At 68.6% G+C, this 56,504-nt stretch carries 53 protein-coding genes and 1 pseudogene (2 of these 54 cut by a window edge); 28 read left to right on the top strand and 26 right to left on the bottom strand.

From position 1 onward, the window contains the following. On the bottom strand, positions 1-137 hold the start of the coding sequence (gene djlA / locus NC595_RS19290) for a co-chaperone DjlA (protein WP_253569016.1). 667 nt of this gene lie to the left of the window's left edge; 137 of the gene's 804 nt are visible here — the first part of the coding sequence; the start codon lies at positions 135-137; its stop codon lies beyond the left edge, outside the window. Next, entirely contained in the window at positions 134-448 is a 315-nt protein-coding gene (locus tag NC595_RS19285) for a c-type cytochrome (protein WP_026107529.1), read from the bottom strand. The genes djlA and NC595_RS19285 overlap by 4 nt, the downstream gene beginning before the upstream one ends. 107 nt (positions 449-555) lie before the next feature. Here NC595_RS19285 and NC595_RS19280 point away from each other — a divergent pair, with 107 nt between their 5' ends. From NC595_RS19280 to NC595_RS19270, 3 genes are read left to right on the top strand one after another with little or no spacing between them, the layout of a single operon-like run. After that, on the top strand, positions 556-1,452 hold the full coding sequence (locus NC595_RS19280) for a phosphoribosylaminoimidazolesuccinocarboxamide synthase (RefSeq protein ID WP_253569015.1): 897 nt from the start codon (positions 556-558) through the stop codon (positions 1,450-1,452). 22 nt (positions 1,453-1,474) lie between these two features. Further along, positions 1,475-1,945: an Mpo1 family 2-hydroxy fatty acid dioxygenase gene (locus NC595_RS19275; protein ID WP_253569014.1), complete on the top strand. Its 471-nt coding sequence runs from the start codon at positions 1,475-1,477 to the stop codon at positions 1,943-1,945. Then, positions 1,942-2,346, top strand: a complete 405-nt coding sequence (locus NC595_RS19270) for a hypothetical protein (RefSeq protein WP_253569013.1) — start codon at positions 1,942-1,944, stop codon at positions 2,344-2,346. Before NC595_RS19275 ends, NC595_RS19270 begins: the two co-directional genes overlap by 4 nt. A 19-nt stretch (positions 2,347-2,365) precedes the next feature. Here NC595_RS19270 and NC595_RS19265 read toward each other — a convergent pair whose 3' ends face one another. Then, on the bottom strand, positions 2,366-2,782 hold the full coding sequence (locus NC595_RS19265) for a hypothetical protein (protein ID WP_253569012.1): 417 nt from the start codon (positions 2,780-2,782) through the stop codon (positions 2,366-2,368). Positions 2,783-2,879: 97 nt separating this feature from the next. Then, positions 2,880-4,217 (bottom strand): APC family permease, encoded by a 1,338-nt coding sequence (locus tag NC595_RS19260; RefSeq protein ID WP_253569011.1) that lies wholly within the window; start codon positions 4,215-4,217, stop codon positions 2,880-2,882. Between the two features lie 168 nt (positions 4,218-4,385). On the opposite strand from NC595_RS19260, the gene NC595_RS19255 reads away from it, so the two are divergent. The 5 genes from NC595_RS19255 (at position 4,386) to NC595_RS19235 (ending at position 7,863) form a co-directional block, all read left to right on the top strand. Next, the gene (locus NC595_RS19255) at positions 4,386-5,324 is read left to right on the top strand and encodes a putative bifunctional lysylphosphatidylglycerol flippase/synthetase (protein ID WP_253569010.1); all 939 of its coding nucleotides are present in this window, start codon (positions 4,386-4,388) and stop codon (positions 5,322-5,324) included. An 11-nt stretch (positions 5,325-5,335) separates the two neighbouring features. Further along, the gene (gene dinB / locus NC595_RS19250) at positions 5,336-6,418 is read left to right on the top strand and encodes a DNA polymerase IV (RefSeq protein ID WP_343214924.1); all 1,083 of its coding nucleotides are present in this window, start codon (positions 5,336-5,338) and stop codon (positions 6,416-6,418) included. A 58-nt stretch (positions 6,419-6,476) separates the two neighbouring features. Further along, on the top strand, positions 6,477-6,932 hold the full coding sequence (locus tag NC595_RS19245; protein ID WP_253569009.1) for a MarR family winged helix-turn-helix transcriptional regulator: 456 nt from the start codon (positions 6,477-6,479) through the stop codon (positions 6,930-6,932). Between the two features lie 94 nt (positions 6,933-7,026). Continuing rightward, positions 7,027-7,452 carry an organic hydroperoxide resistance protein gene (locus NC595_RS19240; protein ID WP_253569008.1) on the top strand — a complete coding sequence of 142 codons (426 nt, stop codon included), beginning with the start codon at positions 7,027-7,029 and terminating at the stop codon, positions 7,450-7,452. Positions 7,453-7,503: 51 nt separating this feature from the next. Then, entirely contained in the window at positions 7,504-7,863 is a 360-nt protein-coding gene (locus tag NC595_RS19235; protein ID WP_253569007.1) for a GIY-YIG nuclease family protein, read from the top strand. A 45-nt stretch (positions 7,864-7,908) separates the two neighbouring features. On the opposite strand, the gene lpdA is transcribed toward NC595_RS19235, so the two are convergent. From lpdA to aceF, 3 genes are read right to left on the bottom strand one after another with little or no spacing between them, the layout of a single operon-like run. After that, on the bottom strand, positions 7,909-9,699 hold the full coding sequence (gene lpdA, locus NC595_RS19230) for a dihydrolipoyl dehydrogenase (protein WP_253569006.1): 1,791 nt from the start codon (positions 9,697-9,699) through the stop codon (positions 7,909-7,911). A 27-nt stretch (positions 9,700-9,726) separates the two neighbouring features. After that, on the bottom strand, positions 9,727-10,443 hold the full coding sequence (locus NC595_RS19225; protein WP_253569005.1) for a mechanosensitive ion channel domain-containing protein: 717 nt from the start codon (positions 10,441-10,443) through the stop codon (positions 9,727-9,729). Positions 10,444-10,456: 13 nt separating this feature from the next. After that, a complete protein-coding gene (aceF, locus tag NC595_RS19220) occupies positions 10,457-12,148 on the bottom strand; it encodes a dihydrolipoyllysine-residue acetyltransferase (protein WP_253569004.1) in 1,692 nt (563 codons plus the stop codon). Positions 12,149-12,356: 208 nt separating this feature from the next. Here aceF and NC595_RS19215 point away from each other — a divergent pair, with 208 nt between their 5' ends. Then, on the top strand, positions 12,357-13,241 hold the full coding sequence (locus tag NC595_RS19215) for an ABC transporter ATP-binding protein (RefSeq protein ID WP_253569003.1): 885 nt from the start codon (positions 12,357-12,359) through the stop codon (positions 13,239-13,241). 34 nt (positions 13,242-13,275) lie between these two features. Next, positions 13,276-16,851 (top strand): M1 family aminopeptidase, encoded by a 3,576-nt coding sequence (locus NC595_RS19210; protein ID WP_253569002.1) that lies wholly within the window; start codon positions 13,276-13,278, stop codon positions 16,849-16,851. Positions 16,852-16,890: 39 nt separating this feature from the next. On the opposite strand, the gene NC595_RS19205 is transcribed toward NC595_RS19210, so the two are convergent. From NC595_RS19205 to NC595_RS19175, 7 genes are all read right to left on the bottom strand, one after another. After that, complete coding sequence (locus NC595_RS19205; RefSeq protein ID WP_253569001.1) at positions 16,891-17,799, bottom strand: mechanosensitive ion channel family protein; 909 nt, start codon at positions 17,797-17,799, stop codon at positions 16,891-16,893. Between the two features lie 129 nt (positions 17,800-17,928). Continuing rightward, positions 17,929-18,735, bottom strand: a complete 807-nt coding sequence (locus tag NC595_RS19200) for a DUF2884 family protein (protein ID WP_253569000.1) — start codon at positions 18,733-18,735, stop codon at positions 17,929-17,931. A 124-nt stretch (positions 18,736-18,859) separates the two neighbouring features. Further along, positions 18,860-19,297, bottom strand: coding sequence for a ferritin family protein (locus tag NC595_RS19195; protein ID WP_253568999.1), 438 nt, complete (start codon positions 19,295-19,297; stop codon positions 18,860-18,862). 119 nt (positions 19,298-19,416) lie between these two features. Further along, positions 19,417-20,172, bottom strand: a complete 756-nt coding sequence (locus tag NC595_RS19190; RefSeq protein ID WP_253568998.1) for a DUF2884 family protein — start codon at positions 20,170-20,172, stop codon at positions 19,417-19,419. A gap of 77 nt (positions 20,173-20,249) precedes the next feature. Next, positions 20,250-21,038, bottom strand: a complete 789-nt coding sequence (locus NC595_RS19185) for an energy transducer TonB (RefSeq protein ID WP_253568997.1) — start codon at positions 21,036-21,038, stop codon at positions 20,250-20,252. Positions 21,039-21,182: 144 nt separating this feature from the next. Then, positions 21,183-21,695 (bottom strand): hypothetical protein, encoded by a 513-nt coding sequence (locus NC595_RS19180; RefSeq protein ID WP_253568996.1) that lies wholly within the window; start codon positions 21,693-21,695, stop codon positions 21,183-21,185. A 164-nt stretch (positions 21,696-21,859) separates the two neighbouring features. Beyond that, positions 21,860-22,309, bottom strand: coding sequence for a hypothetical protein (locus NC595_RS19175; protein WP_253568995.1), 450 nt, complete (start codon positions 22,307-22,309; stop codon positions 21,860-21,862). Between the two features lie 187 nt (positions 22,310-22,496). On the opposite strand from NC595_RS19175, the pseudogene NC595_RS19170 reads away from it, so the two are divergent. From NC595_RS19170 to NC595_RS19150, 5 genes and pseudogenes are all read left to right on the top strand, one after another. Continuing rightward, a pseudogene (locus tag NC595_RS19170) lies at positions 22,497-22,886 on the top strand (YhjD/YihY/BrkB family envelope integrity protein); the annotation flags it as partial. Between the two features lie 103 nt (positions 22,887-22,989). Further along, positions 22,990-23,451: a YhjD/YihY/BrkB family envelope integrity protein gene (locus NC595_RS19165; RefSeq protein ID WP_253568994.1), complete on the top strand. Its 462-nt coding sequence runs from the start codon at positions 22,990-22,992 to the stop codon at positions 23,449-23,451. Positions 23,452-23,530: 79 nt separating this feature from the next. Beyond that, a complete protein-coding gene (locus NC595_RS19160; RefSeq protein ID WP_253568993.1) occupies positions 23,531-23,881 on the top strand; it encodes a glycine zipper 2TM domain-containing protein in 351 nt (116 codons plus the stop codon). Positions 23,882-23,957: 76 nt separating this feature from the next. Further along, complete coding sequence (locus NC595_RS19155) at positions 23,958-24,374, top strand: universal stress protein (protein WP_253568992.1); 417 nt, start codon at positions 23,958-23,960, stop codon at positions 24,372-24,374. A gap of 195 nt (positions 24,375-24,569) precedes the next feature. Next, entirely contained in the window at positions 24,570-25,391 is an 822-nt protein-coding gene (locus tag NC595_RS19150; RefSeq protein WP_253568991.1) for a ferritin-like domain-containing protein, read from the top strand. Between the two features lie 21 nt (positions 25,392-25,412). Here NC595_RS19150 and NC595_RS19145 read toward each other — a convergent pair whose 3' ends face one another. Together NC595_RS19145 and NC595_RS19140 are read right to left on the bottom strand one after the other, a co-directional pair. Further along, a complete protein-coding gene (locus tag NC595_RS19145) occupies positions 25,413-25,874 on the bottom strand; it encodes a DUF6491 family protein (RefSeq protein ID WP_253568990.1) in 462 nt (153 codons plus the stop codon). A gap of 71 nt (positions 25,875-25,945) precedes the next feature. Beyond that, positions 25,946-26,683, bottom strand: a complete 738-nt coding sequence (locus tag NC595_RS19140) for a hypothetical protein (protein ID WP_253568989.1) — start codon at positions 26,681-26,683, stop codon at positions 25,946-25,948. A gap of 123 nt (positions 26,684-26,806) precedes the next feature. Between NC595_RS19140 and NC595_RS19135 the strand changes: the two genes are divergently transcribed. The 5 genes from NC595_RS19135 (at position 26,807) to NC595_RS19115 (ending at position 32,880) form a co-directional block, all read left to right on the top strand. Then, entirely contained in the window at positions 26,807-28,039 is a 1,233-nt protein-coding gene (locus NC595_RS19135; protein ID WP_253568988.1) for an MFS transporter, read from the top strand. Positions 28,040-28,094: 55 nt separating this feature from the next. Then, on the top strand, positions 28,095-29,726 hold the full coding sequence (locus NC595_RS19130) for an alpha/beta hydrolase-fold protein (protein ID WP_253568987.1): 1,632 nt from the start codon (positions 28,095-28,097) through the stop codon (positions 29,724-29,726). Positions 29,727-29,856: 130 nt separating this feature from the next. Continuing rightward, positions 29,857-31,704 carry a family 43 glycosylhydrolase gene (locus NC595_RS19125; protein ID WP_253568986.1) on the top strand — a complete coding sequence of 616 codons (1,848 nt, stop codon included), beginning with the start codon at positions 29,857-29,859 and terminating at the stop codon, positions 31,702-31,704. Positions 31,705-31,759: 55 nt separating this feature from the next. Next, positions 31,760-32,431, top strand: coding sequence for a glutathione S-transferase family protein (locus tag NC595_RS19120; RefSeq protein WP_253568985.1), 672 nt, complete (start codon positions 31,760-31,762; stop codon positions 32,429-32,431). A gap of 125 nt (positions 32,432-32,556) precedes the next feature. Further along, a complete protein-coding gene (locus NC595_RS19115) occupies positions 32,557-32,880 on the top strand; it encodes a hypothetical protein (protein WP_253568984.1) in 324 nt (107 codons plus the stop codon). 82 nt (positions 32,881-32,962) lie between these two features. Here NC595_RS19115 and aceE read toward each other — a convergent pair whose 3' ends face one another. Next, on the bottom strand, positions 32,963-35,683 hold the full coding sequence (gene aceE, locus NC595_RS19110; protein ID WP_253568983.1) for a pyruvate dehydrogenase (acetyl-transferring), homodimeric type: 2,721 nt from the start codon (positions 35,681-35,683) through the stop codon (positions 32,963-32,965). 225 nt (positions 35,684-35,908) lie between these two features. Between aceE and NC595_RS19105 the strand changes: the two genes are divergently transcribed. Then, on the top strand, positions 35,909-36,859 hold the full coding sequence (locus NC595_RS19105) for a glycosyltransferase family 2 protein (RefSeq protein WP_253568982.1): 951 nt from the start codon (positions 35,909-35,911) through the stop codon (positions 36,857-36,859). Beyond that, positions 36,856-38,478 carry a DUF2029 domain-containing protein gene (locus NC595_RS19100; RefSeq protein ID WP_253568981.1) on the top strand — a complete coding sequence of 541 codons (1,623 nt, stop codon included), beginning with the start codon at positions 36,856-36,858 and terminating at the stop codon, positions 38,476-38,478. Before NC595_RS19105 ends, NC595_RS19100 begins: the two co-directional genes overlap by 4 nt. Before the next feature lie 72 nt (positions 38,479-38,550). On the opposite strand, the gene NC595_RS19095 is transcribed toward NC595_RS19100, so the two are convergent. The 4 genes from NC595_RS19095 to rsgA all read right to left on the bottom strand — a co-directional run bounded on the left by NC595_RS19095 (position 38,551) and on the right by rsgA (position 43,769). Continuing rightward, a complete protein-coding gene (locus NC595_RS19095; RefSeq protein WP_253568980.1) occupies positions 38,551-40,845 on the bottom strand; it encodes an NADP-dependent malic enzyme in 2,295 nt (764 codons plus the stop codon). Between the two features lie 94 nt (positions 40,846-40,939). After that, a complete protein-coding gene (locus NC595_RS19090) occupies positions 40,940-42,214 on the bottom strand; it encodes a peptidase MATCAP family protein (protein WP_253568979.1) in 1,275 nt (424 codons plus the stop codon). Further along, positions 42,211-42,690: a hypothetical protein gene (locus NC595_RS19085; RefSeq protein WP_253568978.1), complete on the bottom strand. Its 480-nt coding sequence runs from the start codon at positions 42,688-42,690 to the stop codon at positions 42,211-42,213. Before NC595_RS19085 ends, NC595_RS19090 begins: the two co-directional genes overlap by 4 nt. 23 nt (positions 42,691-42,713) lie before the next feature. Next, a complete protein-coding gene (gene rsgA / locus NC595_RS19080; protein WP_253568977.1) occupies positions 42,714-43,769 on the bottom strand; it encodes a ribosome small subunit-dependent GTPase A in 1,056 nt (351 codons plus the stop codon). Positions 43,770-43,907: 138 nt separating this feature from the next. Here rsgA and NC595_RS19075 point away from each other — a divergent pair, with 138 nt between their 5' ends. The 3 genes from NC595_RS19075 to NC595_RS19065 all read left to right on the top strand — a co-directional run bounded on the left by NC595_RS19075 (position 43,908) and on the right by NC595_RS19065 (position 46,705). Then, complete coding sequence (locus tag NC595_RS19075; protein WP_253568976.1) at positions 43,908-45,152, top strand: aminotransferase class I/II-fold pyridoxal phosphate-dependent enzyme; 1,245 nt, start codon at positions 43,908-43,910, stop codon at positions 45,150-45,152. Positions 45,153-45,154: 2 nt separating this feature from the next. Further along, positions 45,155-45,757, top strand: a complete 603-nt coding sequence (locus NC595_RS19070) for an SGNH/GDSL hydrolase family protein (RefSeq protein ID WP_253568975.1) — start codon at positions 45,155-45,157, stop codon at positions 45,755-45,757. A 90-nt stretch (positions 45,758-45,847) separates the two neighbouring features. Beyond that, entirely contained in the window at positions 45,848-46,705 is an 858-nt protein-coding gene (locus tag NC595_RS19065) for a UDP-2,3-diacylglucosamine diphosphatase (protein ID WP_253568974.1), read from the top strand. Here NC595_RS19065 and NC595_RS19060 read toward each other — a convergent pair whose 3' ends face one another. Continuing rightward, positions 46,706-47,494 (bottom strand): SDR family NAD(P)-dependent oxidoreductase, encoded by a 789-nt coding sequence (locus tag NC595_RS19060; RefSeq protein ID WP_253568973.1) that lies wholly within the window; start codon positions 47,492-47,494, stop codon positions 46,706-46,708. Beyond that, a complete protein-coding gene (locus NC595_RS19055; RefSeq protein ID WP_253568972.1) occupies positions 47,491-48,129 on the bottom strand; it encodes a TetR/AcrR family transcriptional regulator in 639 nt (212 codons plus the stop codon). Before NC595_RS19055 ends, NC595_RS19060 begins: the two co-directional genes overlap by 4 nt. Before the next feature lie 151 nt (positions 48,130-48,280). Between NC595_RS19055 and grxD the strand changes: the two genes are divergently transcribed. After that, positions 48,281-49,177, top strand: a complete 897-nt coding sequence (grxD, locus tag NC595_RS19050) for a Grx4 family monothiol glutaredoxin (RefSeq protein ID WP_253568971.1) — start codon at positions 48,281-48,283, stop codon at positions 49,175-49,177. A 101-nt stretch (positions 49,178-49,278) separates the two neighbouring features. Here grxD and NC595_RS19045 read toward each other — a convergent pair whose 3' ends face one another. Next, positions 49,279-50,601, bottom strand: coding sequence for an aspartyl/asparaginyl beta-hydroxylase domain-containing protein (locus NC595_RS19045; protein ID WP_253568970.1), 1,323 nt, complete (start codon positions 50,599-50,601; stop codon positions 49,279-49,281). Positions 50,602-50,724: 123 nt separating this feature from the next. On the opposite strand from NC595_RS19045, the gene NC595_RS19040 reads away from it, so the two are divergent. Both NC595_RS19040 and NC595_RS19035 read left to right on the top strand, forming a co-directional pair. Next, positions 50,725-52,326: a tetratricopeptide repeat-containing sulfotransferase family protein gene (locus NC595_RS19040; protein WP_253568969.1), complete on the top strand. Its 1,602-nt coding sequence runs from the start codon at positions 50,725-50,727 to the stop codon at positions 52,324-52,326. Next, positions 52,323-53,858 carry a tetratricopeptide repeat-containing sulfotransferase family protein gene (locus tag NC595_RS19035; protein WP_253568968.1) on the top strand — a complete coding sequence of 512 codons (1,536 nt, stop codon included), beginning with the start codon at positions 52,323-52,325 and terminating at the stop codon, positions 53,856-53,858. The genes NC595_RS19040 and NC595_RS19035 overlap by 4 nt, the downstream gene beginning before the upstream one ends. A gap of 7 nt (positions 53,859-53,865) precedes the next feature. Here the strand turns inward: NC595_RS19035 and NC595_RS19030 are convergent, their stop codons facing one another. Then, positions 53,866-55,677: a tetratricopeptide repeat-containing sulfotransferase family protein gene (locus NC595_RS19030; RefSeq protein ID WP_253568967.1), complete on the bottom strand. Its 1,812-nt coding sequence runs from the start codon at positions 55,675-55,677 to the stop codon at positions 53,866-53,868. Positions 55,678-55,762: 85 nt separating this feature from the next. Continuing rightward, positions 55,763-56,504: the end of a TonB-dependent receptor plug domain-containing protein gene (locus tag NC595_RS19025; RefSeq protein WP_253568966.1), read on the bottom strand. It continues 2,180 nt past the right edge of the window; the window shows 742 of its 2,922 coding nt (coding positions 2,181-2,922); the start codon falls outside the window, past its right edge; it ends in the stop codon at positions 55,763-55,765.

The following is a 56,504-nucleotide window of genomic DNA, read 5'->3' as shown; positions in this document are numbered from 1 at the left end:
GGCACCGCGCTGCGGCGCTGGCTGTAGCGCATGTTGTCGAGCACGAAGCCGATCAGCGCGCCGACGATCGCACCGGGCAGGCCGTGGCCCAGGAACAGACCGACCACCGCGAGCCAGAACGTATAGGTGTAACTCATGGACGCGGCGCCACCGGCGTCTGCGCGCTGTACCAGCGGGCGAGCTGGTCCAGTTCCTCGTCGCTGATCGGGCCGATGGCGGCCTTCATCAGCGCCACATTGCGGCGCCCATCGCGGTACTGACGCAGCGCCTCGCGCAGGTAGTCCAGACGCTGGCCGGCGAGATTCGGCGCACCGGGTATCTGCGCCATGCCATGTTCGCCGTGGCAGGCAGCGCAGAGCCCGAGTCGGGCGGGTTTGGGGGGCATTTCGGCCCGGAGCGGCGCTGCGACGGCAGCCAGGCTCAGCGCCACGATCAGGACGTTTCGCATCGGCAACACATGGGGTTGGAGACGCGTCAGTCTAGCAGCCGGCCGCGCGGTGCAACCCGGCGCACCCGTTACACTATGCCGCGCCCGCCTCATCCCGGAACCGAATCGTGCCCACCACCCTGTCCCAATCGAACCTGCCCGGCCTGGAGCTGATCCACCGCGGCAAGGTTCGCGACGTCTACGCCCTGCCCGGCCAGCGCCTGCTGATCGTGGCCACCGACCGCCTGTCGGCCTTCGACGTGGTGCTGCCGGACCCGATCCCGGGCAAGGGCGAGATGCTCACCCAGATCTCCAACTTCTGGTTCGCCAGGACCGCGCACCTGGTGCCCAACCACCTGCTCGACATGCCGCTGGCCGACGTGCTGCCCGCCGGCACCGACCTGGCGCTGTACGCGAAGCGTGCCGTGGTGACGCGCCGCCTGAAGCCGGTGCCGGTGGAAGCGATCGCCCGCGGCTACCTGATTGGCTCGGGCTGGAAGGACTACCAGCGCACCGGCGCGGTCTGCGGCATTGCCCTGCCGCCAGGCCTGAAGCAGGCGCAGCAGCTGCCCGAGCCGATCTTCACCCCCTCGACCAAGGCCGCCGTGGGCGATCACGACGAGAACGTCAGTTTCGACGCCGTGGTCGCCGCGGTCGGTCGCGAGCTGGCCGACAAGGTCCGCGAGGCCACGCTGGCGATCTATCGCTGGGCCGCCGCCTACGCTGCCGAGCGCGGCATCATCCTGGCCGATACCAAGCTGGAGTTCGGCACCGACGAGGACGGCAAGCTGTATGTGATGGACGAGATGCTCACGCCCGACTCCTCGCGCTACTGGCCGGCCGACCAGTACCAGATAGGCATCAGCCCGCCCAGCTACGACAAGCAGTTCGTGCGCGACTACCTGGAAACGCTGGATTGGAACAAGACCGCGCCGGGCCCGCACGTGCCGCCTGAGGTGATCGCAGGCACCTCGGCCAAGTACGCCGAGGCACTGCAGCGACTGGCCGGCATCACCATCGACTGAAGCAACCTTGGGGAGCTACGCCATGCGCACCATGCAGGACTGGCTGGACAGCTACAGCGCCGATCACCAGAACCCGATCAACCAGCGCCTGCACTGGCTCTGCGTACCGCCGATCGTGTGGAGCGTCACGGCACTGCTGTGGACGATTCCGGTACCCGCGCGCTTCCTGCAGCCCGGTGCGTGGGCCGTGCTGGCCATGGTGGCGGCCTTCGCCTGGTACTGGAAGCGCTCGCACCGGCTGGGGATCGCCCTGCTGCTGGCCTTCGCCATGTTGGCCGTGTTCACCGGGTTCCTGTTCAACCGGCTCGGCGCCGCCCAGCTGCGCTGGCTGGCGATCGCGGTGTTCGTGGTCGCCTGGATCGGCCAGTTCGTCGGGCACATGTACGAGGGGCGCCGTCCCAGCTTCCTCACCGACCTGTCCTACCTGCTGGTCGGACCGGCGTGGCTGATGGAGAAGCTGCTTCGTCGACTCGGCTTCAGGGCTTCTGCATGACCGCACTGACCCTGCTGAGCACCCTGGTCTGGTGGGTGCTGTACGGATCCATCCTCGCCCTTTTCGCCGCCCTCATCGCCTGGCCCGTGCTGCGCTGGATCGAGCGGACCTACGTGGTGTTCAACCGTGTGTACCTCGCCTGCCTGCTGTGGACGCTGGCCGGCATGGCGATGGTCGCTGGCGTGGCGTTGCGCGAGGGCCATCTGCGTCCGCCCTTTGCCCCGCTGCTGGCCTCCGGCGGACTTCGCATCGCACTGGTGGTGGACATGCTGCTCGGCGCGGCCCTGCTCTGGCGGCTGATCCCACGCAGCGATGCGCGCCGCATCCGTCCGACCAGCGCCTGCCTGGCGGTCGCGACGGTGATGGCGGTGGCCTTCGGCGTCGCCACCAGCCTGGTCTGACCCATCCATCGGCGCGGCGTCAGCCGTGCATCGAAGCCGTCATGCTGCCGAGCATCGTCACCATGGCCACACCAAGCGCCAATCCCGCCACGATGCACAGGCCGGTGTAGACCAACTGGACCAGGCTGGCCCTGGGAAAGCCGATGCGCCGTCCCTCGCGCCCCGGCAGCAGCAGGTTGACCATGGCCGCACCGATCAGGAACTGCACGACCAGCCCGAGCAGGCGGCCGTCGCCGCCGATCGCGCGTGCCTGACCGAGCACCACGGCTGAGGCGGCCGCGGTCAGCAGTACCGCCCCCAAGGAGCGCAGCAGCGAGGGCATATAGCCCATCACCCAGCGAAACGACAACGCCTGCAGCATGGCTGCGATCAGCAGGCCCAGTCCGATCACCACGAATACGGCAAGCAGGCTCATGCCCGCGAGGACTCCGAACAAGCTGCCCATTCCACGTTCTCCCAGTGGATGCCACGCACGCTCCGGCCTTGGATGATGGCTCGCCCAGCGTAGCGCGGAGGTCAGTGGCGACGGAACGTCAGCCGGTGGTCTGGCGCTCCAGCCAGCGCCAGCCATAGAAGGCCGGCACCCCCAGGGCGATGATCAGCAGGCTCATGCCCGCATCGCGCGGCGCATGGATCGAGGTCACCACGATCACGCCGAGCACAGTGCCGACGAACAGCAGCGGCAGCACCGGGTAGAACGGCACCCGGTAGGGCGACGGCTCCTGCGCCAGATGGCGGCGGTACCAGAACAGGGTGGCGATGCCGAAAGCATGCGCCAGCCACTCGCCGACCGTGGTGTAGTCCAGCAACTGGCCGAAGCTGCCGGAGAGGGTCAGCACGATCGCCCATGCGCCCAGCGTGGCCAGTGCGACCTGCGGAGCACGGCTGGTGCGATCGATCCGACCGACTGCACTGAAGAACATGCCGTCCTTGCCCATGGTCTGAAGCACACGCGCACCGCCGGCGATGGCGATCGCGCAGTAGCCGAAGGTGGAACAGGCAATACCCACGGCCATCAGGGTCGCGCCGCTGGGTCCCATCAGGTTGCGCAGCAGGTCGGCAGCCGGCGCGGAGCTGGCGGCCAGACCGGCATGACCGAGGCCTGCCAGATAGGCGAAATTAACCAGCAGATAGCTGCCCACCACGCCGGCCATGCCCAGCGTGAGGGCCCGCGGCAAGGTGCGCTGCGGCTCGCGCACTTCGCCCGCCAGGTCGTTGAGGTAATGGAAACCGCCGTAGGCAAACAGCACCGGCAGCAGCGCCCCGAGAAATGCACCCGCCGAGACCGGGTGCGCCGGATCCGCTGCCAGCGCGCCGCCGAGGTGGCCCCTGGCGAGGATCAATCCCACCACCACCAGCAACACGATCGCGGCCAGCTTGAGGACAGTGAACAGGTTCTGCACCCAGGCACCGGCGCGGATGCCGAAGAAGTTGATGCCGACGATGAAGGCGATCGCCCCGACCGCCACCGGCTTGATGAAGCTGTCCGGAAAGCCCAGTGCCGCGCAGAAGTAGTCGGCGAACGTGGTGGCCACGGCGGCCACGCTGCCGGGGTAGTTGATCAGTGCCATGGTCCAGCCGAACAGGAACGCCGGCAACTTGCCGAACGCTTCTCGCAGGTAGACATAGGTACCGCCGGCCTGCGGGCGCCGCGCGCCGAGCTCGGCATAGCAGAGCACCCCGGCGAGGGTGAGCAGGCCACCGATCCCCCATAGCAGCAGCACTTGCCATCCGGCCGAGGTGCGTTCGGCCACGGTGGCCGGATTGCGGAAGATGCCGGCGCCGATCACGCCTCCGATCACGATGGCGGCTGCATCCCAAGTGCCGAGGCGACGCAGGTAGCTGCCGGATGAGGAATCGTCTTGGGTCACGGGTTCGGCGGATTGGCGGAAATCCTCCGTAGACTGACACGAAGTGCCGCGTTTGTGGCCTCGCCACGGGAGACGCGACCTTAGAATGTCCTCTTTGCCGACCGCCATGGCTGCCATGCCACACGCCCCGTTCCCTCTTCGACTGCAACCATGCCGGCGCATGACGGCATGAGCCGCACCGCGCCGCCCTGGAGCCGGCTGCTCTCCGCCGCGCTCGCGCTGGGCGTGATCGGTGTCGCCACCTGGCTGTTGCACCGCTACCTGCATGCGATGCGCTGGCGGGACTTCGCCGCCGCCTGGCAGGCGTTGCCCGCACGCGCAATTGTCGCTTCCAGCAGCGCCACCTGCGTGAGCTTCGCCATGCTGGCGGCGTTCGAGATGCAAGCGGCGCGGCTGGGGGCACCTGGGCGTGTGTCGCTGCGCCGGGCCGCCTTCGCCGGTGTGGTGTCGAACGCGATCGGCAACATGCTCGGCTTCCACGCCATCACCGCCAGCGCAGTGCGCTATCGGATCTATGGCGCCGTGGGCCTCGGTGCGGGGGATACCGCGCGCATCGTCGGCCTCGCCGGCATGGGGGTGGGGCTGGGCTTCGCCGTGGTGATCACCGGCGCGCTGATCTGGCAGCCGACGATCGTCGACGGTTGGGGCCGCTGGCCGGGACTGGGTCTGGCGCTGGCGCTGGCCGGGCTGCTGGCGTGGCTGGGGCGCTCACCACGTACCTTGCGGCTGTTCGGGTGGACGCTGAAGTTTCCCGACGCGCGCGCGGCCGGGCTGCAGATGGTGATCGGCGGTGTGGAGATGTGTGGCGCCATCGCTGCGCTGCATGTACTGCTGCCGGCGGCCATCGCGCCGTCGTTCGTCGATTTCCTGCCGGTCTATGTCGCGGCGGTGCTGGCCGGACTGGTCAGCCATGCCCCTGGCGGGCTGGGCGTGTTCGAGTCGATCCTGCTGGCGACCTTCCCGCAGGCGCAGCGGCCGGATGTGCTGGCCGCCATCCTGTGCTACCGGTTGACCTACACGGCGGGACCCTTCGTGCTGGGCAGCCTCGCGTTCGGCGCGTTCGAGTGGCGCCTCCGGCGGCGCCGCGCGTGGTCCGCTGTCGGCTGAGCGCGGCAACCGTGAACCGGCCACCCCGCAAGATCCTGCACGTCGACATGGATGCGTTCTATGCATCGGTGGAGCAACGCGACGCACCGGAGCTGCGCGGCAAACCGGTGGTGGTGGCCTGGCGTGGCGCCCGCTCGGTGGTGTGCGCGGCCAGCTATGAGGCGCGGACCTTCGGCGTACGCTCGGCGATGCCGGCGGTGCGCGCGGAGCGCCTGTGCCCGCAGGCGATCTTCGTGCCGCCGGACTTTTCCCGCTACAAGGCGGTGTCGCGGCAGATCCGCGAGATCTTCGCCAGGCACACCGACCTGATCGAGCCGCTGTCGCTGGACGAGGCCTATCTCGACGTCACGACGACCAAGACCGGGCTGGGCTCGGCCACCGCGACCGCCGAGGCGATCCGCGCCGCGATCCGCGACGAAACCCTCCTCACCGCCTCGGCCGGGGTGGCGCCGAACAAGTTCCTAGCCAAGATCGCCTCGGACCACCGCAAGCCGGACGGGCTGTTCGTGGTGCGTCCGCACCAGGTCGACGCGTTCCTGCTGCCACTCAGGGTCGGCCGGCTGCCCGGCGTGGGCAAGGTGATGGAGGCGCGGCTGGCCGAGCTCGGCGTGGAGACCGTGGCGCAGCTGCGCACCCTGCCGCTGGCCGAGATGGAGCAGCGCTTCGGCCGCTGGGGTCGGCGCCTGCACGAGTTGTCGCTGGGCATCGACGAGCGGCCGGTGCAGCCGGAGCGGCCAAGCGTGCAGGTGTCGGCCGAGGACACCTTCGAGCACGATCTTTCGCTCGACGCGCTGGAACCGCACATCCGGCGGCTGGCCGAGAAGACCTGGAGCGGGCACCTGCGCGAGACCGGACGGGTCGCGCGCACGGTGGTGCTCAAGCTCAAGACCGCCCAGTTCCAGACACTGACCCGCAGCCTGACGCCAGCCGTGCGCCCGGCCTCCGCGGGGGAGCTTGCGGACATCGCCTGCGCGCTGCGTGCCCGCGTCGATCTCCCTGCAGGCACGCGCTACCGGCTGGTGGGGGTGGGGCTGTCCGGGTTCATCGATGCGGACGACGAGGCAACCCAGGCCGACCTGTTCCCCGGGTACTGAACGACGGCGAGCGAGATAGCGCTTGCTATTAAATAGTGCGCTATGTATATTGCACCACATGTCCTCCCGACGCGCCATCGCCATGTCGCCGCTCCAGCTCGATCACCAGCTGTGCTTCTCGCTGTATTCGGCGCAGCTGGCGATGACCAAGGTCTATCGCAAGTTGCTGGCGGAGCTGGAACTGACCTATCCGCAGTACCTGGTGATGCTGGTGCTGTGGGAAGGCGACGGCGTGACCGTGTCGCAGATCGGCGAGCGCCTGTTCCTGGATTCGGCCACGCTCACTCCGCTGCTGAAGCGGCTGGAGGCGGCGGGACTGGTACAGCGCCAGCGTTCCACCGAGGATGAACGCCAGGTGGTGGTCAGCCTCTCCCCGGAGGGCCGTGCGCTGAAGCGCAAGGCTGGCGCAGTGCCCGAGGCCATCTTCTGCGCCACCGGCTGCGAACTGGACGAGCTGATCGACCTGAAGACCCGGCTCGATCGCCTGCGCGAGCGTCTGGCGCAGAGCGGGTGACCGTTTGCATTTGCCATATATATAGCGCGCTATTTTATAGCTTGCTATCCACACCGCAGCATCCGCTGCCGCACCCTAGAAAAGGAGAACCATCATGTCCATCGAAAACGTCCTCTATCGCGCCCATGCCAAGGCCACCGGTGGCCGCGACGGCCGCGCCGTGTCATCCGACAACGTGCTCGACATCAAGCTGACCACGCCGAAGGAACTCGGCGGCGCCGGCGGTGACGGCACCAATCCCGAGCAGTTATTCGCCGCGGGCTATTCGGCCTGCTTCATCGGCGCGCTGAAATTCGTCGCCGGCCAGCAGAAGATCGCCCTGCCGGCCAGCACCAGCATCGAGGGCAGCGTCGGGATCGGCCCGATTCCCACCGGCTTCGGCATCGAGGTCGAGCTGAAGATCAGCATCCCCGGCCTGGACCGCGCCATGGTCGAGGATCTGGTGCAGAAGGCGCACGTGGTCTGTCCGTACTCCAATGCCACCCGCGGCAACATCGACGTGACCCTGACGGTGGTCTGAGGGCCTCACGGGGCTATCGCCGGGGCACCGGCTGCGCTATGACATCAGGTCATGCGCAGCCGCACCGTCTCCAGCGCTGTTACGACAGCACCCGCCGCAACCGAAGGTTCCACCGCGCCGGCATGGCCGGAACCCGGCCAGTGGTGCCTGTATCTGATCGAGTGTGCCAACGGTGCGTGGTACGCCGGCATCACCAATCACCTGCGGCGCCGTTACGATGCGCACGCCGCTGGCCGCGGTGCCCGCTACACGCGGGCCAACCCGCCACGGCGACTGCTCGGCTGGTGTCCCCACCCCGATCGCGCCAGTGCGTCCCGCGCCGAGGCGGCGATCAAGCGGCTGCCGCGCGAAGGCAAGCTGGCCTACCTGCTGCGATCGCCCCCTCCGTCAATCCCAACTGTCGACGCATGAAAAAGGCCCGGGAAGTCCCGGGCCAAGTCGCATGCTGCATCCCGCTTACTTTTTCTTCTTCGGGATGTAGAGGTCGGTGATGGTGCCCTCGTAGGCCTCGGCGGCCATGCCAACCGACTCGCTCAACGTTGGGTGCGGGTGAATCGTCATGCCGATGTCGCCGGCCTCAGCGCCCATCTCGATCGCCAGCGCCACCTCGGAGATCAGGTCGCCTGCGTGCGGACCGACGATGCCGGCGCCGACCACGCGGTGGGTCGCCTCGTCGAAGATCAGCTTGGTGAAGCCCTCGGTGCGGTCGATGCCGATGGCGCGGCCCGAAGCCGCCCACGGGAACTTGCCGACGCCGACGTGCAGGCCTTTCTCCTTCGCCTCGCGCTCGGTCACGCCGACCCAGGCGATTTCCGGATCGGTGTAGGCCACCGACGGGATCACCCGCGCGTCGAAGTGGCTCTTCATGCCCGCCACCACCTCGGCGGCCACGCGCGCCTCATGGGTGGCCTTGTGCGCCAGCATCGGCTGGCCGACCAGGTCGCCGATCGCGAAGATGTGCGGCACGTTGGTGCGCATCTGCGTGTCGACGTTGATGAAGCCGCGGTCGGTGACCGCCACGCCGGCCTGGTCCGCGCCGATCTTGTTGCCGTTGGGCGAACGACCCACGGCGACCAGCACGCGGTCGAACAGCGAGGTCTCGGGGATGCTTTCGCCCTCGTAGCCGATCTCGATGCCCTTCTTGGTCGCCTTGGCCGAGACCACCTTGGTCTTCAGGTGCACGCCCTTGAGCTTCTTGCCCAGGCGCTGCGCCAGCGGCTTGATCAGGTCGGCGTCGGCGCCCGGGATGATCTGGTCCATGAACTCGACCACGGTCACCTCGCTGCCCAGCGCCGAGTACACGGTGGCCATCTCCAGGCCGATGATGCCGCCGCCGACCACCAGCAGCTTTTTCGGCACATCCTTCAGTTCCAGCGCGCCGGTGGAGTCCATGATGCGCTCGTCGTCCCACGGGAACGCCGGCAGGCGCACCGCCTGCGAACCGGCGGCGATGATCGCGTACTCGAAGCGGATCAGCTTGCTGCCTTCGGCCGTCTGCACTTCCATCTCGTTCGGCGAAATGAAGCTGCCGGTGCCCTGCACCGTACGCACCTTGCGCTGCTTGGCCATGCCGGCCAGGCCGCCGGTGAGCTTGCCGACCACCTTGGACTTGAAGTCGCGCAGCTTGTCGATCTCGATGGTCGGCTTGCCGAAACTCACGCCATGGGCGGCCATCGCCTCGGCCTCGTCGATCACCGCGGCCGCATGCAGCAGCGCCTTCGACGGGATGCAGCCGACGTTGAGGCAGACGCCGCCGAGCGAGCCGTAGCGCTCGACCAGCACGGTATCCACGTCCAGGTCGGCGGCGCGGAAGGCGGCGGTGTAGCCGCCCGGACCGGAGCCGAGCACGACCAGCGTGCAGGTGATGTCCGGCGTGCGGCCGGAGGCGCCCGCGGCGGCCGGGGCCTTGGCGGGCGCGGGAGCCGGAGCCGCCGCGGCGGGCGCCGGGGCTGCAGCCGCCGGAGCGGGCGCGGGCGCGGGCGACGGCGCAGGGGCCGCAGCGGCATCGCTGGTTTCCAGCAGCAGGATCGACGCGCCCTCGGACACCTCGTCGCCCACCTTGAGCCTGAGCTCCTTCACCACGCCGGCAGCGGTGGCGGGGATCTCCATCGTCGCCTTGTCCGATTCCAGCGTGATCAGGCTCTGGTCCTTGGCGACCGTGTCACCGACGGCCACCAGCACCTCGATTACGGGCACGTTGTCGTGACCGCCGATGTCGGGGACCTTGATCTCGAGTGTGTTGGCCATGGCGTGTTTCCTTTGCGGTGCGAGGCGTCAGCGGGTGACGCCCAGGTCGGGTTCGGGGGATCGGGGCGCCGTCGCGGCGGACGGTTTCATGTGTTCGGTGACGTCGCGCGCGGCGTCATTGCCTTTGTAGACGACGTCGGACGCCGCGCGTCGATCCGTCGTTGCGGCCGGTACCGGCGCGGGACGGCGGGCCCAGCTGCGCACGTGCGGGTCGCGCTGGGGGAACGGCATCTCGATGCCGTACTTTTCCAGTGCAGTGTGCAGCGCCCAGTCATAAGCGGCAGTGACCGAGCCGGTACGGCGGGTCGCCTCCGCGTCGAGCCAGACCACCAGCTGGAAATCGAGCGACGAGTCGCCGAACCCGGCCAGCCACACCAGTGGCGCGCGCGGGCCGTCCTTGGCCAGCGTGAACGGCACCGCGGCGGCGGCCTCCAGCGCGGCCTTCTTCACCAGCTCCTTGTCGGTGCCGTAGGCCACGGCGAACGGCAGCTTGAGCCGGCGCGCGGCCTCCCGCACGCTGCCGCGCAGGCCCGAGGCCAGTTCGACGAAGTCCCCCACCTTCAGGCGGCGGTCGAACTGCGGGATCAGGCCCGACACGAACGAGCCGATGGTGACCTCAACCCCGCTCATGTCCAGCGGTTTGACGTTCATCCGCTCGTTGAACTGGCGCACGCCGTCCCCCCGGATGTGCGGCACGACGGCACGCACCTGGGTCAGTGGATCGCCCGAGCGGAGGGCGGTCACCCGGCGCCCCCGGTCAGAGCAGCAGGCGGCGGATGTCGCCCAGCTGCTGTGCGAGGAAGGCGGCGAAACGCGCGGCCAGCGCGCCGTCGATCACCCGGTGGTCGTAGGACAGCGACAGCGGCAGCATCAGCCGCGGCGCGAACTCCTTGCCGTTCCACACAGGTTTCATGGCCGCCTTGGACACCCCGAGGATCGCCACCTCCGGCGCGTTCACGATCGGCGTGAACGCCGTACCGCCGATGCCGCCGAGCGAGGAGATCGAGAAGCAGCCGCCGGACATGTCGTTAGGGCCGAGCTTCTTGTCGCGCGCCTTCTTCGAGATCTCACCCAGCTCGCGGGCCAGGTCGAGCAGGCCCTTCTTGTCGACGTCGCGGATCACCGGCACCACCAGGCCGTCCGGCGTATCCACCGCGATGCCGATGTGGAAGTACTTCTTCAGGATCAGCTTCTCGCCGGTCTCGTCGAGCGAGGCGTTGAACTGCGGGAAGGCTTTGAGCGCCGCCACCACCGCCTTCATCTGGAACACCAGCGGAGTGATCTTCAGATCCTTGTTCTCCGCGCCTAGCGCCTTGCGGAAGGCCTCCAGCTCGGTGATGTCGGCGTCTTCGTGCTGGGTGACGTGCGGGATCATCGCCCAGTTGCGCGCCAGGTTGGCGCCGGAGATCTTCTGGATGCGCGAGAGCGGCTTCTCCTCGATCTCGCCGAACTTGGCGAAGTCGACCTTGGGCCATGGCAGCAGGTTGAGACCGCCGCCGGCGGCCACTGGCGCGCCGGTGACCGGGCGGGCGCCCGAGGCCAGCGCGTGCTTGACGTAGGCACTGACGTCCTCGCGCTGGATGCGACCGCCGCGGCCGCTACCCTTCACCTGATGGATATCCACGCCCAGCTCGCGCGCGAAGGCGCGGATCGCCGGGCTGGCATACGGCGCATCGCCGGGCATGACGATCTTCGCGTCGAACGGCGGGCGCGCCTGCGGCGGTGGGTCACCGTCCGGCGCGACACCCGGCTGCACCGCGCGACCGCCGATCGGGGCCGGCTTCTCCGCGGCCGGTGCGGGCGCCGGGGCCGGGGACGAAGCCGCGGCAGGAGCGGCCGCGGGCGCGCCCTCGACCGACTCGATCAGCGCGATCAGGCTGCCTTCGGACACTTCATCGCCGAGCTTGAGCTTGAGTTCCTTCACCACGCCGGCGAACGGCGCGGGCACTTCCATCGTGGCCTTGTCCGATTCCAGCGTGATCAGGCCCTGGTCCTTGGCGACGCGATCGCCGACCTGCACCAGGATCTCGATCACCGGAACGGCATCGAAGCCGCCGATGTCCGGCACGCGGGCTTCACGCACGCCGCCGCTGGCGGCGGGTGCCGGCGCGGCGACTGGCGCAGGTGCGGGGGCAGGCGCGCTCTTGGCGGGTGCCTCGGCCTTGGCCGGAGCGGCGGCCGGGGCGGGCGCCGGGGCAGGTGCGGCAGCGCCCTCGGCCTCGATCATCGCGATCACGGTGCCCTCGCCGACCTCGTCGCCGAGCTTGACCCTGATCTCCTTCACCACGCCGGCGAACGGCGCGGGCACCTCCATCGTGGCCTTGTCCGACTCCAGCGTGACCAGGCCCTGCTCCTTCTCCACCCGGTCGCCGATTTTGATCAGCACCTCGATCACAGGCACCTTGTCGCCGCCGATATCCGGAACGCGTGCTTCTTTGAGGTCGGCCATGGGGACTCCTGCAGATGGGGACGGGGCGCGGGGATGCGACCGCGGCAAGATTTCCATGATAACCAAGCCGGGCCGCGGACGGCACTGAAAACGTTGTCACAACACCCGTTCGCCGACGTATGGGCATGACCTTGGGCGCATGCCACCCCGGCTCTTCCACCGTAAGCTGGCCCCGCAGGCGCCGCATCCGCAGCGCAGGAGGGACCCCATGCTGGCCATTCGCGACCTGTCCAAGACCTATCCCAACGGCGTGCGCGCCCTGCGCGAGGTGTCGCTGGACATCCCGCGCGGGATGTTCGGGCTGCTGGGACCCAACGGCGCGGGCAAGTCCTCGCTGATGCGTACCATCGCCACGCTGCAGGATCCGGACAGCGGCAGCATCACCCTCGACGGCCAGGACCTGCTGGCCGACAAACCGGCCACCCGGCGCCTGCTCGGCTACCTGCCGCAGGAATTCGGCGTGTACCCCAAGGTCACGGCCGAGGCCATGCTCGAGCACTTCGCGGTACTCAAGGGCATCACCGCGCGCGGGCCGCGCCAGGAGTTGGTGCAGGCGCTGCTGCGCCAGGTGAACCTGTGGGACGTGCGCAAGCGCAAGCTCGGCACCTTCTCCGGTGGCATGCGCCAGCGCTTCGGCATCGCCCAGGCGCTGATCGGCGAGCCGAAGCTGGTGATCGTGGACGAGCCCACTGCCGGCCTGGATCCGGAGGAGCGCAACCGCTTTCTCAACCTGCTGGCGGAGATCGGCGAGCGCTGCGTGGTGATCCTGTCTACCCACATCGTGGAGGACGTTACCGACCTGTGCCCGCGCATGGCGATCCTCGGCCAGGGCCAGGTGCTGCTGGCCGGCGAGCCGCTGGAAGCGATCGCCAGCCTAGAGGGCCGGGTCTGGCGCCGCACCATCGACAAGTCCGAGCTGGACGGCTATCGCGCCCGCATGACCATCCTGTCCACCCGCCTGCTGGCTGGCCGCACGCAGATCCACGTGCTGGCCGACCAGTCGCCCGGCGAAGGCTTCGTCGCCGTGGCGCCCGACCTGGAAGACGTGTACTTCGGCCGCCTGCGCGCGCAGGCCACCATCCGCGCCGCCTGAGCGCGGGACGCCACGCCTCGCACAGGACACGCACATGTTTCTCGAGATCTTCCGCTTCGAATGGCGACAGCAGCTGCGCTCGCCCCTTTTCTGGCTGGTCGCCGCCGTATTCGGCGCGATGGCCTTCACCCTGACCAGCACCGACGCGGTCGCGCTCGGTGGCGCCGCCGGCAACGTCTGGCGCAACGCGCCGATGGTGACGGTCAAGCTGATGTCGGTGCTGACGGTCTTCAGCATCTTCCTGGTCACGCTGTTCGTTGCTGGTGCGGCGCTGCGCGATTTCGAGGCGCGCACGGCCGAGCTGATGTTCAGCACGCCGGTCTCGCGCGGCGCCTACGTGGGCGGACGCTTCGTGGCCGGCTACCTGGCCTGCCTGGGGATCCTCGTGGTGTGCGCGCTAGGCCTGTGGCTGGGTGGATTGATGCCCTGGGTCGACGCCGCCCGACTGGGCCCGTCGCGCTGGGCCGGCTACCTGTGGTCGCTGGGCGTGATGGTGGCGCCGGCAATGCTGTTCATCGCCGGCCTGCTGTACCTGATCGCCACCACCACCCGTTCGCTGCTCGCTGCCTACATCGGCGTGGTGGTGTATTTCGTGCTCCAGATCGTCACCGGCCTGCTCACCCGCGACGTCAACAACCACTGGCTGGCCGCCATGCTCGACCCGTTTGGCGGTCGCACCCTGGCGATCGTCACGCGCTACTGGTCGGCCGACCAGCTCAACCACGACCTGCCGGCGGTATCCGGCGTGCTGCTGTTCAACCGGCTGCTTTGGGGCGGCGTCGGTGCAGCGATGTTGGTCGCCTCGCTGCTCCTTTTCCGCGCCGACCGCACCGGCTGGCAACCGACGCTGCGCAGGCATCGCCCGGAGCCACCGGTGCTGGCGCCGCCGTCAGCCGTTGCCGTCCCGACCGAACCGGCCAGCGGACTGCGCGCCGCCATGGCGCAGTTGCGGGCGCAATGGACCTTCGACACCCGCGCGGTGCTCGGCGGCGTGCCCTTCGTGGTCATGGCGGCGCTGGCCCTGGTCAACGTGCTGGCGATCCTCGCCCTGTCGGGGCAGCTTTATGGCACACCGACGTATCCGGTGACCCATCGCATGGTGGAAACGGTGGAGGGCGGGTTCCAGGTGATGCTGTACATCATCATCACCTTCTATGCCGGCGAGCTGGTGTGGCGCGAGCGCGGTGTCGGCGTAGCCCAGGTCAGCGACGCGTTTCCCGTACCCGACCTCGTACCGCTGCTGGCCAAGCTGCTGGCGCTGTTCGCGGTGGTGGGCTGCTTCCTCGGCCTGGGAGCACTGGTCGGTATCGGCTGGCAGCTTGCCCACGGCTACACGCATCTGGAGCCCGGCCTGTACCTGGCGACCCTCCTGCTGGACGCGGTGCCCTATCTTCTGCTGGCGGTGCTGGCGGTGTTCTTCCAGACGCTGGCGAACAACAAGTTCCTCGGCTATCTGCTGACCGTGCTGTGGCTGGTGGCCAGCCTGATCGGCTTCGGCCTGCTGCACTGGGAACATCACCTGTACAACTACGGCACCACACCGGCGCTGCCTTATTCGGATCTCAACGGCTTCGGTCACTTCCTGCCGGCGGTGCTCTGGTTCGATGGCTACTGGACCTGCCTGGCCGTGGCGCTGGCCGGCATCGCCGCCCTGTTCTGGGTGCGCGGCACACCGGATGGCTGGCGCGGTCGCTGGCGCGAGGCATGCGCGCGGCTGCGCGGCACGGTCCGGATACTGATCACGGTCGCCCTGCTGGCCTTCGTCGCCACCGGCGCCTGGATCTTCTACAACACCAACGTGCTCAACACGTATCGCAACAGCGAAGAGCTGAACCAGCAGCGCGCCGACTACGAGAAGCAGTACGCCCGCTACGCCGGCTTGGCGCAGCCGCGCATCACTGCTGTGAACGCCGACGTCGATATCGACCCGATGCAACGCCACCTGCACATCGTCGCGCACATGACCCTGGTGAACCGGCATGACGCACCGATCAGCGAGCTGCACGTCAACACCGACACCGACTTCAAGACCACACTCGCCTTCGCCCCTCACGACACGGTGTCGATGGACCGCCGCCTCGGCTACGCCATCTACAAGTTGAAGACGCCGCTGGCGCCAGGTGCATCCATGCCATTCGATGCCACCCTCGACTACGACCCGAAGGGCTTCACCAACGCGCCGGAAGGCCAGTTCCTGGCCCATAACGGCACCTTCTTCAACAGCACCGTGCTGCCGCGCTTCGGCTACCAGCCGGACAACCGGCTCACGGACCGAAACACCCGTCGCAAGTACGGCCTGAAAGAGGACGTCCCGCGCATGCCGCCGCTGGGCGACGAGGCCGCCCGCGCCGACACCTACATCAGCAACGACTCGGACTGGATCCACTTCGAGACCACCGTCTCGACCGCCGACGACCAGATCGCGATGGCCCCGGGCTACCTGCAGAAGGATTGGCGCGCCAACGGCCGACACTACTTCCGCTACGTGATGGACCAGCCGATGCTGGACTTCTTCTCGTGGATATCCGGCCGCTACGCGGTGAGGAAGGATCGCTGGCACGACGTTGCGCTGGAGGTCTACTACAACCCGGATCACGACTGGAACGTGGACGACATGCTGCGGGGCGCGAAGGATGCACTGAGCTACTACACCGCGCACTTCTCACCCTACCAGTTCCGCCAGCTGCGCATCCTGGAGTTCCCGAACTACGCCAGCTTCGCGCAGTCGTTCGCCAACACCATCCCGTTCTCCGAGTCGGTGGGCTTCATTGCCGACCTGCGCGACCCGGCAAAGATCGACTACCCGTATTACGTCACCGCCCACGAGGTGGCGCACCAGTGGTGGGCGCACCAGGTGATCGGTGCCGATATGCAGGGCTCGACCATGCTCAGCGAATCGCTGGCGCAGTATTCGGCGCTGATGGTGATGAAGCATCGCTATGGCGAGCACCAGATGCGCCGATTCCTCCGGTACGAGCTGGACAACTACCTGGCCAGCCGCGCCGGCGATCCGGCCCGGGAGGAGCCGCTGGCCAAGGTCGAGCAGAACCAGCTCTACATCCATTACCGCAAGGCGTCGCTGGTGTTCTATGCGCTGCAGGACTACGTCGGAGAGGACACCGTGGACGCCGTGCTGAAGCAGTTCCTGCACGACAAGGCGTACCAGAACCCGCCGTACACCACCTCGCAGGAGTTCATGGGCTACCTGGAGCGCGGTGTCGATCCGAAGTGGCACCACCTGATCGACGACCTGTTCTGGAAAATCACCTTCTTCGACAACCGCACCACCGAGGCCACCGCGAAGAAACTGCCGGACGGGCGCTACGAGGTGACGATGAAGGTGCATGCCGGCAAGTCGTATGTGGACGAGCACGGCAAGGAGACCCCGGCCACGCCGGACATCCCGGTGGAGATCGGCGTGTTTGCCAAGTCCCCCGGCAAGGGCCTCGACGGCAAACCGCTGTACCTGGCCAAGCGCGTGCTCCCGGCCGGCGACAGCACGGTGACCGTGACCGTGGACGGCGTGCCGGCCGAGGCAGGGGTAGATCCGTACAACGAACTGATCGACCGGATTCCCTCCGACAACCGCCATGCGGTGACGGTGGAATGACTCCGGGGGCGCGGGCTGCCGGCCCGTGCCTCGCCGTCGTCAGCCTGGCTTACCGGCCGATGCCGGAAGGCTGCCCTGCACCACGGTGAGTTCGCGCTGCGGGAACGGGATGCTGATGCCGGCGCCGTCGAACGCCTCCTTCACCGCCTGCAGGAAGTCCGTCTGCGTGGCCCAGAAGTCCGCCGTCACGGTCCAGGCGCGGATCACCAGGTCCACCGAGCTCTCGTTGAGGGTGGTGGGCCACACGCCGGGCGCAGGATCCTTCAGGATGCGCTCGTCGGCGTCGAACAGCTTGCGGATCTCGGCCTTGGCAGCATTGATGTCGTCCTTGTAGCCGATGCCCACGGTCAGCTCGAAGCGCCGGGTGCCGCGACGATTGAAATTGGTGATCGCATCGCCGCCCACCTTGGCGTTCGGCACCACTGCCTCACGGCCGTCAGGCAGCAGCAGCTGGGTGTACATCAGGTTGATCGACTCGACCGTGCCCATCACGCCGCCGACGGTGACGAAGTCGCCCACTCGGAACGGCCGGAACACCGCCAGCAACACGCCCCAGGCGAGATTGCTCAGCGACCCCTGCAGCGACAGGCCGATGGCCAGGCCGCTGGCGCCGAGCGCCGCCACCAACGGTGCCGACGGCACGCCGGCCACCTGCAAGGCGGTGACGATCAGCAAGGTGATCAGCACCCCGTAGAGCAGGTTGCGCAGGAAGCTGGACAGGGTGACGTCGAAACTGGCCCGACCCAGCGCGCGCTCCACCACATTGGCCAGCCGTCTGGCCACCCAAAGGCCGATCAGCAGCACCAGCAACGCCTCGAGCAGACTCAGGCCCATCTGCACCGCCTGGTCGGCGTACTTGTCCCAATTCGCGATCAGATACCGCGATGCGCGCCCGGTGGCGCTGCCGGCAGACGTCGGGTCGATGACAAGGGCGCTGGAAAATCGCATCGGCGTGCTCTCTCGCAATGAAATCGCGAGGAGCCTAGCAGCCGGCAGATCAAGATTTTGCAGGCTGCGCTTACGCAGACGCCGCCGATACCGTGCATCGGCGGCGCTCGTGGGCGCATGGCGCGACCCTCAGCGGGTCGCGAGTTTGTCCTTGTCCGCGACGCGATCCTTATCCTCGCCGATAAGTCGCAGTGGCGATCCATCCGTCAGACGGAAAGTGAACTGGCGCTGCAATTGGTCCAGCTCGCGCAGCTTCGGACAGAGCATTTCGGCGCGCGCCCCGAGACGGTCGGCACGGGCGTTCACCTCCTTGTCGATCGCCTGGTCGAGCGAATCGGCGCGCGCCTCCAGCGCGGCGATCTTCGCCTGATCGCCGCTGAGCGCCGCTTTCACCGCGCCGGCGGTGACCGTACCGACCAGTTCGGAGACCGCGTCCTGGATGCCGCCCTCGAACGAATCCTCCATCGCCTGGCGCGTCCAAACACCGCTGCCGATGCCCGCGTCGAGCTGTGCCATCGCGCGGGTGCGGCTGCGGTTGAGGCGATCGATCAGGCGGCTCCTCGCATCGCCGTCCTCGGCAAAGGTGGTGGCGACCGTGGTCAGCGCATCGAAGCCGATGTCCAGCCCTTCGCGGGCGATCGACGCCACTTCGGGCACCAGGGCGCGCACCGAGCCTTCGTAGCTGCGCAGGCGCGCGGCATCGGCAGCGTCGACCACCACCGGCTTGCCGTCGATACGCAGGCTGCCGTCATGCATGAACACCCGGGTGGGCTCGCCGTCGTCGCGGCTGAACGCGATGCCGGCGTCGCTGATGCGCACGTCGTAATCGGTGTTGAAACTGCAGTGGCCCATGGAGCCGTGGAAGTCGTGTGCCTGGAGCGGCGCCGTGAGCGCCAGAGCGGCGGCGAATGCCAGCCTAAAGATCGTCGTGCGCATGCTGCGCCTCCCCGTGGCGGCCGGCGACAGTGCCGACCCTGCGGCATCACGATGCACCGGTGGCACCGGGCGGCCATGGGCCAGCCGTCATGCCATGCCATCAGTCACTGCAGCGGGGATACGCTCAGTGGGTCGCGCCAGCCAGCGTGCCCATGTCGAGGTGGATCGCCTGCAGGCGCGGCGCCAGCCGGCGCAGGCATTGCGCGGTGTCGATCGGGGCCAGCGCCACGGTCTCCTCGAACAGCCGCACCAGCACCGCCTCCCGGCGCGAGAGCAGCCGGATCCACTGGGTGTCCTTCAGCGGCATGCCGCGCGCCCACCAGCTGGCCAACCGCCGCTGCAGCGGCCCGCGCCATTGCCCGGTGGTGGCCGGCCGGCCACCGCGGGCGCTGAGCTCCATCTGCAGGTCGAGCACGAACAGCTCCAGCGCAGAAGCGTTCTCCAGCAGCACCACGCGCAACCCCGGCTCGGCTACCTGCTGCGCCGCCAGCTGGCACAGCCGCTGCAGATCGATGCTGCGGCGGATCAGCGCGTTGTAGAGCGGTTGTGTTGCCAGCGCCACGGCGTCTGGCCTCCGGGATGAAAGGGGTGCCAACCATGGTCGTCAGCCCGCGCTTAGCCACGCATTAACCCTGCCGATGCCGCCATCCGGGCCTTTAGCTGCCGTTGCGGTTGCCTTGCCTATCTCCCACCCGCGTCGAGCAGCTGCAGCGGACGTCCCTGTGCATCACGCAGGCCCTGCTGCAGCCCGGCCAGCCGCTCGATCGAAGGACACAGCGCATCGATCTGCGGCTGCAACACCTGCAACCGACGCGCAATCCGGGGCTGCAGCGTGGCCGCCAGATCGGTCGCCTGGTCGCGCAGACGGGCCGCCGTATCGAGATCTCCGCTCATCGCCGCCTGCAGCGCCTGCTGACCGAGGTCGCCGGCCACGATCGGACCCAGATCGGCAGCGAACTGGTCGCCCAGCTGGCGGGCGGTGTCGCCCTGCCAGTCGTGCGTGCTTTGGCTGGTGTCGATACGCCGGCGCAACGCATCGGCATCGGTCGCCAGGTGCTGGTCGAGCAGTTGTCGCGTGGCGGGCGCCAGCGACAACCCGGAAGCCTCGTCGCGGATGGCCTGCACCGCCACGTCCACTCCGTGGCCGGCCACCCGGCGCACCCGCGGCAGCAACGCGCGCAGATCGCGGTCGAACAGCGCCACGCGGTCCTGGTCCTCGGCATTCAGCGCCACCGGCACGCCGTCGGTGACCAGCGAACTCCGGCCCATCACCACCCGTGTCGGCGCGGGACCGGCGCGGTCGAACACCAGCCGATCCGGCTGCACGGTGAGGTCGTAACTGCTGCTGGCCGGGCAGTGCAGCGCCAGGGGCGCTGCCTTTACCGCACCGCTGGCGGCAACGGCGGACATCGCGAGGAGAAGGAGTCGGGTGCGCATCGAATCCGTGCCGGGGTCAAAGCGCTCACCGATAACCGGCGTGGGGTCAACCCACCCTGAACCGCACCGGCGACGGGTCAGCCTCCGCCAAGCTTGCTGAGCAGGTGCAGGCTGCCGTCCGGGTTAGCCATGTAGACGCCCTGGCCGGGCAGCGCGTCGAGATTTCCGGTGAGGCCCGGGAGCATGCGCGGTGCATCGAACCAGGGCACGGTCTGCACGGGACCCGGCATGTAGCTGACCCAGTGCCCGGGTCCATCGGAAGGCATGCCCGGAACGCCGAACACGTGGATGCCGAAGACCACCGGCACCATCGCATAACGCTCGGCCGCCGCCTGCCCGGCCGGCAGCGGCTTGAACAACCAGCGTTGCGCCGCACGTTCGGCCGCCCGGCCGAGCAGCTTGCGGTAGCGCTCCATCTGCCAGCGGTTGCCGAGGTAGCGCAGATCGACCTGCTCGGTCGCCACATCCTGCACCCGGCCCTGCGCATCGATACGCAACGCCAGGTAGACCGTGCCGGCCACCTGCGCGGCGACGGCCTGGGGCGGATACTCCGGGTCGATATTGCGGACGAGCCCGCCACGACCGTTCATGCTGCCACCGAAATGCACACCGCGGATCGACAGCACATAGTCGTGCTGGCCCGAGGGCTGCGCCACCACCCTCAGGCTCATCTGCGAGCGCGCCGTCACTGCGTGTCCGTCACGCACCACCGGCTGGAATTGCCAGCGCGCCATATTGCGGTCGATCACATCGACCACCGGCGCAGGCAGCTGTGCCGCATTGTCCAGCGCGTGGCCAACCACCCGACCATCGCTGCCGACGGTGAGCGAACCCAGCACGAGCATGCTCGCTTGGGGTCGTTGCATCTTTGTCGTCCCTGCCACGGACGGGGGAGCGAGGAGCAGGCCAGCCCATGCCAAGCCTGCAACGATACCGATCGCCAGAATCCGACGCATGCTCACACCTCCCTGTGGATGTCACTGCAGTCTATGCCTGCGCGGATGGCACCATCACCGCCGCCGGAACTGCGCCCGCACCTGCGGCCTGCCCAGCCGCCAGATCAGCCAGGCCAGCAGCACGATGGCTACCGCATCGAACCCCAGTGACAGGTGCACTGTGCGCGCCTGCTCAACCAGCAGCGCCGGCGTGGCGGGCACGTCGTGCGGCGCGCTGTTCCAGGCATGCCAGCGGCGCAACAACGTTGCGCCGCTGGCGAACAGGCCCAGGGCGAGCAAGCCCAGCGCGACGCGCAGCACGGGACGCGACCAGCCCTGGCGCAGGATGCCGGCGGCACAGAACACCACCAGCGCCGCGGCCGCGACGAAATAGCCAAGATCCCATGCCAGCATGCCGTGCAACACCGCCCGGGCCTCGTCCGCCAGCGCGGGCTGGGCCAACACGAGCCAGACCCGGCGGGCGTGCACGCCGTATTGCAGCGCGCCGAACGCCGACAGCATCAGCACCAGCCACAGGCCGATACGCCAGAACGCAAAGCCTCGTCCCGGATCGCGCATGCGGTCCATCAGGCGCGCCCCCTCGAGGCGGAACGGATGGGCGAAGCAGACGACGTGCGCATGGATGGATTCCTCTGGAACAGACCACGCAGTGTATCCCCCACAACGCGCAAGGGCGCCACGAGGGCGCCCCTGGCGAAGCTCGCGGGCCAGACCAGCCGCGCAGCGACGGCTTACTCCCGGGTGATGGTGAACTTGCCCACCGAGACGCCGAGGTTGACGCCCTCGCCGGTGCCGGCCAGCGCCAGCGAGGTGGTGCCCTTGGTCAGCACCTGGGCCGTACCGCTCTTGACCACGCCGGCCTCAGCGCCCGCCTGGGCGTAGGAACCGAACACCTCGTCGATGCTGTGCACCTTGCTGATCTCGCCCTTGCCGTTGTCGACGTGATACTTGCCGGCGGTCAACCCACCGCCGACCACCGTGATCTTGACGCGGGCGGACTGGCCGTTGTCGCAGGTGATCGTGCCCGCGCCCTCGGCATGCTTGTAGAGGATCGACCAGCCGGAAAGGCTGTAGGTGAGGTCACACTTGACGCTGGCTTCGGCGGCCTGGGCGCCGGTGGCGCCCATCGCGCCAGCCGTGGCCAGCAGAAGGGCGGCGAGAGCGTGATTGCGCTTGATCATGGTGATCTCCTGTTGATGTCTGGAAGAACGCCCCGTCGGGGCCCCGGCCGCGGCGGGCCTCGCTTGGGTCGTCGCCGGGCCGCGGTGGGGTGGCAGCATCGGGACGCCGGCGTGATGGAGGCGTGCAGCCGAAGCGAGCGTTCAGTGATCCGCTAATGGGGCCGTGGATGCAGCTACGCTGTCGTTCATGTTCCGGGCGACACCGCCCAGTCACGAGAGCACACGGAGCCGCGCCATGCCGTCCCGTATCGAGCCCAGCGCCCCGTCACGACCGGCCCTCGCCCAGGGCCGCGAGATCCTGCGACGCACGATCCACGGCTTCGCCCACGACGAACTCGGTACGCGGGCTGCGGCGCTGGCGTTCTATTCGGCGCTGTCGTTTGCGCCGCTGCTGGTGTTGCTGCTGTGGATCGCCGCATCGCTGCGGCCGGAATGGCAGCAGCAGCTGACCGCCTCGCTGCAGCAACTGGTCGGCCCGCGCGCCTCCGACGCGGTGACCCTGGTGCTGGCCAATGCCCGCGAACGACCCACGGTAGGCAGTTGGGCCGGGTTGATCGGCCTAGGAGTGACCCTGGCCGGTGCTTCGGCTGTTTTCGCCCAGTTGCAGGGCGCGATCAACCGGGTCTGGAACCTGGCCCCCCCGGCCGGGCGGAGCGATCAAGGACTGGCTGCGTGCACGCATGATGGCCCTGGGACTGCTGCTGTCGCTTGCGTTCCTGATGGTGGTTTCGTTCGCCGCCAGCGCGCTGATCGCCATGTTCGTCCGCGGCGACTCGCTGGCCTGGCAGGCGCTGGAGACGCTGATTTCCCTCACCCTGTTCAGCGCACTGTTCGCGGCGATCTTCAAGGTGCTGCCGGACGCACGGATCGCCTGGCCCGACGCCCTGGTGGGCGCGGCGCTGACCGCGGTGCTGTTCGCCATAGGCAAGTTCGGCATCGGCGTCTATCTCTCCCGCAGCGACGTCGGGGGTGCGTACGGGCCGGCCGGCGGGGTGGTGGTGTTGCTGGTATGGGTCTACTACTCGGCGCTGATCCTGCTGCTGGGGGCGGAGCTCACCCAGGCGGTCGCGGAGGTGCGCGGCCACCCGATCGTGCCGCGGCCCCATGCGGTCTGGCGTCATCGACATCCCGAGACGCCCTGAGCACGCCCGCTGCACCGTCCGCTCACGATGCGACCGGAAGACTGTGCACTCCGTTCCGGTCACGCCAGAGGAGTCCGCCATGCCAACTATTCGTCGCCTGCTGGTTTCGGTACTCGCCGGCAGCCTGCTCGCCGGGATCTCGCCCGTGCACGCACAGGATCACCATCACGAGGGCCGTCACCAGGTCTGCGAGAACGTCCGGGTGAAGAACACGCCGAAAGACCGGCACCAGATCGCCGGCACGGCGATCGGTGCCGTGGCCGGCGGACTGCTCGGCCACCAGGTCGGCGGCGGCAAGGGCAAGACCCTGGCAACCATCGGCGGCGCCGTGGCCGGCGGCTACGCCGGCAAGAAGGTGCAGGAGCACCATCAGGACGAACACGCCGGCACGCACATCGAGCGGCGCTGCCACTGGGTCGATCGCCGCTGAGCGATCCGGGTCTCTCCCACGCGGCAGCCGTGGCATGATCGACCCGTTGTCCATGGCAGGTCGCGGAGGTGTCCGGATGTTCAAGTATTCGCTGGTCGGCTATGACGGCTCGGACACGTCCAAGCGCGCATTCGAGCTGGCCATGGCGGTGGCGCGCGCATTCGACGGTCGCGTGCGCGTGGTGTCGGTGCTGCAGGTCACCGAGGCCGGGGCTGATGCCTGCGCGCTGATGATGGCCGACTCGGGCATGGCGCGGGCGCGCGAACTGCTGGATGAGCTGAAGGCGCTGCAGCCGGACGCCGAGGCATTGGTCGACGTGGAACTCACCCATGGCAGCCCGGGCGACGTGCTGATCGGCCAGCTGGAGCAACACGGTTGCGACCACATCGTGATCGGGCACACCGAGCGCGGTGCGCTGGCGCGCTGGTTGCTCGGCTCGGTTTCCGGGGACGTGCTCGCGCGCGCCCACGTACCCGTTACGGTCGTACGCTAGGCATCATCGCCGCCGGGCCGGCGGAAAGGTTTGCCCGCGGCCGTTCCGCCTCCGCGTCGGGGCCACGGGGCAACTTCGTGTGGGCCGGGGTCGGCAGGGGTTAATTCCAGCGGCCATTCCACGCCGTATGCTTGGCGTCATCGATCTGTCATGCGGCGCACCCCGGTGCCCGCGGCCCCGGCAAGGAATCCTCCATTGAGTTACACCCAATCGCTTCCCTGGACGCTGGAGAGCATCGACTTCAGCCGCATCGACAAGGCCCGCGTTCGTCACGACGAGGACCTGTTCTTCCTGCTCTGCAGCGCCTCGTTCGTCGAGAGCGGATCGGACCTGTACACCCACAACCTGGTCGACCATTTCGCCGGCGACCAGGAACTGCAGACCTGGCTCAGCCAGCACTGGGAGCACGAGGAACTGCAGCACGGCCGTGCGCTAGCCACCTACGTGCGGGCGGTGTGGCCGGAGTTCGACTGGGAAGCCGGCTTCAAGGCGTTCTGGGACGAATACGGCGCGATGTGCACCAGCGAACAGCTCGAGTCCTCGCGCGGGCTGGAGCTGGCCGCCCGTTGCGTGGTCGAGACCGGCACCGCCAGCCTCTACCGGGCGCTCAACGACCTCACCGATGAGCCGGTGCTCAAGCAGCTCACCAACCACATCAAGAGCGACGAAGTGCGCCACTACAAGCACTTCTACCAGCACTACCGGCAGTACCGCGAACGCGAGGGTTTCGGTCGCTACCAGGTGTTCCGCGCGATCCTGCGGCGGGTCAACGAGATCAAGAGCGAGGACGGCGACGTGGCCATGCGCCACGTATTCAACCGCTGCTACCCGCAGCACGCTGGCGACGAGGCTGAGTTCCGCCGCATCAACACCCGCGCCCAGGCCCGCCTCAAGCGCAACATCCCGGCCGAGATGACAGTGAAGATGCTGCTCAAGCCGCTGGACTTCCCGGCACGGCTGCAGAACGCGCTGGAAAAGCCCCTGGCCAAGCTGGCCGAGAAGCTGTTCCTGCACTGAGGCAGGCGCAGCGGCCGCCGGTCAGCGGCTCGCCGGCGGCGGCACGGTTGCCGTGTCGCGCGGCTTCTCCTGCACGGTGCGATGTGCCACTTCGGCTTGCTTCAGCTTGGCCACGTCCACCGGCCGGATGCGCGTGATCGTGCACGGGAAGTCGCGTCGCCCGGTCAGCACCTTGTCGAAGCCGACGCTGACCTGGTGCAGGTTGGAGGTGAGGCCGATCGCGTTGGTGAACGGCAGGTCGATGCAGCCCGGCACATCGAGCAACCAGGCCTGATTGGGACGCGCGTAGACCACTACGAGATCGGTGCCCAGCGGCTCCCACGACCACAGCGAGTTGTAGAAGCGGAAACTCGTCTGTGCCGGGCCGGCCGCCGCCTCGTAGTCGGCCCGACGCTGCTGTTCGCTGGGGCGACCGGACAGGCTGGCACATGCGCCCAGGACCATCGGCAGCGCAAGCCAGGCAAACATTCGCAGGTGCTTCATCGCCGTTCTCCTTCGTTCCGTGATGCGTCGACCACGGTCACGCGATGCGAACGCATCGGCGGCCACGGGGTTTACTTCTTCTTTTTCTCCAGCGGCAGCCACTTCGCCGGGTCGAACCCGCCGACTTCGTAGAGCAGCTCCTCGCTGCGGTCGTTGTCCTTGAGGGTGACCTTGAGAGTGATCTTCTTCGCCTTCTTCAACATGGCGATGAAGGCGCTGTCGTCCTTGATCATCAGCGCCGGCTCGCCCGAGGGCGGGGCGAACGCCTTGATGCCGACCGGCTTGCCGTCGAAGGTGGCCGGCAGCGTGCAGGTGCCCTTGCAGACGAAGCCCTTGCCGCTGCCGAACAGGAACGCGCTCTGCCCCCACTCGGTATGCCGGCGCAGCACCATGCGCACCTTGTCGCCCACCGCCGGCTCGCTGTTGTAGATCACCGCGGTGGACTGCGTGCCGCCGGCCATCGGTGCCACCTGGTACAGCCACAGGCCGGCCAGACGGTTCTTCTCGGCGTTCTCGTGGTAGCGCTTGGCGATCTCCGGCAAGGTCTGCTGGACCTCCTTCGCCGCGGCGCTGCCGGGGTAGTCGTGCACGATCTGCTCGCCGAAGGTGGTGGCCATCTCGTCGTTGTGGATGCGCACCAGCTGGCGGTAGGTGTCCAGGTCCCGCTGCGCCGCCTGGTCGATGGCCGGCGCCTTGGCTGCGGAGGCCGCAGGTGCCGGCGCATTGACGCCCCCCTGCTGCGAGCAGCCGGCCGCCAGCAGGGCCAGGCCAACGAAGAAGAGCGAGTTGCGCAGGAAACCGGCAGTCATGGAATGCATCCGCGTGGCAGGACAGATCCCTAGAGTGGAACGAGCCGAGCCGCGCGCGCAACCGCGACGGCTTGGCCGCGGCCGCGGGCGCCCCGATAATCGCCGCTCCCGCCAGGATTCCCCATGTCCGACTCCCCCGCTCCCGCCGGCCACGCGCTGTTCCGGCACCGCGCCTTTGTCGCGTTCTGGTTCGCCCGCATCGCCTCGGGCTTCGGTTTCCAGATGCTCTCGGTGGCCGTCGGCTGGCAGGTCTACGCGATCACCGGACGCGCGCTGGACCTGGGCCTGATCGGCCTGGCCCAATTCATTCCCTCGGTGCTGCTGGCGCTGCCGGCCGGCCACGTGGCCGACCAGTTCGAGCGCCGCCGCATCGTGCTGTTTGGGCAAATCGTCGAGTTTTCCGCGATCGCCGTGCTCGCCGGAGTCACCCTGGCCGGTGCCGTGCACGAGGCGACGATCCTTGCGCTGGTGTTCGCGATCGGCGTGGCCAAGGCGTTCGAATTCCCGGCGATGCAGTCGATGCTGCCGGCGCTGGTGCCGGCGCCGATCCTGCCGCGCGCGATGGCGATGAGCGCATCGGCCGGCCAGGCGGCGATGATCATGGGTCCGGCGCTGGGCGGCTTCCTCTACGTGGCGGGGCCGGGCGTGGTGTACGTGGTGGCCGGTACGCTTTACCTGGTCGCCGCCGGGCTGATGGCCTGGCTGCGCTACGAACGCACGCCGCCGCGGCGCGAACCGGCCACGCTGAAGACCGTGTTTGCCGGCGTGCATTTCATCCGTCGGCGCCCCGACGTACTCGGGGTGATCTCGCTGGACCTGTTCGCCGTGCTGCTGGGCGGCGCCACCGCGCTGCTGCCGATCTTCGCCAGGGACATCCTGCACACCGGCCCGTGGGGTCTGGGCCTGCTGCGCGCGGCGCCGGCGGTGGGCGCGCTGCTGATGTCGCTCTGGCTGGCGCGCCACACCATGCAGCAGCGCGTCGGCATGATCATGTTCGCCTCGGTGGCGGGCTTCGGCCTGGCCACCCTGGTGTTCGCGGTGTCGACCACGCTGTGGCTGTCGCTGGCCGCGCTGTTCGCGCTGGGCGCGTTCGACATGGTCAGCATGGTGATCCGCGGAGCGCTGGTGCAGCTGGACACGCCGGACGACATGCGCGGCCGGGTCAGCGCGGTGAACGCGATCTTCATCAACACCTCCAACCAGCTCGGCGAGTTCGAGTCGGGCCTGCTGGCGGCCTGGGTCGGCGCGGTGCCGGCGACCCTGATCGGCGGTATCGGCACGCTGGTCGTGGTGGCACTGTGGATGGCCTGGTTCCCCTCGCTGCGACGCCGCGAGCAGCTGCAGGAACCTGCGTAGCCGATCCATCGACCGGCAGTGGCGTCGGTGCCACGGTGGCGGCTAGCATCGGGAGATGACCCGTGCCCACCTGCCGCTGACCTCGCTCGCCGCCGCCTGCCTGCTGGCCGCCGCGCCCTTCCACGCATCCGCCGCCGTTACGGCGGCCGCCACGCCACGCATCGAGGTGAGCTTCGCCGCCGACGCACACGCCCAGCCGGTCACTGGCCGCGTCTACGTGGCGGTCAGCCGCGACGACAAGGCCCCGCCGATCGAGCAGACCGACATCACCGGCGTGCCGCTGTTCGGGCACGACGTCGCCGGCCTGAAACCCGGTCATTTCGCGACTATCGATGTAAACGATTACGGCGCACCGCTCGCCAGCCTGCGCGACCTGCCGGCCGGCGACTACTGGATGCAGCCGTTCGTCAACGTCTACACCGAGTTCAAGCGCGCCGACGGCCACACGCTGTGGATGCACATGGACCAGTGGGAAGGCCAGAACTGGAAGCAGTCGCCGGGCAATCTCTACGGCAAGCCGGTGAAGGTGCACTACGACCCGGCCGCGGCCACGCCGATCCATCTGGTCGCCGACCAGGTGATCGCGCCGATCCCGTTCCCCAAGGACAGCGAGTACGTCAAGCGCTTCCGCATCCAGAGCAAGCTGCTGACGAAGTTCTGGGGCCACCCGATCTACCTCGGCGCCACCGTGCTGTTGCCCAAGGGCTACGCCGAGCATCCGAACGTGCGCTACCCGGTGGTCTACGACCAGGGACACTTCTCCACCGATGCGCCGTTCGGCTTCGAGCGCAAGGATTCGAAGATGCGCGCGTTCTGGCTGGACGACGCGAAGCGGCCGCGGGTGATCGTGGTGACGCTGCAACATCCCTCGCCGTTCTACGACGATTCCTACGCGGTGAACTCGCCCAACGAAGGCCCGTTCGACGACGCCATCCACCAGGAGCTGTACCCGGAGATCGCCCGCCGCTTCCGCACCATCGAGCAGCCCTGGGCGCGCATCCTCACCGGTGGTTCCACCGGCGGCTGGATCGCGGTGGCGCAGCAGCTGTTCCATCCGCGCTTCTACGGCGGCACCTATGCGATGTGCCCGGATTCGCTGGACTTCCGCCATCACCAGGTGGTGAACATCTACGACGACGCCAACGCGTACTACGTCGACAAGGGCTGGATGACGGTCGAGCGTGTGGACACGCGCCAGCCGGACGGCAACGTCGACGCGATGATGAAGGACGAGAACCACTACGAGCTGGCGGTCGGCGACCACTCCCGCTCGGGCGGCCAGTGGGATATCTGGGAGGCCGCCTGGGGCCCGATCGGTGCTGACGGCTATCCGCAACGGCTCTGGGACAAGCGCACCGGCGTGATCGACCACCGGGTCGCCGAGTACTGGAAGCAGCACTTCGACCTGCGCTACAGGCTCCAGACGCACTGGGCCACGCTCGGTCCGCTGGTAAGCAGCAAGCTGCACATCTACGTGGGCGATGCCGACACCTTCAACCTCAACATGGGCGTGCATGCGATGGACGCGTTCCTGAAGACCGCCAGCCATCCGCGTTTCGAGGGCTCGATCACCTACCAGCCGATGGCGCCGCACTGCTGGGGGCCAGACGGCGAGGCACTCTACGGGTTGATGACCGGCGACATGCGCGAGCATGCACCGAAGACCGCTACCGACTGGATCTACTGATCCCGCCCGACCGGGCGCCCCGCATGCGCGCCCGCCGATGCCGCGGCGACGGATGGTCGCCGCGCCTGGTACCAGCTGCCGAAGGGTCACGGAGACCCCGCCCCGGCCGCCCCTCCGGACCTTGCTTCGCATGACGACACGGCTTCGCTTCCGCCTCTCTCGCGCCTTGGCGCTGGCCCTGGTTTTCATCGCCCCGGCCGCCAGCGCCGCGATCAACCCGCATGGCCGCACCTGGGCCAACCCGGTGGACGTGGGCTACCGCTACAACTTCGAGCAGATGAACCAGGGCATCTCCTACCGCACCGGCGCCGATCCGGCCGTGGTGCGCTACGGCGATGCGTACTACCTGTTCCAGACCCTGGCCGACGGCTACTGGCACTCCACCGACCTGGTGCACTGGGATTTCGTCACGCCCGACAAGTGGCCATTCGACAGCGAGGTGGCACCGGCCACCCTGGTCGCCGACGGCAAGCTGTTCCTGATGCGCTCGACCACCGACCCGGAACCGTTGCTCTACTCCACCGACCCAGCGCATGGGCACTGGAAGTTCTGGACCCGGCTGATGCCGCCGCTGCCGAATGCGGTGAGCTCTTCCACCGAATACCGGATCAAGCCCGGCCAGCTGCCGCCCGGACCATGGGATCCGGGCCTGTTCCAGGACAACGACGGCAAGGTCTACCTGTACTGGGGTTCGTCCAACGTCTATCCGATGTACGGGCAGCAGATCGACCTCAAGCTCGGCGACGAGACCGAAGGCGAAGGCAAGCGGCTGGCCTGGCTCGGCGCGGCGAAATCGCTGCTGCGGCTGCACCCGGAGCAGCACGGCTGGGAACGCTTCGGTCGCGACCACACCGACGAGACCACCAAGCCCTACATCGAAGGCGCCTGGATGAACCGCCACGGCAACCGCTACTACCTGCAGTACGCGGCACCCGGCACCGAGTACAACGCCTACGCCACCGGCGTTTACACCAGCGATCACCCCTTGGGTCCCTTCACCTACGCGCCGTACAACCCGGTCGGCTACAAGCCGGGCGGTTTCGTGCAGGGTGCCGGCCACGGCTCCACCTTCGATGACGCCTACGGCAACGTGTGGAACACTGGCACCAACTGGATCGGCCTGAACTGGAACTTCGAGCGGCGCATCGATCTCTACCCGGCCGGCTTCCACGACGACGGCCAGATGTGGGTGGACACCCGCTTTGGCGATTTCCCGCAGCGCATGCCCGACCACCGGCTCAAGCCCGGCGAGAGCACCTTCACCGGCTGGATGCTGCTGTCCTGGCACAAGCACGCCACCGCGTCCTCGGAAGTGCCCGGCCATGGTCCGGACCAGGTCACCGACGAGAACCCGCGCAGCTTCTGGCTGGCCGCCTCCAACACCCCCGGCCAGACCCTGACGCTCGACCTCGGCGGCCCGCGCACGGTGGACGCGATCCAGGTGAACTATGCCGATTACCAGTCCGACCGCTACGGCGACGCGCCCGACCTCGTGACCCAGTTCGTGCTGGAAGGCTCGGGCGACGGCAACCACTGGCAGACCCTGGCCGACCTTTCGCACGAGACGCGCGACCACGCCAACGCCTACGTCGAACTCGATACCCCCGCCCACATCCGCTACGTACGCTATGTGCATCGGCACGTCGGTGCGAAGCACCTGGCCATCTCCGACCTGCGCGTGTTCGGCCATGCAGACGGTCCGCCGCCGCCGGCGCCGGTACTGGTCTCGGCAACCCGCGACAAGGACACCCGTGACGCCACCATCACCTGGAAGCCGGTGCCGGGCGCGGTGGGTTACAACGTGCGCTGGGGCCTCACCGCCGATCGCCTGCACGAGACCTACCAGCGCTTCGCCGACCAGCCGACCAGCCTGCAGCTGCGCGCGCTGAGTAGGGGCGTGCGCTATGTGGTGGCGGTGGAGGCGTTCGACGAACGGGGCGTGTCCACGCTGTCGCGCACGATCACGCTCGATCCCTAGCCATCGTCGACGACCGCGCTTGCGGGATCGGGGCCAATCGGCTCTGATCGCGCAAATGATCACCGTCCACCACCTCGAAAACTCGCGCTCGCAGCGCATCCTGTGGCTGCTGGAAGAGCTCGGCCTGCCCTACGAGATCAAGCGTTACGCCCGCGACCGCACGACCATGCTGGCGCCACCCGAATTGCGTGCCGTGCATCCGCTGGGCAAGTCGCCGGTCATCGCCGACGACGAGCTCGTCGTGGCCGAGTCCGGCGCCATCGTCGAGTATCTGGCCGACCGCTACGGCGACGGCCGGTTGCTGGCCGCGCCGGCCACGCCGGAGCGACGGCGCCAGACCTACTGGCTGCACTATGCCGAGGGCTCGGCGATGCCGCCGCTGTTGCTGAAACTGGTGTTCCAACGCGTGGGGAGGGCGCCCGCGCCCTTTTTCGCCCGCCCCATCGTCAGGGACGTGGCGGCCAAGGCACAGCGCGGCTTCGTCGACCCGCAGATCGCCACGCATCTGGACTATATGGAAGGCGAGCTGGGCAAGGCGGCGTGGTTCGCCGGCGAGGCCTTCAGCGTCGCCGACATCCAGCTGAGCTTCCCGCTGGAGGCCGCCGCTGCCCGGGGTGGGCTGACCGACGCGCGCTGGCCTCGCCTGTCCGCCTTCCTCGACCGCATCCACGCCATGCCGGCTTACCGCCGCGCCATCGAGAGGGGCGGCGACTACCGGTTGGGCTGATCTGGCTGAACGGTCGCCGGGCGGCGATTTGTCGCTTCCACGCCCCAGTCACGCGATCGGGCGCAAAGTAGGGACTCCGCCGTTGGCCGCGGTCTCCCGCGGCACCCTTCAAGGAGTCCAGGACCATGAGCCGAACCCGCGATATCGAACGCCATCTCGACGATGCCGGCGACCGTGTGCGCCAGTACGCCAATGGTGCCGCCAGCACCGCCCACGACCTGGTCGAGCGCGGGCGCCGCGCCACCAGCCGGCTGGGCCGCCAGAGCCATGACTACGGCCGGCAGATCACCCGCGCCGCCGAGGATTTCGCCGACGAGGCGAACTACCAGTACCGGCGGCTGCGTCGGCAGGTGAAGCGGCATCCGGCTGCGACCGTGGCCATCGTGGCCGGTACGGTCGGTGCGTTCCTGCTGCTGCGTCGCGCTTTCGCCAGCCGCGACGAGGACTGACCGCGCCGCCGGCTGCAGTCTCCGCGCCCAACAAACAAAAAAGCCCGCTGGAAGGCGGGCTTTTTTGCGAAGAACGACTCCGTCACTGGGTGATGGGATTCGGCTTCTCCGGATCGAGCTTGTACTCCTTGATCGCGCGGGCGACGTCCTTGGCGTTGACCAGGCCGTCCTTCGCCAGCGACGCCAGTGCGGCGTGGGCGATCCAGTAGCGGTCCACCTCGAAGAAGTCGCGCAGGTGGGCGCGGGTGTCCGAACGGCCGAAGCCGTCGGTGCCCAGCACGGTGTAGCGCTTACCCTCGGGAATGAACGCGCGGATCTGGTCGGCGAACTCGCGCACGTAGTCGGTCGCGGCCACCACCGGACCGGCGCGGTCCTGCAGCAGGCCGGTGACATACGGCACGCGCTGCTCGGCTTCCGGATGCAGGCGGTTCCAGCGCTCGGCGTCGAAACCGTCGCGACGCAGCTCGATGAAGCTGGGGCAGGACCAGATGTCGGCGTGCACGCCGAAATCCTTCTCCAGCAGCTCGGCCGCGGCGATCACCTCGCGCAGGATCGTGCCCGAGCCCAGCAGCTGCACGCACGGCGCCTTCGCCTTGCCCTTGCCCTTGCCGTTCCCGTTGGTCGACACGCCGCAGTCGCGGAACAGGTACATGCCCTTGATGATCCCTTCCTCGCAACCGGCCGGCATGTCCGGGTGCTGGTAGTTCTCGTTCATCACGGTCAGGTAGTAGTAGACGTCCTCCTGCTCGGCCATCATCCGGCGCGTGCCGTCCTGCAGGATCACCGCCACCTCGTAGGAGAAGGTCGGGTCGTAGGACTTGACGTTGGGGATCGCGCCGGACATCAGGTGCGAATGGCCGTCCTCGTGCTGCAGGCCTTCGCCGTTCAGCGTGGTGCGGCCGGCGGTGCCGCCGACCAGGAAGCCGCGCGCGCGCATGTCGCCCGCCGCCCAGCACATGTCGCCGATGCGCTGGAAGCCGAACATCGAGTAGTAGATGAAGAACGGCAGCATCGCCACGTTGGAGATGCTGTAGCTGGTGGCCGCGGCCATCCAGGCACCCATGCCGCCGGCCTCGGAGATGCCTTCCTGCAGCACCTGGCCCTTGATGTCCTCGCGGTAGTACAGCAGCTGGTCGGCATCCTGCGGGCGGTACTTCTGGCCGAACGGCGCATAGATGCCGATCTGGCGGAACATGCCCTCCATGCCGAAGGTGCGTGCCTCGTCCGCGACGATCGGCACCACGCGCTCGCCCAGCTGCTTGTCGCGCAGCAACAGGTTCATGCCGCGCACCAGCGCCATGGTGGTGGAGATCTCGCGCTCGCCCGAGCCCTTGGTGATCTGCTCGAAGGCCGACAGCTCCGGCGCAGTGATCTTCTGGTCGGCCTTGCGGCGACGCTGCGGCAGCGAACCGCCCAGCGCCTTGCGGCGCTCGAGCATGTACTGCACTTCCGGCGAGTCCTTGCCCGGGTGGTAGTACGGCACGTCGGCCAGCTTGTCGTCCGGCACCGGGATGTTGAAGCGGTCGCGGAAGTGGCGCACCGCATCGGCGTCGAGCTTCTTCTGCTGGTGGGTCGGGTTCTGCGACTCGCCGGCCGCGCCCATGCCGTAGCCCTTGACCGTCTTGGCCAGGATCACCGTCGGCATGCCCTGGGTGTTCACCGCCTGGTGGTAGGCCGCGTAGACCTTGTGCGGGTCATGGCCGCCGCGGTTGAGGCGCCAGATGTCGTCGTCGGACAGGTTGGCGACCAGCTGCGCGGTCTCCGGGTACTTGTTGAAGAAGTGCTCGCGCGTGTACTTGCCGCCGAACGCCTTGCACGCCTGGTACTCGCCGTCGACGGTTTCCATCATCAGCTTGCGCAGCGTGCCGGAGGTGTCGCGTGCCAGGAGCGGATCCCAGTAGCTGCCCCATACCACCTTGATCGCGTTCCAACCGGCGCCGCGGAACACGCCTTCCAGCTCCTGGATGATCTTGCCGTTGCCGCGCACCGGGCCGTCCAGGCGCTGCAGGTTGCAGTTGATCACGAAGATCAGGTTGTCCAGGCCCTCGCGGCCAGCCAGCGCGATCGCGCCCAGGCTCTCCGGCTCGTCGGTCTCGCCGTCGCCGAGGAAGCACCAGATCTTGCGGTCGCTCTTGGGGATCAGGCCACGGTGCTCCAGATACTTCCAGAACTGCGCCTGGTAGATCGCCTGGATCGGACCTAAGCCCATCGACACCGTCGGCACCTGCCAGTAGTCCGGCATCAGCCACGGATGCGGGTAGGACGACAGGCCGCGGCCCTTGCCCACCACTTCCATGCGGAACAGGTCCATCTGCTCCTCGGCGATGCGGCCTTCGAGGAAGGAACGCGCATACACGCCCGGGCTGGAGTGGCCCTGATGGAACACCAGGTCACCCGGGTGGTCGGCGCTGGGCGCGCGCCAGAAGTGGTTGAAACCGACGTCGTACAGCGTGGCCGAGGAGGCGAAGCTGGCGATGTGGCCGCCCAGCTCGCCCGGCTTGCGGTTGGCGCGCACCACCATCGCCATCGCGTTCCAGCGGATCAGGGTGCGGATGCGCCATTCCATGGTGGCGTCGCCCGGGCTCTTGGCCTCGTTCTGCGGGGCGATGGTGTTGACGTACTCGGTGGTCGGGTCGAACGGCAGGTAGCCGCCGGCGCGCCGGGTGGAGTCGACCATCTTTTCCAGCAGGTAATGCGCGCGCTCGGTGCCGTCGTGGCTGATGACCGCATTGAGCGATTCGATCCACTCGTTGGTTTCGGTGGGATCGATGTCCTGATGGAGGATGTCGTCGAGCTGATCCATGGGGATTGTGTCTCCGCAGCGTCAGGGGATACGCCGCCGTAGGGGGTATGAACGCCGCCCGGACGGGCCAATAGCCTTCCGAGTCTATCGCCAATGACGCAGCGCGCCAATGCGATACGCCAGCGGATGGCCGTCCAAACCCGCATGAAAACCGGGAGGGCGGGTTGTTTTCGTGGATTTGCGATACTTCCCCGCTCGCCGGAACACAGCCATCAAGGGAATGACATGGGAAACCCCGTCTCGCCGACCATCGCCGTTCTCGTGCCCTGCCACAACGAGGGCGTGGCGATCGGGCGCGTCGTCGCCGACTTCCGGCAGGCGCTGCCGCAGGCCACGGTCTACGTCTACGACAACAATTCCACCGACGACACGCGGGCGAAGGCCGCCGCCGCGGGCGCGGTCGTGCGCACGGAGCGGCTGCAGGGCAAGGGGCATGTGGTGCGCCGCATGTTTGCCGACGTCGAGGCCGACATCTACGTGCTGGTGGATGGCGATGCCACCTACGACGCTGCCGCTGCACCGGCGATGATCGGGCTGCTGCGCAGCGACGGGCTGGACATGGTGGTGGGCAGCCGCCGCACCGACGAGGCCACGGCCTACCGGCAGGGTCACCGCTTCGGCAACCGCCTGCTGACCGGACTTACCTCATGGCTGTTCGGCCGATCCTTCAGCGATATCCTGTCCGGCTACCGGGTGTTTTCACGACGCTTCGTGCGCTCCTGCCCGCCCCTGTCGGGTGGCTTCGAGGTCGAGACCGAGCTGGCCGTCCATGCGCTGGAGCTGCGACTGCCTGTGACCGAGGTCCCTACCCGCTACGGCAGCCGCATGGCCGGATCGCACAGCAAACTCAACACGTGGAGGGATGGCTGGCGGATCCTGATGACGATCGTGCGGCTGGCCAAGAACGCCCGGCCGCTGCTGTTCTTTTCCAGCCTTGCCGGGCTGGCCGTCGCAACCGCCGTCGTGCTGGCCGTGCCGCTGATCACCACCTACGTGCGGACCGGACTGGTGCCACGCTTCCCGACCGCCATCCTGTGCGCTTCGCTGGTGGTGCTCGGCTCGGTGTTCCTGGCCTGCGGCCTGATCCTCGATACCGTAACCGTCGGGCGGCGGGAGCAAAAATGGCTGGCCTACCTGGCCTGCGACCGGGTCCCTGCGGTCACCGACGCCGCATGACCGCGCCACGCCGGAAGCGTCTGGACGAGCGTTGGCCCTGGGTGCTCGGCGGCTGCCTCGCCGCGGGCACGCTGCTCGCCCTGTGCCTCGGGCAGGATGCGAGCTGGGACCTGCGCAACTACCACCTGTACAACGCCTGGGCCTGGCTGAACGGGCGAGAGTCGATCGACATCGCCGCGGCGGGGTTGCAGAGCTGGTTCAATCCCGCGCTCGATCTGCCTTACTACCTGCTAGCAACCGGTCCGTTGCAGCATGCTCCGCGCTGGCTGGCGGCGCTGCAGGGGCTGTGGTTCGGCCTGCTGGCGTTTCTGGTGTTCCGCATCGCCGCCACTTTCGCGCGCCTGCAGCGAAGGCGCTTCGGTACGGCCGACGCGATCGCCGTGGCCATCGGCGTCACCGGCACCATGGCGGTATCGCAGACCGGCCTGACCACCAACGAACTGCCGACTGCCTGCCTGGTCCTGGCCGGCATAGCGTTGCTGCTGCACGCGCTCGGCAACCCCGACGGGCCACCCTGGCGAACTTTGCTGCTGGCCGGCCTCTGCACCGGGCTGGCCGCCGGACTCAAGCCGACGGCGATCGTCTATCCGGTGGCTGCCGGGTTCGCCGCAGCGGCCACGCTGCGTCCATGGCGATGCGCCGGACGCGGCTTCATCGCGCTGGCGCTGGGTAGCGGCGGCGGCTTCCTGCTGGCTTACGGATGGTGGGGCTGGCACCTGTACCAGAGCATCGGCAACCCGGCATTCCCGATGTTCAACCAATGGTTCCACTCGCCCTGGGCGCCTGCCACCAGCATGACCGATACCCGCTTTCTGCCTCGCAGTCCGGAGCAATGGCTGGCCTATCCGTTCTACTGGCTTCGCCGCAACCAGGCGCTGGTGACCGAGGCTCGGTTCGCCGATCCTCGCTATGCGTTGGCTTTTCTGGCGGTGCTGGCGCTGCCAGCCCTGCGCCTGTGGAGCAGGCGCGACCCGCCGGGTGGACCCGCGCTGGGATTTCTAGCGGTGTTCTGGGCACTGGCCTACCTGCAGTGGCTGGGACTGTTCTCGATCCTGCGCTACGCGATTCCGCTGGAATCCCTTTCGGGCGTGATGGCGCTGGGCGTCCTGCGCCGTGCCTGGCCCGATCCCGATGGAGGCGTCTCCAGAACCGCTCGCCGCGCCATCGGGGCATGCGCGTTGCTCTGCCTTGCGCTGACGCACTATCCGAACTGGGGTCGTGTGCCGTTTTCGCGCCAGCCGGTCGAGGTGAGCGCCCCCCGCCTGCCGGCGCACAGCCTGGTGATGCTGGTGGGGATGCCGCTGGCTTACCTGCCACCGCTGTTGCCGCAGGATTCCCACGCGCGCTACGTGGGCCTGAACTGGTTCACTGATGCGACACGCGGCTACCGCCTGTATGACGCGATCGAGCAGGCGGTACGGGCACACAACGGGCCGCGTTACGCGCTGCTCAGCCCGGATGCCACCACCCAGGATCAAGGCATGCTCGGACAGCTCCTGCCGGGCTACCGGCTGGACGACTGCCGACCCGTGACCAGCAACCTCGAGCGGGACCGGCGCGGTCGCCCACCGATCCATCCGGTCGAGCTGTGCCGCATGGTGCCGGCCGCCCCCGTCTGACGGTCGCACTGGAAACGAAAGGCCCCGGTCACCGCGCGGGCGACCGGGGCCGGGACAGGCAACGCAAGGCGCTCAGCCCCGTCGTTCGCCCTGGGCGGCGCGGATCTGCGCATCCACCGCGGCCACGGCGGTCATGTTGACCACGCGGCGGGCGGTGGAGGCCGGGGTGAGGATGTGCGCGGCCTTGTCCACGCCCATCAGGATCGGGCCGATCGCCACGCCGTCGGTCATCACCCGCACCATGTTGTAGACGATGTTGGCCGCGTCGAGATTGGGCAGCACGAACAGGTTGGCGCGGCCGGTCAGCGTGGTATGCGGGAACATCCGCCGGCGCAGCACCTCGTCCCACGCGGTGTCGGCCTGCATCTCGCCGTCCATCTCCAGCTTCGGATAGCGCTCCTTGAGGATCTGGTAGACCTTGCGCATCTTCGCCGCGCTGGCGTTCTCGTGGCTGCCGTAGTTGGAATGCGACAACAGCGCCACCTTCGGCTCGATGCCGAACAGCTTCAGGCGGTAGCTGGCCTGCAGCGTGGCCTCGGCGATCTGCTCGGCGGTCGGGTCGCACTGCACGTGGGTGTCGACGAAGAACCAGGCGCCGCGGTCGTTGATTACCGCCGACATCGCCGAGGTGCACTGCACGCCCGGGTCCAGCCCGAACACGCTGCGCAAGTAGCCGAGCTTCTTGTGGTAACGCCCGACCAGGCCGCAGATCATCGCGTCGGCCTCGCCGCGCTCGACCATCATCGCGGCGATCAGGGTGTGCCGCGAACGCATCAGGTTCTTCGCTGCCGCCGGGGTCACGCCACGACGCTCGGTCAGCGTGTGGTACTGCTGCCAGTAGTCGTTGAAGCGCGGGTCGTCATGAATGTTGGTGAGCTCGAAATCCACCCCCTGACGCAGGCGCAGGCCCAGGCGCTGGATGCGCGCCTCGATCACGTCCGGGCGGCCGATCAGGATCGGGTGGGCCAGCTTCTCGTCGACCACGGTCTGCACGGCGCGCAGCACCACTTCTTCCTCGCCCTCGGCGTAGGCCACACGCTTGCGGTCGGCGCGGGCGCGCTCGTACACCGGCTTCATGATCAGGCTGGTGCGGTAAATGAACTGGCCGAGCTTCTCGCGGTAGGCGTCCATGTCGTCGATCGGCCGGGTGGCCACGCCCGAGTCCATCGCCGCCTGCGCCACCGCCGGCGCCAGCATCACCAGCAGGCGCGGATCGAACGGGCGCGGGATGAGGTACTCCGGGCCGAACGAGGGGATGTCCTCGCCGTAGGCGGCGCCGAGATCGGCCGCCTCCTCGCGCGCCAGCTGCGCGATGGCCCGCACGCAGGCCAGCTTCATCGCCTCGTTGATGCCGGTGGCGCCCACGTCCAGCGCGCCGCGGAAGATGTACGGGAAGCACAGCGCGTTGTTGACCTGGTTCGGGTAGTCCGAGCGGCCGGTGGCGACGATGCAGTCCGGGCGCACCGACTTGGCGTCGGCCGGCGAGATCTCCGGGTTCGGGTTGGCCAGCGCCAGGATCACCGGCTTGTCGGCCATCGTGGCGACCATCTCCGGCTTCAGGATGCCGCCGGCCGAGAGGCCCAGGAACACGTCGGCACCGGCGACGATGTCGGCCAGCGTGCGCTTGTCGGTGTCGCGGGCATAACGCGCCTTGTCCGGATCAAGGTGGTCGCGGCCGGTGTAGAGCACGCCCTCGCGGTCGTAGGCGAGGATGTTCTCGGGCTTGAGACCCAGCGCCACGAGCATGTCCAGGCAGGCGATGCCGGCCGCACCGGCGCCGGCGGTGGCCAGCTTCACCTCCCCGATCTGCTTGCCGACCACTTCCAGCGCGTTGAGCACCGCGGCGCCGACGATGATCGCGGTGCCGTGCTGGTCGTCGTGGAACACCGGGATCTTCATCCGCTCGCGCAGCTTGCGCTCGACGATGAAGCATTCCGGCGCCTTGATGTCCTCGAGGTTGATGCCGCCGAAGGTCGGCTCCATCGCCGCGATGATCTCGACCAGCTTGTCCGGGTCGCGCTCGTTGAGCTCGATGTCGAACACGTCGATGCCGGCGAACTTCTGGAACAGCACGCCCTTGCCTTCCATCACCGGCTTGCCGGCCAGCGGACCGATGTCGCCCAGGCCCAGCACCGCGGTGCCGTTGGTGATCACCGCCACCAGGTTGCCGCGCGCGGTCAGCTCACTGGCCGCGTTCGGGTTCTCCACGATGGCCTCGCAGGCGTAGGCCACGCCGGGCGAGTAGGCCAGCGCCAGGTCACGCTGGGTAACCATCGGCTTGGTCGCGCTGACCTTGATTTTGCCGGGCGGGCACAGCCGGTGGTATTCGAGCGCGGCGTGCTTGAGTTCCTCGGGGGGATTGGCCATGTGAGCGGGTCGGTTTTCCGGGGGACGAAGAGGCGCGCATGGTAGCACCGCGTTCCTTGCCGCCCGCTGTGCGGCGCCGCACCGGGACGGCGGGTCACAGGCCCAGCGACAGCTCCTCGGCCTGCACCCGGCCCATGTGGATGCGGTTGACGAACAGCGAGAACGCCAGCTTGCCGGCGAGGCCGTGTACGTGCTGCATCCACGGCGGCAGCCAGCGCGGCGCGACGATTGCGCCGGAGGTGAAATGCGGTTCGAGCGCGATCACGTCGTGCAGCGCCAGCTTGCCGGCGAACAGGTGGCGCAGCAGGTCCATCCGGCGCTGCTTCAGCGCCCAGCGGAAGAACGTGTGCACGGCCAGCAGGCCGGACAGGTACACGTTGTCCTTGGCGAACACCGCGCCACCGGTCGGCGGCACGCCGCGGAACACCCGCTGGGCCGAGTGGAAACTGTCAGCCACCGACTGGCCACGCTCCAGGAAGAAGCGATAGACCTCGACGAAATCCGCCCCGTGCAGGGCCATGTCGATCGCCAGGATGCGCAGGCTGATGCGTTTCAGCCGCGAGATGTCGATGGCGCCGGACATCAGCTCGGCGAACACGGCCAGGCCCTCCTGGGTGGCCGTGACCCGCGGCGATGTGCGCGCCAGCGAAGCCAGCAACGGTTGCGCACGGCCGTTCAGGGCAGTCAGCGAGTGGACATAGGCCTCATGTGCCAGCAACTGGTGACGGTCGTAATCGGTAAACGTGGTACCGCCCCGCAGCCGGATGCGGGTCGCCCCGGCCGCCGCCTTGGCGGTGAGCTCCGGATCCACCTCCACCGCGATCACGCCCGCGCCGAAGAAGCCATCCAGGGTCTGCGCGAGGTCGCCGCGCAGCTGTTCCGCCGCGATGGTCCCGGCAACCTCGTCGGCCAGCAGATCGGCACCCAGTTCGTCGGCCAGGTCGACGAAGTAGCGAGCGGCGTCGAGGTTGCTCTTGCTGCTGCCCGGAATCAGGTCACCCGGATGGCCATACAGGACGATCGAGGGCGCGGTGACGCCTGCCGTGCCTGCCGCCTCGAGCATTTCGGCGGCGATCCGCCACGACTCGGCGGTGCGGCAGAGGTAGTCGCCCAGCGGATCCTCATGTCCCGCCTCACGCTCGATCGCCACCAGCTCCGCACGGGCGGCCGAGAGGTCTGGTGGTACATAGCGCACCTCCGGCAAGGCCAGCCGACCGACCGCGTAGTCGCCGATCATGCGGTCCTCGAGCGACGCCGGCCAGGCGACCGTGGGCAGGATGCGGATCGGCCGCACCGCGGCCAGCAGACGCTGGTCGAGCGCGGCATAGCGCGCCAGCCCGGGCGGAACCTCCGCAGGCGGCAGGTTCATGGCGAGCGCTGCCGCAGGTCGTCGATGCGGCGGATCAGGTCCATCGCCACCGGATTCGGCCTGAAGCTGCGGAAGAGGCCGCGCGGCCCGGCCGGAATGAAGCTCACCGAGTCGCCCAGTCGCGTATTCGGCTGACGCAGCATCAGGGTGACCCGCGGCGGGTTGACCATGGTGGTCGCATTCACGTTCATCACCTGCGCCAGCGGGATGCGGGTGCGCTCGCCGCGCTGGACGACCACGACCTGGTCACCGTCCAGCCAGACCTCGTCGACCAGGTCGAACACCAGCTTGCGCATGAGCACGTAGCCGAAGCCCATCATGACCAGCGGGACGATCATCATGACCCGCGGCGGGGCCTTGCCGGGACCGCCGGGCTGCAGCCAGGCGATCGCCAGGAACACGGCCAGCAGACCGAACCAGAGCAGCGGGAAGGCCCGCTTGTACCAGACGGTGCCGGCGGAGGAGAGTCGCTGCATGAAGGCGCGCCGCCGACGCCCGCTCAGTCGCGCTCGCGCTGGCCGCGGTGGCCATGCGGGCGGTCGATCGGCCGGCCGCCGCGCTGGCGGCGCAGGCGCGCCTCGAGCGTGGCGGCCTGGTCTTCGCGTTCGTCGCGCAGCTTCAGGTAGTTGCGCCAGCGTTCGGCGGACAGCCCGCCGTTGTCCAATGCCTCCTGCACCGCGCACCCCGGCTCGCTGCCGTGGCCGCAGTCGGCAAAGCGGCACAGCTCGGCCAGCTCGTCGATATCGGAAAACAGGTCCAGGTTCTCGTCGCCGGTGAGCTTGAGCTCGCGCATGCCCGGCGTGTCGATCAGGCAGCCGCCGGTCGGCAGCTGCAGCAAGGCGCGATGGGTGGTGGTGTGGCGTCCCCGACTGTCGTGGGCGCGCACGGCGCTGGTCGCCATGCGGTCCACGCCCAGCAGGGTGTTGGTGAGGGTGGACTTGCCCGCTCCGGAAGAGCCGACCAGCACCGCGCTGTCGCCCGGCCGCAGATACTCCGCCAGCACGGCGATGCTGGCCGGGTCCTTGCCGTTGATGGCGTGCACCGGCACCTCGCCGGGCAGGCGGCCACGCAGCTCGGCGACTCGATCAGCCGCATCCTCGGTCTGATCGAGCTTGCTCAGCAGCACCACCGGACGGGCACCGGAGTCCTCGATCAGCGACAGGTAGCGCTCGATTCTCGATGGATTGAAGTCGCCGTCCAGGCCGGTGAGCACCAGCACGTAGTCGATATTGGTGGCAATCACCTGACGCTCGTAGCGCTCGCCAGCGGCCGCGCGCGAGAGCACGGTGCGCCGCGCCAGCACTTTCTGGATGTGCGGCGGGGCCCCCGGCTCGAACTCGACGAAATCACCCACCGCCGGGCGCTCGGCGGGATCCAGTCCGCGTTTGAGGAAATGGCCGGCCGGCTGGGCACCGAACAGGTGCTCGCCATCGTGCAGCTCGTAGCCGGCACGGTGCTGGGCCACCACGCGGGCCAGCCGCAATCCACCGGAGGGGAGGGATTCGCCGCGCCAGCCGATACGGCGCAGTCGGTCGATTAGGGTGGCTTCGCTCATGGGGCCCGATTATGCCCGGCCCCCGATCGGGCCGATATCCGACTCTTGGCCGGCCCACACGGGCCGCCCGGTCGCTGTTAGCATGCCCGCACTGCCGGCCGCAAGCGCCGGTGCAGCAAAGCACAGGAACCTACGTCGTTGGCCCCGATCAAACCCAGCCCGCATCTTTCCAACGTGCGCTACGAGATCCGTGGCGCGCTGACCCGCCGCGCCCGCGAGATGGAGGCCGAAGGCCTGCCGATCATCAAGCTCAACATCGGCAACCCGGCCCGCTATGGCTTCCAGACGCCGCCCCACTTGCGTGAAGCCATCGCCGCCAAGCTCACCGAGAGCGAAGCCTATGGTCACGAGCAGGGCCTGGAGGAAGCCCGAGCTGCCATTGCGGACCTGCAGCGCGCCCGTGGCGCACGCGGCGTGGACATGGACCGCGTGTTCATCGGCAACGGCGTCAGCGAGCTGATCGACATCAGCCTGCGCGCTCTGCTGCAGCCGGGTGACGAGGTACTGCTGCCGAGCCCCGACTACCCGCTGTGGAGCGCCGCGACGATCCTCAACGGCGGCCGCCCACGCTATTACCGCTGCCTGCCGGAGAACGGCCACCAGCCCGACCCGGCGGAGATCGAAAGCCTGATCACCCCGCGCACCCGCGCACTGGTGCTGATCAACCCGAACAATCCCACCGGTGCGGTGTACCCGCGCGCACTGCTCGAGCAGATCGTCGCCATCGCCGCACGGCACCGACTGCTGCTGCTGTGCGACGAGATCTACGACGAGATTCTCTACGACGGCGCCGTGTTCCAGCCGCTGGCGGAAGTGGCCGGCGACGTGCCGTGCGTGAGCTTCGGCGGCCTGTCCAAGGTGCATCGCGCCTGCGGCTATCGCGTCGGCTGGATGAGCCTTTCCGGCGAGCCTGCGCGCACCGCGGAGTACCGCGACGCGCTGCAGTTGCTGGCTGCGCTGCGGCTGTGCGCCAACGCCACTGCCCAATGGGCGGTGGTTCCGGCACTGCAGGGCGCGCCGACCATCCACGCGCTGACCGCGCCGGGCGGACGACTGCACGAAGCGCGCCGCGCCGTGATCGAGGGCGTGGCAGCCAGCGACTACCTGGAACTGGCCGCACCCGAAGGTGCGCTCTACGCGTTCCCCGGCGTGCGTGCCGACCGCCTGCCGGTGTTCGACGATGGCGCGTTCGCGCTGCGCCTGCTGGAGCAGGAATCGGTGCTGGTGGTGCCAGGCGCGAGCTTCAACGTGCCGGCCAGCCGGCAGTTCCGCCTCACCCTGCTGCCGCAGCCGGCCGAACTGCGCGAGGTGTTCGTGCGGATCGAGCGCGTGCTTGCCGCGATGGCCGCCGAACAGCCGGCCCGCGCATCCGCCGTCGCCTGACGGTGGCCTCGCGACTCCTCGCCCTGGGCGACTCCTACACCATCGGCGAGGGCGTGCCGGAGGCCGGCCGCTGGCCGGTGCAGCTGGTCGCCCATCTCGCCACCGTCGGGATCCCGGTGGAGGCACCGCACATCGTCGCCGTAACAGGTTGGACCACGGATGAGCTGGCCGCCGGGATGGACGCCGCCGCACTGGCGCCGGGCTGGGACCTGGTGACCCTGCTGGTCGGCGTGAACAACCAGTACCGCGGTCGCGGCGAGGACGAGTACCGGCGGGAGTTCGCCAGCCTGCTCGCGCGCGCGGTGGCGCTGGCGGACGGACAGGCGGGCCGCGTGGTGGTGGTGTCGATCCCGGACTGGGGCGTGACGCGTTTCGCGCGCGAGTCGGCACGCGACCGCGCGGCGGTCGGTGCGGCGCTGGACCGGTTCAACGCCATCGCGCGCGCCGAGGCCGACACGGCAGGCGCGGCGTTCGTCGACATCACCGACCTCACGCGGGCCCACCCGGACGAGCTCGCCGACGATGGCCTGCACCCGGATGCGCGGCAGTACGCTCGCTGGATTTCGCGCATCGCTCCGGCGGCCCGCGCCGCGCTGGCCGCCTGACGCCGCAACCGCGCTGCAACCTCGCCGCCATCGCGCGGTGATCCGCGCGACGAATACTGGCGCCCCGGGCAACCACCGGGAACCGCCGCCATGGCCACACTCCGCTGCCGCAGCGCCTTTATCTCCGACGTGCACCTGGGCACGCCCGACTGCAAGGCGCGCTACCTGCTCGACTTCCTCCGCCAGCTCCGCTGCGACAGGCTCTACCTGGTCGGCGACATCATCGACCTCGAGGCACTGGGCAAGCGCATGTGGTGGCATGCCGACCACGGCGCGGTGATCGCCGAGATCCTCGACCTGGCCCGGCGCGGCGTCGAGGTGACCTACATCCCCGGCAACCACGATGCCGCCCTGCGCGGCTTGGCCGGCCAGGACTTCGGCGGCGTGCACATTGCGCTGGAGGCCGTGCACGAGGGCGCCGACGGCCGCCGCTACCGGGTCAGCCACGGCGACGAGTACGACCCCGAGCACGTCGGCCGCAGCTGGATGCTGCACCTGGGCGAGGCGATGCACCGTTTCATCTGCTGGAGCAATCGCCGGGTGAATGCATGGCGCCGGCGCATGGACATGCCCTACCTGCCACTGTCGATCATCGTGAAATCGCACGTCGGCAAGGCGCTGGCCTATATCCGCGCCTACGAGGAGCGCGTGGCGACGGACGCCCGCGAACGTGGTTTCGACGGACACATCTGCGGCCACATCCACTTCGGCCAAGTGCGCGAGATGGACGGCCTGCTCTATCTCAACGACGGCGACTGGGTCGAGCATTGCACGGCGCTGGTGGAGGACCACACCGGCGCCATGGAGCTGATCCACTGGAGCGAGCAGCCCACTGCGCTGGGCCGCGCCAGCCGCGAGCTGGTGCTGCCCTCGCCCGACGCGGCGCTGGCGCTGGCCCCGCTGGCGCGACGCCAGCGCAGCCTGGACGAACTCCGGCCCGCGGCGTGATCAGTTACGCATCAATTGGCCCGCGACCCGCGCGGCCAGCCGGCGCGGCATGAAGCGCGTGCCCTGCGCCATCAGCGCGTTGGACCAGCCAGCGATCACTCCGGTGCGCCCCCGCAGCATTGCCGCCACGCCCTGCCGCGCCACCGTCGGCGCCTGCATGCGGGTCACCCGCTGATACAGCGTGGGCCGCTGTCCGGAGACGGCAAAAAACCGGGTCGCGGTGACCCCCGGCGACAGCACGGTGCAGCGCACGCCGCTGCCGCGCAGCTCGGCATCGATCGCGTAACTGAATTCCAGTACGTAGCTTTTCGCCGCCGCGTAGGCGGCGTAGTAGGGCGTGGGCTGGAACGCCCCGGTGGAGGCGACCTGCAGCACGCGTCCGAATCCGCGCCCGCGCATACCAGGCAGCACCAGCCGGGTGAGGTGGGTCAGGGCCACCACGTCGACCTCCAGCATGCCCTCCAGCTTCGGCCACGGGGTCTGGGCGAACTCGCCGAACACGCCGAAACCGGCATTGTTGACCAGTACATCGATCGCAACGCCTTCGGCCGCCAGGCCTGCAATCAACGTCTCGCGCGCCGCGGGGTCGGTCAGGTCGGCCGGCCTGACGTGGACGGTGTGACCGGACGCGCGCAGCTCCTGTGCGAGCGCCTGCATCGGCGCCTCGCTGCGGGCGACCAGGATCAGGTCGGCGCCCCGTCGGGCCAGCTCGCGGGCGAACTCGATGCCGAGCCCGCTGGAGGCGCCGGTGACCAGGGCCGTTCGGCCCTGCAAGGGGGAAATGCTCATGGCGTAGGCTCCTTCGCGGCCTCGAGGCCGCGGATCAGAGCGCCCAGCAAGGCGCGCAATTCGTTGGGAAAGTCGATCAGCAGGCCCGCCAGCATCGCGTCGCCACGCAAGGCCTGATGCAACTCGGGCGCCGGCGCCGCCATCTGCGCCAGACCGGGCACCACGGCCTGCAGCCACAGCAGCAGGCGCACCCCGCAGCCCGGGGGCAGCTCGAGGGCGGCTTCCAGCCCGGCGCCGCTGGCAGCCAGGCGCCCGGCGAGCGATCGCTTGAAGGCCACCACCTCGGCCACCGGTACGTTCGCCTCCAGCACGACGTGCAGCAGGGCCGCCAGGCGCAGGAACATCGGCCGCCCGGAAAGCTCGGCGGCGACCCAGGCGGCCCAGGCTTCGGCACTCGCAGGCCCCTCGCGCAGACAGGTATCGAGGGCGTCGAACCAGGCGGCGTAGTGCTCGGCCAGCAGCGCCAGGAACAGCGCCTCGCGTGTGGGGAAATACAGGTAGGTGGTGCCCTTGGCGACGTCCGCTGCGGCCGCCACCGCGCTCATCGTGATCGTCTCGTACGGCTGGCGCTCGAGCAGCCGCAGCGCGGCGGTAAGCAGGTCGCGCCGACGGCGCTCCTTCGTCGGCTCGTCCACGGCACGACGCCCCCGCCCCAGCGGACATGTCTTTTTAATGACCATGGGTCATTTATAAATGACCCATGGTCATTTTTCAAGCGCGACTTGCCCCCTGGCCCGCGCGCTACCATGTAGCGCTACCTCACCTTCCCAAACCGGAAACGCGCTCATGTCCCTCGATCCCGCCACCCGCGAACGCATCCAGTCCCTGCTCAGCGAGCACCGCGTGGTGTTGTTCATGAAGGGCACCCGCCAGCAGCCGATGTGCGGCTTCTCGGCCGCTGCCACCAATACGCTGAACGAGCTGCTGGAGGACTACCACACGGTCAACGTGCTGGAAGATCCGGCGATCCGCGAGGGCATCAAGATCTACGGCGAGTGGCCCACCATCCCGCAGCTCTATGTCGAGGGTGAGCTGGTCGGCGGCTCGGACATCATCCGCCAGATGTACACCAGCGGTGAGCTGCACAGCCTGTTCGGCGCGGTGCAGCCGGACCGCACGCCGCCGGAGATCGCCATCACCGACAAGGCCGCCGAGATGATCCGCCAGGGCACTGCCGATGCGCAGGGCGTGGTGATCCACCTGGAGATCGGCCCGGACTTCAGCGCCGGGTTCCAGCTGGCTCCGGCCGGCGACTTCGACATCGTGGCCGAGTCCAATGGACTGCGTATCCACTTCGACCCGGCCAGCGCACAGCGCGCCAAGGGCATCGTGATCGACTGGGTATCCACCGTGCAGGGCGAGGGCCTGAGCCTGAAGTTCCCCGGCGCGCAGCAGGTGCACGACATGAGCGTGCAGGAGCTGCGCCAGCGGCTGGCCGATGGCGGCCTCGTCCTGGTGGACGTGCGCCCGGCGGCGGCACGCGCCATGCTGCCCTCGCTGCCGGAAGCGCGCATCCTGGAAGACGAGGGCTACGACGCGTTTGCCGCGCTGCCCAAGGACACGCCGATCGCCTTCGTCTGCCAGCGGGGCATCTCCAGCCGGGGGGTCGCCGAGCGCTTCGCCTCGCACGGCTTCAGCCAGATCTTCAACGTGGAAGGCGGCATGGAAGCCTGCAGCCGCTGACCCACTCGTGTCCTGGTACCGCCGGGACACTCCGGCCCTCCGGATCCGACGGGCCGTCGCCCCACAGCGACGGCCCGTCATGTATCGGCCGCGCGCTTTTTTCAGGCGCTCGCCGGCGGCAATTCGCAGCGGGTGTTGAAGTCGCCGATCGCGGCGACCAGGTCGGTCACGGCGGCCCGCTCGACCTCGGTCAGGTCCGGGTTCCAGCTGTCCAGGATAAGCACCACCCGGGTCGCATCGCTGTGGTTCCACGCTTCGTGCTCGAAGGTATCGTCGAAGGTGACGCAGCTTCCCTCGCGCCAGTGGTGCTCCTGGCCACCCACGCGCAACGCGCACTCCCCGGGAACGATCAGCGGAAGGTGGGTGACCAGGCGTGTGTTGGTCACCCCCGTGTGCGGCAGGATGTGGGTGCCTGGACGCAGCACCGAGAACAGCGCCTCGGGCGCGTGGTCGCGGATGCGTACCAGCGGGGCGGCATCGAGCGCCGCCATGGTGCGTGGACAGGCCCGCGCGTGATCGTCGTAGCGCTGGCCGTGGCGGTGGAAGAAATATGCATCCCAGGCCGGCGCCTCGGCGCCCGAACCGCGCAGCATCTTGGCGGCCTGTTCCGGGCTGTCCACGCCCAGGAACGAGTCCAGCGGCTGTTCGCCGGCCAGCACCGCGAGCAGCTCCTCGCGGATCGCGAAGGTCGCCGCCTCCAATGCCTCGTGCCAGGGAAAACGGTGGCGGGGGTAGTAGGGCTGGCTCGGGATGTCCGGAAAGTACAGGAACAGCGGCCGCTGACGCGGATCGATCGCGGGCATCGGCTCGAGTCCGACATGGATCGCCAGCGCACGCTCGACGCGGCGCAGCTCATCCGCACCATATTGCTGACGCAATGGCTCCAGCGCCTGATCGAACAGGCGGCGCCGACCGGCGTTGGCATAGCCCATCGCGTACCTCACCGTATCGCGCAACCCGGGCGCAGTGTTCGCATCGCTCAGCCAGCGCCCCTGCTCCTGCGCGGTACGCACGGCGATGAAGTAGGCCAGCAGCGCGTCATCGGCCTGACCCAGCTGTTCAAGGGCAATACCGAGCTGCAGGCGCGCGACGAACAGGCGCGGGGCCAGCGTGAGCGCACGCTGCAGGCTGACCGCCGCCGCCTCGAAATCACCTGCTGCCAGGTGTGCACTGCCGATCTGGTGGGCGACGCCCGCGTGCTCCGGATGGGCGCGCTCGGCGCGGCTGAGCATCATCATCGCAACCGGCGCATTGCGGCGGGCCATCTCGCGGTTGGCCACGAACATCAGCGCCTCGGCGTCGTCCGGCGCCTGCTCCAGCAACTGCCGGTAGGCTGTCTCGGCGGCGGCCATCTCGCCGCGCTGCAGGTGGCCGCGCGCCTGCTCGTGCAGCGGAGCGGAACCGGGCTGGGGTTGCGTACTCATCGATCGTGATACTCCGGATAGCGGCCCTGCCGCACTCCGCCGCGGACGCGGCGGCTTGCCATCGCCGGGCATAATAGCTGCCTCGGGCAGTGCGTCGCCCGCTCGATGGAAAAGCGACCTACGATGTCATCGTTCCAGCCCGGGCTCGATCCGGCCCAGTCCCAATTGCTCTCGCGCATCGGCCAGGCGCTGGATGCCGGCCGCATCGACGACGCCGAGCAACTGCTGCCCACCTTGCTGAAGAGCCACGCCGACCATCCCGAAGTGCGGCGGATGCAGGCCGGCCTGCTCGGCATGCAGGGGCGACACCAGGACGCCATCGCACTCATGCGCGAGGTGGTTCGCCGGCACCCCGGGCACGCTCCCGGCCTCAATACCCTCGCTACCCTGCTCGGCCAGGCAGGCGATTTCGACGCCGCGATCGAAATGCTCCAGGCGGTCTGTCGACTGCAACCGAACATGGCGCTGGCCTGGTACAACCTGGGCGTGATGCTCACCCGCAGCGTGCGCAACGAAGAAGCCGCGGACGCGCTGCAACAGGCAATCCGGATCGACCCGCACTCGGTCGACGCCCGCGCCCTGCTCGCCGACCTGCTGCGCATGCACGGACAGTCGCAGGAAGCCGCCGACAGCTATCGCCAGGTGCTGGCCGAGCGTCCCTGGGCGGGCATGGCCTGGTGGGGCCTGGCGGACCTCAAGACGGTGCAGATGGCCGAATCCGACATCCGCGACCTGCGGCAGGCGCTGCGCTCGCCCCGAGCCAGCGACGACGATCGCATCGCCATGGGTTTCGCGTTGGCCCGCGCGCTCGACGATCACGGTCGCTACGCCGAATCGCTGCAGACGCTCGAGCAGGCCAACGCGATCGCGCGGCACCGCCAGCGCTGGAACGCGGTCGGCTATTCCCAGGCGGTCGATGCACTGGCGGGCTTCTTCGCTCCACCGCCGGGCGGTGCCTCCGATCCGCGACTGGGCGAAGAAGTGATCTTCATCGTCGGCCTGCCACGCTCCGGCTCGACCCTGGCCGAACAGATCCTCGCCTCGCACCCCCTGGTCGAGGGCTCCGGCGAGCTGCCGGACCTGCCGCAGGTGCTGGCGGAAGAGTCGCGGCGACGCGGGCTGCCGTTTCCACGCTGGGTACCGCAGATGAAGCCCGCCGACTGGCAGCGGCTCGGCGAACGTTACCTGGAGCGGACCCGGCACTGGCGCCGCCAGCGACCGCGCTTCACCGACAAGCTGCCGAGCAACTGGATCTATGGCGATGCGATCCGGGCCATGCTGCCGGGCGCGCGCATCGTCGGCTGCCTGCGCGATCCGCTGGAGACCTGTTTCTCCTGCTATCGGCAGAAGCTGGACAACAACGAGTACACGCGCAGCTTCGAAGACCTGGCCAGCTTCTGGCGCGACTGCGACCGGCACCTGCACCGCCTTGCCCGGACCTATCCCGACAAGATCTACCTGCACGACTACGAGGCACTGCTAGAGGATCCCGAGCCACGCATCCGCGCCCTGCTCGAACACTGCGGACTGCCGTTCGATCCGGCCTGCCTCGCATTCCACGAAAACACCCGGCAGGTCCGCTCGCCCAGTGCGATGCAGGTGCGCCAGCCGCTGCGCCGCGATACCCGGCACAGCACTCGTTACGGGGCCTTGCTCGATCCGCTGCGCCTCGCCCTCGGCCTGCCGAGCTGGCAGGACGAGGCGTCCACCCGGGCTCCGGGATGAACCACCGGCCCACGCCGGCGGACGTGTGGCTGGAGCGGGCGCAACAGCGCCTGCTGGCCGGAGATGCAAGCCGCGCGCACACCCTGCTCGTGCAGGCACTTGCCGAGCACCCCGACTCCGGCGCGCTGCAATTCGCGCTCGCCGGCCTGCAGCGCCAGGCGGGCGACGCCGTGGCGGCGGATGCGCAACTGGAAGACTTGCTGTCGCGCGAGCCGGATCACCTGGCCGCGGCGCTCCAACTGGCCCGATCGCTGCGCGGCCAGGGACGCCTGCTCGCTGCAGGCGCGCTGCTGCGCAGAGCCTTCGCCCACGCCCCCGCAGAGGTGGAACGTCGGATCGACGCGATCGAACTGCTCGACGACGGCGGCCGGCAGCAGGACGCGATGGCGCTCTGCGAACAGGCGTTCGCCGCAGGGCTGGACGATCCCCGGCTGCACGTGCACGCCGCTGCGCTGGCGGCCCAGTTGGGCCGTTTCGAAGTGGCCCGTGAGCACTACGAGACGGTGCTCGCACGCAGCCGGCATGCGGCTGACTGGCACGTGCCGCTCGGCCTGTCGTCGCTGCAGCGCTATCGGTCCACCGATCATCCCGACTTCGCCCGCTTCCAGCACTGGCTGGAGCGCGACGACCTCGCACCTTACCCGCGGAGCAGCCTGCTCTTCGCGCTCGGCAAGGCATTCGACGACGTTGGCGAAATCGAGCGCGCGGCAGACCTGCTGCGCGAGGCCAACGCGATCATGCATAGCCAGTTGCGCTGGCAGCGCAAGGCGTGGCGGCGAGGCGTGGAGATGCGACTGGGCCGGGGCCCACTGCCCGATCCCGCACTCGCGCCCCCGGCATGGACGCCGGTGTTCATCGTCGGCATGCCGCGCGCGGGCAGCACACTGCTCGCCGAGCGGCTGGCGCGGCACCCGCAGGTACGCCATCGCGGCGAGCTGCCCTGGCTACCGGTGCTCGCATCGCGCGTCGGCGCGGCGAGTGGCGATGCGGGCATGGTCGCCGCGATGCGCGACGCCGCGGGTAGCTATGCCCGACAGCTGCTGCAGGACGACACGCCAGTGGGCTGGTATGTCGACAAGCAGCCGCACAACTTCCTGCACGTTGACCTGATCCTCGCGCTCTTTCCGAATGCGCGGATCATCCACTGTCGACGCGAGGCGCGCGACAACGCGCTGTCGCTCTGGATGCAGAGCTTCCACCCCGGCAGCCAGGATTTCGCCTACGACCTCGGCGATATCGCCACGGTGATGCGCGACGCCCGACGGATGATGGCCCACTGGCAGGCGCGCTATCCGCACGCGGTGCGCACGGTGGACTACGAGGCACTGGTGACCGAGCCGGACGCGTGCGTCGGATCGCTCGCCCGCTGGCTGGGCCTGCCCGAGGCCACGCCGCACACCAGCGCGGACACCGCGGCACTGAGCACCGCCAGCCTGTGGCAGGCACGCCAGCCGGTCTACCGCAGCTCGGTGGAGCGCTGGCGGCGCTACGCGCCGGTCATGCCGGAGCTGGAGCGCCTGCGCGCGGACTGAACCGGATTCAGTCCAGGTCCACCGGATAACCCCAGTGCCGGAGCATCGGCTCCAGCACGGGCAGCGCCGGCGCCAGCGCCTCCCGGTAGCGACGCCAGCGATCCAGGCCCTTGCGGTTCACCGGCTGGGTCACCTGTGCATAACTCGGCGTGGCGATGAAGCCCTTGTCGCGTGCGCGTTGATCGAAGCGCAGCAGCGGCGTGGCGTCTTCCAGCCCGAGAAAGTCGGCAATGCGCCGCGTCTGGGTTTCCGGATCGGCCACCAGATCCTCGTACCGCGAGACGAACACGTCCGGCTCGAACACGTCCACATCGTGCAGCCAGCACCGCATCGCGGTGACGTAGGCCTCGGCCAGCTTCTCCAGCGACGCACAGGCCGCGGCCAACGGCGCGGCGCGAAAGTTCTGCATGTAGTTGCTGATCAGCACGTCGCAGGGATGGCGCAACGCAAGGATGATCTTCGCGTTGGGGAACATCCGGTGAATCAGCGGCAGGCACAGCATGTTCAGCGGATTCTTGTCGACCAGCCGGGCGTCCCAGCGACGCTGGATCTTGGTGCAGACCAGGCTGACATAGCCTTTGCGCAGCTCGTCGCAGATGTGTTGATCGAGCTTGTCCAGATCACGCGGCACCTGGATGCCATAGTCGGAAAGCTGGTCGGCGAGGATGGTGAAGAACGGTCGCTCATCCATCGACTGCAGGGCCGGGTGCGCATCCAGCATCTGCTCGAGCAGGGTGGTACCCGAGCGCGGGAAGCCCACGATGAAGACCGGCGAGTGGGCGGCATCGGGAGCCTGGAGTTCCGGCCAGCGCCGATACTCCTCGACGTTGATGTGCCCCTCGGCGGCGGGAAAGATCGGGGCGCCCGGGGCAAAGCGCTGGGGCACTGCCATGCGCAACTCGTCCAGCTGCCGGGCGTGCGCCTCTTGCAGTGCGGCGACCGCGGCCGGGTAGTCGCGCTGTTTGTCGCAGACTTCGGCGAGCACGAAGAAGTGGCCGTAGTCGTCGTCCGCCCGTGGACCGGCGCGCTCGAGCAGGGACCGTGCCTCATCGGGAGAACCACGACGCAGGCACAGCTTGGCGCGAAGGCGCAGGGTCTCCAGTTGCATGTCGCCGTCCAGCTGAGCGTACTCGCTCTCTATCGCGGCAAGCATCGCGTCGGACGCATCCAGGTCGTTGATGCGCTCGTACACCGCGGCCAGAAGCATCCGCGTGGGCAGGTGTCCGGGCATCAGCTCCAGCAGCTCTTCCAGCAACACGCGGGCGATGTTCGCCTCGCCCAGCACCAGGTGCAGATCGGCGAGTTCGAACTGCAGGTCGTTGTCCAGATCCTTCCATTCGCGCCAGGGGCGCAGCAGGTCCTCGATCCGCGAATCACGGCACACGGCACATGCGCGCGCGGCATGGATGCGCGCGGAGAGGGACATCGGATCGAGCACGTGGGCGCGCAGCAACGTGTCGCGCGCAGCCACGAATTCGCGGCGATGCAATTGCAGCAGGCCGAAATTCAGCAGCTGCTCGACGTTGTCCGGATCGAGTTGCAGGGCTCGTCGATAGGCGGCCTCGGCCTCCTGTTCGCGCCCCGCGCTGCGTAGCGCGGTCGCGTAGTTGCCCCAGTGCACTCCGCTGTCGGGATGGCTCTCGGCCAGCGCCGCGTACAGCGGTACCGCCTCGGCAAGACGGGCCTGCTGCTGCAGGCTGATCGCCAGGAACAGGGTCAGGTCAGGATCGCCGGGACGAGCGGCCAGGGCTTCGCGGGACAGTCGCTCCGCAAGCTCCGGCCGGCCGGTCTGCAGGGCGCTGAGAATATCGTTGATCACGGGAAACGCTTTTCAAAAAAGGAAAGGCCGCGCGGGTTGCCCCGCGCGGCCCTCCAGCTTCAGCTACTCAATGCGTTCCAGTCAATCAGAACGTCACGGTCACGCGAGCCCAGTAGTAGCGGCCCTGCAGATCGAAATCGCTCGGATCGGTGTTGGCGTTGAGGGTGTTGTTCGCGTACAGGAACGGCGGCTTCTTGTCGAACGCGTTGTTGATGCCGAGGTCGACGCGGGTGTTGAGCGGCTCGAAGTTGTAGCCGACCTGCACGTCGTTGTAGACCGTGGCGCCGTACTTGAACTCGTAGCCCGCGATGCCCTGAACCGGGTTGGTGTCCTGCGACGGGCTCTTCGAGCCGTTGCGGAACGCGCCGATGTAGCGCATGCGCCAGGAGGCGCTCCAGTTGTCCAGGTTCCAGTTCACGAAGGTGTTGCCGCGCCAGCGCGGGAACAGGCACACGCCACCGCCGCTCGGGCAGGTCGAGGCCGCACCCGAACCGAACGGCTGGAAGTGACCAGCGTCGTGGTAGACGGTGTTCGCCGAGGTACCCGGTGCGGTCTGCTGGTCGTAACGCGACAGGTAGGTCGCATCCAGGCCCACCACGAAGGTGCCGAAGGAGAACTGCGGCAGCTTGTAGCGGCCCGAAATGTCCACACCGCCCACGTCGGTACGGCCGAGGTTGCCGGTCGGCTCGACGATCTGCGCGATCTGACCAGCGTTGGAACTGCCGGCCCCGTTACGAGTGATCAGCGGGCAGTACTGGGTCGCACCGTTGTAGCAGAGGTCGAGCACGGTCTGGGCGCCGATCGCCGAGATCGTATCGTTCAGGTAG

This window comes from Dyella lutea, assembly GCF_024158035.1.
Lineage (GTDB): Bacteria > Pseudomonadota > Gammaproteobacteria > Xanthomonadales > Rhodanobacteraceae > Dyella_A > Dyella_A lutea.
The sequence above is the reverse complement of the archived record's forward strand: the minus strand, read 5'-3'. Positions and strand labels throughout refer to the sequence as shown.

Excerpts from the sequence above, each read along its gene's own strand:
- NC595_RS19105 (WP_253568982.1), top strand. The coding sequence starts at position 35,909 with ATGGGAAACCCCGTCTCGCCGACCATCGCCGTTCTCGTGCCCTGCCAC.
- NC595_RS19275 (WP_253569014.1), top strand. The coding sequence starts at position 1,475 with ATGCGCACCATGCAGGACTGGCTGGACAGCTACAGCGCCGATCACCAG.
- NC595_RS19255 (WP_253569010.1), top strand. The coding sequence starts at position 4,386 with ATGAGCCGCACCGCGCCGCCCTGGAGCCGGCTGCTCTCCGCCGCGCTC.
- aceE (WP_253568983.1), bottom strand. The coding sequence starts at position 35,683 with ATGGATCAGCTCGACGACATCCTCCATCAGGACATCGATCCCACCGAA.
- NC595_RS19060 (WP_253568973.1), bottom strand. The coding sequence starts at position 47,494 with ATGAGCATTTCCCCCTTGCAGGGCCGAACGGCCCTGGTCACCGGCGCC.
- NC595_RS19180 (WP_253568996.1), bottom strand. The coding sequence starts at position 21,695 with ATGGACCGCATGCGCGATCCGGGACGAGGCTTTGCGTTCTGGCGTATC.
- NC595_RS19245 (WP_253569009.1), top strand. The coding sequence starts at position 6,477 with ATGTCCTCCCGACGCGCCATCGCCATGTCGCCGCTCCAGCTCGATCAC.
- NC595_RS19160 (WP_253568993.1), top strand. The coding sequence starts at position 23,531 with ATGCCAACTATTCGTCGCCTGCTGGTTTCGGTACTCGCCGGCAGCCTG.
- NC595_RS19285 (WP_026107529.1), bottom strand. The coding sequence starts at position 448 with ATGCGAAACGTCCTGATCGTGGCGCTGAGCCTGGCTGCCGTCGCAGCG.
- NC595_RS19185 (WP_253568997.1), bottom strand. The coding sequence starts at position 21,038 with ATGCAACGACCCCAAGCGAGCATGCTCGTGCTGGGTTCGCTCACCGTC.
- NC595_RS19100 (WP_253568981.1), top strand. The coding sequence starts at position 36,856 with ATGACCGCGCCACGCCGGAAGCGTCTGGACGAGCGTTGGCCCTGGGTG.
- NC595_RS19235 (WP_253569007.1), top strand. The coding sequence starts at position 7,504 with ATGCGCAGCCGCACCGTCTCCAGCGCTGTTACGACAGCACCCGCCGCA.
- NC595_RS19085 (WP_253568978.1), bottom strand. The coding sequence starts at position 42,690 with ATGCAGCGACTCTCCTCCGCCGGCACCGTCTGGTACAAGCGGGCCTTC.
- NC595_RS19065 (WP_253568974.1), top strand. The coding sequence starts at position 45,848 with ATGGCCACACTCCGCTGCCGCAGCGCCTTTATCTCCGACGTGCACCTG.
- NC595_RS19210 (WP_253569002.1), top strand. The coding sequence starts at position 13,276 with ATGTTTCTCGAGATCTTCCGCTTCGAATGGCGACAGCAGCTGCGCTCG.
- NC595_RS19045 (WP_253568970.1), bottom strand. The coding sequence starts at position 50,601 with ATGAGTACGCAACCCCAGCCCGGTTCCGCTCCGCTGCACGAGCAGGCG.
- NC595_RS19200 (WP_253569000.1), bottom strand. The coding sequence starts at position 18,735 with ATGCGCACGACGATCTTTAGGCTGGCATTCGCCGCCGCTCTGGCGCTC.
- NC595_RS19140 (WP_253568989.1), bottom strand. The coding sequence starts at position 26,683 with ATGACTGCCGGTTTCCTGCGCAACTCGCTCTTCTTCGTTGGCCTGGCC.
- NC595_RS19205 (WP_253569001.1), bottom strand. The coding sequence starts at position 17,799 with ATGCGATTTTCCAGCGCCCTTGTCATCGACCCGACGTCTGCCGGCAGC.
- NC595_RS19155 (WP_253568992.1), top strand. The coding sequence starts at position 23,958 with ATGTTCAAGTATTCGCTGGTCGGCTATGACGGCTCGGACACGTCCAAG.
- NC595_RS19175 (WP_253568995.1), bottom strand. The coding sequence starts at position 22,309 with ATGATCAAGCGCAATCACGCTCTCGCCGCCCTTCTGCTGGCCACGGCT.
- NC595_RS19190 (WP_253568998.1), bottom strand. The coding sequence starts at position 20,172 with ATGCGCACCCGACTCCTTCTCCTCGCGATGTCCGCCGTTGCCGCCAGC.
- lpdA (WP_253569006.1), bottom strand. The coding sequence starts at position 9,699 with ATGGCCAACACACTCGAGATCAAGGTCCCCGACATCGGCGGTCACGAC.
- NC595_RS19095 (WP_253568980.1), bottom strand. The coding sequence starts at position 40,845 with ATGGCCAATCCCCCCGAGGAACTCAAGCACGCCGCGCTCGAATACCAC.
- aceF (WP_253569004.1), bottom strand. The coding sequence starts at position 12,148 with ATGGCCGACCTCAAAGAAGCACGCGTTCCGGATATCGGCGGCGACAAG.
- NC595_RS19090 (WP_253568979.1), bottom strand. The coding sequence starts at position 42,214 with ATGAACCTGCCGCCTGCGGAGGTTCCGCCCGGGCTGGCGCGCTATGCC.
- NC595_RS19215 (WP_253569003.1), top strand. The coding sequence starts at position 12,357 with ATGCTGGCCATTCGCGACCTGTCCAAGACCTATCCCAACGGCGTGCGC.
- NC595_RS19115 (WP_253568984.1), top strand. The coding sequence starts at position 32,557 with ATGAGCCGAACCCGCGATATCGAACGCCATCTCGACGATGCCGGCGAC.
- NC595_RS19130 (WP_253568987.1), top strand. The coding sequence starts at position 28,095 with ATGACCCGTGCCCACCTGCCGCTGACCTCGCTCGCCGCCGCCTGCCTG.
- NC595_RS19040 (WP_253568969.1), top strand. The coding sequence starts at position 50,725 with ATGTCATCGTTCCAGCCCGGGCTCGATCCGGCCCAGTCCCAATTGCTC.
- rsgA (WP_253568977.1), bottom strand. The coding sequence starts at position 43,769 with ATGAGCGAAGCCACCCTAATCGACCGACTGCGCCGTATCGGCTGGCGC.
- NC595_RS19165 (WP_253568994.1), top strand. The coding sequence starts at position 22,990 with ATGATGGCCCTGGGACTGCTGCTGTCGCTTGCGTTCCTGATGGTGGTT.
- NC595_RS19270 (WP_253569013.1), top strand. The coding sequence starts at position 1,942 with ATGACCGCACTGACCCTGCTGAGCACCCTGGTCTGGTGGGTGCTGTAC.
- NC595_RS19125 (WP_253568986.1), top strand. The coding sequence starts at position 29,857 with ATGACGACACGGCTTCGCTTCCGCCTCTCTCGCGCCTTGGCGCTGGCC.
- NC595_RS19240 (WP_253569008.1), top strand. The coding sequence starts at position 7,027 with ATGTCCATCGAAAACGTCCTCTATCGCGCCCATGCCAAGGCCACCGGT.
- grxD (WP_253568971.1), top strand. The coding sequence starts at position 48,281 with ATGTCCCTCGATCCCGCCACCCGCGAACGCATCCAGTCCCTGCTCAGC.
- NC595_RS19135 (WP_253568988.1), top strand. The coding sequence starts at position 26,807 with ATGTCCGACTCCCCCGCTCCCGCCGGCCACGCGCTGTTCCGGCACCGC.
- NC595_RS19145 (WP_253568990.1), bottom strand. The coding sequence starts at position 25,874 with ATGAAGCACCTGCGAATGTTTGCCTGGCTTGCGCTGCCGATGGTCCTG.
- NC595_RS19035 (WP_253568968.1), top strand. The coding sequence starts at position 52,323 with ATGAACCACCGGCCCACGCCGGCGGACGTGTGGCTGGAGCGGGCGCAA.
- NC595_RS19120 (WP_253568985.1), top strand. The coding sequence starts at position 31,760 with ATGATCACCGTCCACCACCTCGAAAACTCGCGCTCGCAGCGCATCCTG.